52 protein-coding genes, 1 pseudogene and 1 riboswitch (1 of these 54 running past the window's edge) are annotated in these 57,671 nt (G+C 48.4%); of the genes and pseudogenes, 24 read left to right on the top strand and 29 right to left on the bottom strand.

All coding sequences use genetic code 11. The features are described from left to right. The 4 genes and pseudogenes from H6F88_RS10010 to H6F88_RS34370 all read right to left on the bottom strand — a co-directional run. Nucleotides 1-323, bottom strand: the beginning of a protein-coding gene (locus tag H6F88_RS10010) for a V4R domain-containing protein (RefSeq protein WP_190642613.1). Its footprint begins 364 nt before the window's first position; the window shows 323 of its 687 coding nt (coding positions 1-323); it begins with the start codon at nucleotides 321-323; the stop codon falls past the left edge of the window. A gap of 223 nt (nucleotides 324-546) precedes the next feature. Further along, on the bottom strand, nucleotides 547-2,169 hold the full coding sequence (locus tag H6F88_RS10005; RefSeq protein WP_190642612.1) for a GDSL-type esterase/lipase family protein: 1,623 nt from the start codon (nucleotides 2,167-2,169) through the stop codon (nucleotides 547-549). 247 nt (nucleotides 2,170-2,416) lie between these two features. Continuing rightward, complete coding sequence (hisH, locus tag H6F88_RS10000) at nucleotides 2,417-3,064, bottom strand: imidazole glycerol phosphate synthase subunit HisH (RefSeq protein ID WP_190642611.1); 648 nt, start codon at nucleotides 3,062-3,064, stop codon at nucleotides 2,417-2,419. Nucleotides 3,065-3,139: 75 nt separating this feature from the next. After that, nucleotides 3,140-3,231: pseudogene (locus tag H6F88_RS34370) on the bottom strand (DUF4058 family protein); the annotation flags it as partial. A gap of 95 nt (nucleotides 3,232-3,326) precedes the next feature. Between H6F88_RS34370 and H6F88_RS09995 the strand changes: the two are divergent. Continuing rightward, a complete protein-coding gene (locus H6F88_RS09995; protein ID WP_347277686.1) occupies nucleotides 3,327-3,878 on the top strand; it encodes a peptidase C15 in 552 nt (183 codons plus the stop codon). On the opposite strand, the gene H6F88_RS09990 is transcribed toward H6F88_RS09995, so the two are convergent. Then, nucleotides 3,790-4,293 (bottom strand): class III extradiol ring-cleavage dioxygenase, encoded by a 504-nt coding sequence (locus H6F88_RS09990; protein ID WP_206756435.1) that lies wholly within the window; start codon nucleotides 4,291-4,293, stop codon nucleotides 3,790-3,792. The genes H6F88_RS09995 and H6F88_RS09990 overlap by 89 nt on opposite strands. Nucleotides 4,294-4,430: 137 nt before the next feature. Here H6F88_RS09990 and H6F88_RS09985 point away from each other — a divergent pair, with 137 nt between their 5' ends. From H6F88_RS09985 to H6F88_RS09965, 5 genes are all read left to right on the top strand, one after another. Then, nucleotides 4,431-5,258 (top strand): aldo/keto reductase, encoded by an 828-nt coding sequence (locus H6F88_RS09985; RefSeq protein ID WP_190642609.1) that lies wholly within the window; start codon nucleotides 4,431-4,433, stop codon nucleotides 5,256-5,258. Between the two features lie 75 nt (nucleotides 5,259-5,333). Continuing rightward, nucleotides 5,334-5,831, top strand: a complete 498-nt coding sequence (locus H6F88_RS09980) for a hypothetical protein (RefSeq protein ID WP_190642608.1) — start codon at nucleotides 5,334-5,336, stop codon at nucleotides 5,829-5,831. 87 nt (nucleotides 5,832-5,918) lie between these two features. Beyond that, nucleotides 5,919-6,794, top strand: a complete 876-nt coding sequence (locus H6F88_RS09975) for an MBL fold metallo-hydrolase (protein ID WP_190642607.1) — start codon at nucleotides 5,919-5,921, stop codon at nucleotides 6,792-6,794. 129 nt (nucleotides 6,795-6,923) lie between these two features. Next, nucleotides 6,924-7,277, top strand: a complete 354-nt coding sequence (locus tag H6F88_RS09970) for a DUF4870 domain-containing protein (RefSeq protein ID WP_190642606.1) — start codon at nucleotides 6,924-6,926, stop codon at nucleotides 7,275-7,277. A 208-nt stretch (nucleotides 7,278-7,485) separates the two neighbouring features. Continuing rightward, nucleotides 7,486-7,752 carry a hypothetical protein gene (locus tag H6F88_RS09965; protein ID WP_190642605.1) on the top strand — a complete coding sequence of 89 codons (267 nt, stop codon included), beginning with the start codon at nucleotides 7,486-7,488 and terminating at the stop codon, nucleotides 7,750-7,752. On the opposite strand, the gene H6F88_RS09960 is transcribed toward H6F88_RS09965, so the two are convergent. The 6 genes from H6F88_RS09960 to H6F88_RS09935 form a co-directional block, all read right to left on the bottom strand. Continuing rightward, nucleotides 7,744-9,126, bottom strand: coding sequence for a DUF3370 domain-containing protein (locus H6F88_RS09960; protein WP_190642604.1), 1,383 nt, complete (start codon nucleotides 9,124-9,126; stop codon nucleotides 7,744-7,746). The genes H6F88_RS09965 and H6F88_RS09960 overlap by 9 nt on opposite strands. Nucleotides 9,127-9,251: 125 nt before the next feature. Next, nucleotides 9,252-11,795 carry a glycogen/starch/alpha-glucan phosphorylase gene (locus H6F88_RS09955; RefSeq protein ID WP_190642603.1) on the bottom strand — a complete coding sequence of 848 codons (2,544 nt, stop codon included), beginning with the start codon at nucleotides 11,793-11,795 and terminating at the stop codon, nucleotides 9,252-9,254. 281 nt (nucleotides 11,796-12,076) lie between these two features. Continuing rightward, nucleotides 12,077-13,624, bottom strand: a complete 1,548-nt coding sequence (locus H6F88_RS33235; protein ID WP_190642602.1) for an FAD-dependent oxidoreductase — start codon at nucleotides 13,622-13,624, stop codon at nucleotides 12,077-12,079. Nucleotides 13,625-13,806: 182 nt separating this feature from the next. Beyond that, nucleotides 13,807-15,198 (bottom strand): peptidylprolyl isomerase, encoded by a 1,392-nt coding sequence (locus H6F88_RS09945; RefSeq protein ID WP_190642601.1) that lies wholly within the window; start codon nucleotides 15,196-15,198, stop codon nucleotides 13,807-13,809. Between the two features lie 233 nt (nucleotides 15,199-15,431). Further along, nucleotides 15,432-15,818 carry a type II toxin-antitoxin system VapC family toxin gene (locus H6F88_RS09940; RefSeq protein WP_190642600.1) on the bottom strand — a complete coding sequence of 129 codons (387 nt, stop codon included), beginning with the start codon at nucleotides 15,816-15,818 and terminating at the stop codon, nucleotides 15,432-15,434. Continuing rightward, nucleotides 15,815-16,045: a DUF2281 domain-containing protein gene (locus H6F88_RS09935; RefSeq protein ID WP_190642599.1), complete on the bottom strand. Its 231-nt coding sequence runs from the start codon at nucleotides 16,043-16,045 to the stop codon at nucleotides 15,815-15,817. Before H6F88_RS09935 ends, H6F88_RS09940 begins: the two co-directional genes overlap by 4 nt. A gap of 269 nt (nucleotides 16,046-16,314) precedes the next feature. Between H6F88_RS09935 and H6F88_RS09930 the strand changes: the two genes are divergently transcribed. The 4 genes from H6F88_RS09930 (at nucleotide 16,315) to H6F88_RS09915 (ending at nucleotide 17,531) form a co-directional block, all read left to right on the top strand. After that, a complete protein-coding gene (locus H6F88_RS09930) occupies nucleotides 16,315-16,509 on the top strand; it encodes a hypothetical protein (RefSeq protein ID WP_190642598.1) in 195 nt (64 codons plus the stop codon). 122 nt (nucleotides 16,510-16,631) lie between these two features. Continuing rightward, nucleotides 16,632-16,982, top strand: a complete 351-nt coding sequence (locus H6F88_RS09925) for a hypothetical protein (RefSeq protein ID WP_190642597.1) — start codon at nucleotides 16,632-16,634, stop codon at nucleotides 16,980-16,982. Nucleotides 16,983-17,042: 60 nt separating this feature from the next. Continuing rightward, entirely contained in the window at nucleotides 17,043-17,225 is a 183-nt protein-coding gene (locus tag H6F88_RS09920; protein ID WP_190642596.1) for a hypothetical protein, read from the top strand. Nucleotides 17,226-17,285: 60 nt separating this feature from the next. Then, complete coding sequence (locus tag H6F88_RS09915; protein ID WP_190642595.1) at nucleotides 17,286-17,531, top strand: hypothetical protein; 246 nt, start codon at nucleotides 17,286-17,288, stop codon at nucleotides 17,529-17,531. A 178-nt stretch (nucleotides 17,532-17,709) separates the two neighbouring features. Here H6F88_RS09915 and H6F88_RS09910 read toward each other — a convergent pair whose 3' ends face one another. The 8 genes from H6F88_RS09910 to H6F88_RS09875 all read right to left on the bottom strand — a co-directional run bounded on the left by H6F88_RS09910 (nucleotide 17,710) and on the right by H6F88_RS09875 (nucleotide 25,861). Beyond that, a complete protein-coding gene (locus tag H6F88_RS09910) occupies nucleotides 17,710-18,315 on the bottom strand; it encodes an AAA family ATPase (RefSeq protein ID WP_190642594.1) in 606 nt (201 codons plus the stop codon). Between the two features lie 292 nt (nucleotides 18,316-18,607). Further along, nucleotides 18,608-18,748, bottom strand: coding sequence for a hypothetical protein (locus H6F88_RS09905; RefSeq protein WP_190642593.1), 141 nt, complete (start codon nucleotides 18,746-18,748; stop codon nucleotides 18,608-18,610). A gap of 124 nt (nucleotides 18,749-18,872) precedes the next feature. Continuing rightward, nucleotides 18,873-21,359, bottom strand: a complete 2,487-nt coding sequence (locus tag H6F88_RS09900; protein WP_190642592.1) for a phosphoketolase family protein — start codon at nucleotides 21,357-21,359, stop codon at nucleotides 18,873-18,875. 217 nt (nucleotides 21,360-21,576) lie between these two features. Beyond that, nucleotides 21,577-21,726: a hypothetical protein gene (locus H6F88_RS09895; RefSeq protein WP_190642591.1), complete on the bottom strand. Its 150-nt coding sequence runs from the start codon at nucleotides 21,724-21,726 to the stop codon at nucleotides 21,577-21,579. Between the two features lie 201 nt (nucleotides 21,727-21,927). Then, nucleotides 21,928-22,428, bottom strand: a complete 501-nt coding sequence (gene uraD, locus H6F88_RS09890; protein WP_190642590.1) for a 2-oxo-4-hydroxy-4-carboxy-5-ureidoimidazoline decarboxylase — start codon at nucleotides 22,426-22,428, stop codon at nucleotides 21,928-21,930. A 9-nt stretch (nucleotides 22,429-22,437) separates the two neighbouring features. Further along, nucleotides 22,438-22,794: a hydroxyisourate hydrolase gene (uraH, locus tag H6F88_RS09885; protein ID WP_190642589.1), complete on the bottom strand. Its 357-nt coding sequence runs from the start codon at nucleotides 22,792-22,794 to the stop codon at nucleotides 22,438-22,440. Nucleotides 22,795-22,806: 12 nt separating this feature from the next. Further along, nucleotides 22,807-23,970, bottom strand: coding sequence for an FAD-dependent urate hydroxylase HpxO (gene hpxO / locus H6F88_RS09880; RefSeq protein WP_190642588.1), 1,164 nt, complete (start codon nucleotides 23,968-23,970; stop codon nucleotides 22,807-22,809). Nucleotides 23,971-24,214: 244 nt separating this feature from the next. Beyond that, the gene (locus H6F88_RS09875) at nucleotides 24,215-25,861 is read right to left on the bottom strand and encodes an alkaline phosphatase family protein (protein ID WP_190642587.1); all 1,647 of its coding nucleotides are present in this window, start codon (nucleotides 25,859-25,861) and stop codon (nucleotides 24,215-24,217) included. Nucleotides 25,862-26,144: 283 nt separating this feature from the next. Here H6F88_RS09875 and H6F88_RS33940 point away from each other — a divergent pair, with 283 nt between their 5' ends. After that, entirely contained in the window at nucleotides 26,145-26,870 is a 726-nt protein-coding gene (locus H6F88_RS33940) for an acyltransferase (RefSeq protein WP_190642586.1), read from the top strand. 85 nt (nucleotides 26,871-26,955) lie between these two features. After that, nucleotides 26,956-27,957, top strand: a complete 1,002-nt coding sequence (locus H6F88_RS09865; RefSeq protein ID WP_190642585.1) for a glycosyltransferase family 2 protein — start codon at nucleotides 26,956-26,958, stop codon at nucleotides 27,955-27,957. A gap of 82 nt (nucleotides 27,958-28,039) precedes the next feature. On the opposite strand, the gene H6F88_RS09860 is transcribed toward H6F88_RS09865, so the two are convergent. From H6F88_RS09860 to H6F88_RS09850, 3 genes are all read right to left on the bottom strand, one after another. Then, nucleotides 28,040-29,710, bottom strand: coding sequence for a GMC family oxidoreductase (locus tag H6F88_RS09860; RefSeq protein ID WP_190642584.1), 1,671 nt, complete (start codon nucleotides 29,708-29,710; stop codon nucleotides 28,040-28,042). Nucleotides 29,711-29,868: 158 nt separating this feature from the next. Further along, entirely contained in the window at nucleotides 29,869-31,566 is a 1,698-nt protein-coding gene (locus tag H6F88_RS09855; RefSeq protein WP_190642583.1) for a GMC family oxidoreductase, read from the bottom strand. Between the two features lie 253 nt (nucleotides 31,567-31,819). Beyond that, nucleotides 31,820-33,901, bottom strand: coding sequence for a GDSL-type esterase/lipase family protein (locus H6F88_RS09850; RefSeq protein ID WP_190642582.1), 2,082 nt, complete (start codon nucleotides 33,899-33,901; stop codon nucleotides 31,820-31,822). A gap of 991 nt (nucleotides 33,902-34,892) precedes the next feature. On the opposite strand from H6F88_RS09850, the gene rfbF reads away from it, so the two are divergent. From rfbF to H6F88_RS09825, 5 genes are read left to right on the top strand one after another with little or no spacing between them, the layout of a single operon-like run. After that, nucleotides 34,893-35,666, top strand: a complete 774-nt coding sequence (gene rfbF / locus H6F88_RS09845) for a glucose-1-phosphate cytidylyltransferase (protein ID WP_190642581.1) — start codon at nucleotides 34,893-34,895, stop codon at nucleotides 35,664-35,666. Between the two features lie 32 nt (nucleotides 35,667-35,698). Then, a complete protein-coding gene (gene lhgO / locus H6F88_RS09840; protein WP_190642580.1) occupies nucleotides 35,699-36,913 on the top strand; it encodes an L-2-hydroxyglutarate oxidase in 1,215 nt (404 codons plus the stop codon). 8 nt (nucleotides 36,914-36,921) lie between these two features. Next, nucleotides 36,922-37,947 carry an SDR family oxidoreductase gene (locus tag H6F88_RS09835; RefSeq protein ID WP_190642579.1) on the top strand — a complete coding sequence of 342 codons (1,026 nt, stop codon included), beginning with the start codon at nucleotides 36,922-36,924 and terminating at the stop codon, nucleotides 37,945-37,947. Continuing rightward, nucleotides 37,947-38,495, top strand: a complete 549-nt coding sequence (rfbC, locus tag H6F88_RS09830; protein ID WP_190642578.1) for a dTDP-4-dehydrorhamnose 3,5-epimerase — start codon at nucleotides 37,947-37,949, stop codon at nucleotides 38,493-38,495. The genes H6F88_RS09835 and rfbC overlap by 1 nt, the downstream gene beginning before the upstream one ends. A gap of 2 nt (nucleotides 38,496-38,497) precedes the next feature. Continuing rightward, nucleotides 38,498-39,811 (top strand): Gfo/Idh/MocA family oxidoreductase, encoded by a 1,314-nt coding sequence (locus H6F88_RS09825; RefSeq protein WP_190642577.1) that lies wholly within the window; start codon nucleotides 38,498-38,500, stop codon nucleotides 39,809-39,811. A gap of 958 nt (nucleotides 39,812-40,769) precedes the next feature. Here H6F88_RS09825 and H6F88_RS09820 read toward each other — a convergent pair. Beyond that, the gene (locus tag H6F88_RS09820) at nucleotides 40,770-41,186 is read right to left on the bottom strand and encodes a hypothetical protein (protein WP_190642576.1); all 417 of its coding nucleotides are present in this window, start codon (nucleotides 41,184-41,186) and stop codon (nucleotides 40,770-40,772) included. 8 nt (nucleotides 41,187-41,194) lie between these two features. On the opposite strand from H6F88_RS09820, the gene H6F88_RS09815 reads away from it, so the two are divergent. Continuing rightward, the gene (locus tag H6F88_RS09815; RefSeq protein ID WP_190642575.1) at nucleotides 41,195-42,070 is read left to right on the top strand and encodes an urease accessory protein UreD; all 876 of its coding nucleotides are present in this window, start codon (nucleotides 41,195-41,197) and stop codon (nucleotides 42,068-42,070) included. Here the strand turns inward: H6F88_RS09815 and H6F88_RS09810 are convergent. Further along, nucleotides 42,065-42,991, bottom strand: a complete 927-nt coding sequence (locus H6F88_RS09810; protein WP_190642574.1) for a glycine betaine ABC transporter substrate-binding protein — start codon at nucleotides 42,989-42,991, stop codon at nucleotides 42,065-42,067. The genes H6F88_RS09815 and H6F88_RS09810 overlap by 6 nt on opposite strands. Nucleotides 42,992-43,159: 168 nt before the next feature. Between H6F88_RS09810 and H6F88_RS09805 the strand changes: the two genes are divergently transcribed. Further along, nucleotides 43,160-43,675 (top strand): DUF411 domain-containing protein, encoded by a 516-nt coding sequence (locus tag H6F88_RS09805; protein WP_190642573.1) that lies wholly within the window; start codon nucleotides 43,160-43,162, stop codon nucleotides 43,673-43,675. A 95-nt stretch (nucleotides 43,676-43,770) separates the two neighbouring features. Here the strand turns inward: H6F88_RS09805 and H6F88_RS09800 are convergent, their stop codons facing one another. The 3 genes from H6F88_RS09800 to H6F88_RS09790 all read right to left on the bottom strand — a co-directional run bounded on the left by H6F88_RS09800 (nucleotide 43,771) and on the right by H6F88_RS09790 (nucleotide 49,315). After that, nucleotides 43,771-46,410, bottom strand: coding sequence for a DUF4114 domain-containing protein (locus tag H6F88_RS09800; protein ID WP_190642572.1), 2,640 nt, complete (start codon nucleotides 46,408-46,410; stop codon nucleotides 43,771-43,773). Between the two features lie 542 nt (nucleotides 46,411-46,952). After that, a complete protein-coding gene (locus H6F88_RS09795) occupies nucleotides 46,953-48,740 on the bottom strand; it encodes a peptidoglycan-binding domain-containing protein (RefSeq protein WP_190642571.1) in 1,788 nt (595 codons plus the stop codon). A 218-nt stretch (nucleotides 48,741-48,958) separates the two neighbouring features. Then, on the bottom strand, nucleotides 48,959-49,315 hold the full coding sequence (locus H6F88_RS09790) for an MGMT family protein (RefSeq protein WP_190642570.1): 357 nt from the start codon (nucleotides 49,313-49,315) through the stop codon (nucleotides 48,959-48,961). Between the two features lie 571 nt (nucleotides 49,316-49,886). Between H6F88_RS09790 and H6F88_RS09785 the strand changes: the two genes are divergently transcribed. From H6F88_RS09785 to H6F88_RS09775, 4 genes are all read left to right on the top strand, one after another. Next, nucleotides 49,887-50,612, top strand: coding sequence for a hypothetical protein (locus H6F88_RS09785; protein WP_190642569.1), 726 nt, complete (start codon nucleotides 49,887-49,889; stop codon nucleotides 50,610-50,612). Nucleotides 50,613-51,004: 392 nt separating this feature from the next. After that, on the top strand, nucleotides 51,005-51,664 hold the full coding sequence (msrA, locus tag H6F88_RS09780) for a peptide-methionine (S)-S-oxide reductase MsrA (RefSeq protein ID WP_190642568.1): 660 nt from the start codon (nucleotides 51,005-51,007) through the stop codon (nucleotides 51,662-51,664). Between the two features lie 32 nt (nucleotides 51,665-51,696). Then, on the top strand, nucleotides 51,697-51,822 hold the full coding sequence (locus H6F88_RS33935; protein WP_277882156.1) for a hypothetical protein: 126 nt from the start codon (nucleotides 51,697-51,699) through the stop codon (nucleotides 51,820-51,822). A 223-nt stretch (nucleotides 51,823-52,045) separates the two neighbouring features. Then, nucleotides 52,046-54,346 (top strand): FdhF/YdeP family oxidoreductase, encoded by a 2,301-nt coding sequence (locus H6F88_RS09775; RefSeq protein WP_190642567.1) that lies wholly within the window; start codon nucleotides 52,046-52,048, stop codon nucleotides 54,344-54,346. Here the strand turns inward: H6F88_RS09775 and H6F88_RS09770 are convergent. Further along, nucleotides 54,321-55,943, bottom strand: coding sequence for a cation:proton antiporter (locus tag H6F88_RS09770; protein ID WP_190642566.1), 1,623 nt, complete (start codon nucleotides 55,941-55,943; stop codon nucleotides 54,321-54,323). The two genes, H6F88_RS09775 and H6F88_RS09770, sit on opposite strands and share 26 nt — an antisense overlap. Nucleotides 55,944-56,041: 98 nt before the next feature. Further along, a riboswitch (Fluoride riboswitch) is annotated at nucleotides 56,042-56,109 on the bottom strand. Nucleotides 56,110-56,378: 269 nt separating this feature from the next. On the opposite strand from H6F88_RS09770, the gene H6F88_RS09765 reads away from it, so the two are divergent. Next, a complete protein-coding gene (locus H6F88_RS09765; RefSeq protein WP_190642565.1) occupies nucleotides 56,379-56,762 on the top strand; it encodes a hypothetical protein in 384 nt (127 codons plus the stop codon). 267 nt (nucleotides 56,763-57,029) lie between these two features. On the opposite strand, the gene H6F88_RS09760 is transcribed toward H6F88_RS09765, so the two are convergent. After that, nucleotides 57,030-57,419, bottom strand: coding sequence for a VOC family protein (locus tag H6F88_RS09760; RefSeq protein ID WP_190642564.1), 390 nt, complete (start codon nucleotides 57,417-57,419; stop codon nucleotides 57,030-57,032). Nucleotides 57,420-57,671 lie beyond the last annotated feature (252 nt).

Below are 57,671 nucleotides of genomic sequence, written 5' to 3'. Positions count from 1 at the left end.
AGAAAGAGCAAATTGGTTTGACGAACAGTGCGGTCATATTCTTTCTCAAACCACTTCTCGAAGAAGAAAGCATCTTTTTGACCCCATTCACAGCCAATCGTGTACATCGTAGCTGCGGAGGCATCACCCACTTCTTCTTCCAGTCCTTCAACCAGCCCGATGATGAAATCCTCGGTGGTGAAAATGTTTTGACTGCCGTTCCAGTCTGTGATCGTGCCCTTGTCAGGGTCGAATTGGAAGAAATCACGGAACCCATAGTGGTTGTGTTTTCTAGAGTTTTTTGATTTGGGCAGGTTTTGAGGAGGTTGGGTCACCGTCACCATAGGAGTTCTCTTGACTGGGTTGAGTATCGATGAGAGCTTGAGTAACTCAGGTAAATAGATGCTACTTCCTATAGGAAAATTGACTGAAACGGCCAAGCGCAAATCTACTGGTTTGCTCCCCTTGGGTTACTCTTGTCTTCAATATTCCCCCGATTTGGTGAATCTAACGGACAAGTATCCGTAGATTTTTGTGAACCTGAATCCGCAGCGTCAATGGATGGCGCTAGGCAACAATCCTAAACTGGCTGCGGCTGAGGGAGGGAGTGCCGGAGAGGGTGGCGATCGCGACCGCTGACCCACTGCCTACGCCATCGCGATCAAAACTAAGCAAACCACTGCTGGTGTTATATAGGAAGTTGGCACTCGTCCCGACAGATGTGGGATTACTGCCGCTGATGAAGGCTCCGGTTGCAGATGCGGTGCCACGCAAGCTAACTCCCCGTCGCAAACCGCCGCCAAATCCTGAAGCCGAAATTTGCAGCAGGTCATCTCTACCAAAGTCGGTGATGGTATCTCTACCCTGACTGGCGAACTTGTAAGCAAAGGTATCTGCTCCTCCTGCTCCTCTTAGCAGGTCACTTCCAGCACCTCCCGTGAGAACATTTGCGCCACTGTTTCCAGTTAATTCGTCGTCAAAGGATGAGCCAGTCAGGTTCTCTAGGTTGGTTAAGCGATCGCGACTGTTAAAAGAAGAAAGAACGCCTTGGCTAGATAGTCGGGCATACCAGGTATCTCCCAATTTGTCGTAACCTGCTTTAGTGGGGTGAATGCCGTCACTGCCAATGTCACCTAGGTTTAAGGAACCTCCTGCGTTCACAAACGTAACTCGCTTACCTTGAGCAGCTTTAGCACTGACCAAATCTGGAATGGCTTCGTTGAAGTCCTGCAAGCGAGCATTTCGAGATGAGTTTGTAACGGGTGTGACGGTGGATATGACCAGTCTGGCGTTGGGCGATCGGCTGGTAATCTGATCAATCAGCTCACCCAAGTCTGCCTTCATTTGGTCAAGTGTTCGGTTGTTGCTAGCGCTGGTGTCGTTTGTGCCAATTTGCAGAAGAATGACGTCAGGACTGTAAGTTTCAAAATACTCAGAATCATCCACGATATTGGTAATCTGGCTAATTCTTAGTCCAGGGTTACCCTCGTGGTCTTTGTCCCTCAAGTCACTGGGACCGTCAGATCTTGAACCGATTAGATCAACGGCAAAGCGATCGCCAATAAATCGATCTTCAAGCTGAGTGCGATAGGCTCCTGCGACCCGATTTGTATGTTCACCGGAAGTAATTGAGTCTCCCAGCGGCAAAACTGAGATGATGCGGCTGCCACTTCCAGTGCTCAGGTTGGCAGAAATGCGATAAGTTGACCCGGCATAACTAGCAGTGTCTATTCCCGTACTGCCATTCAGGGTATTTCTACCAGTGCCTCCAGTCAGCGTGTCATTGCCGTCTCTACCATCCAGAGAATCATTGCCAGCGCCGCCATTCAGTGAGTTGTGCCCTGCATTACCCAGGATTCTATTGTTTAAGCTGTTACCAACACCGTTTAACGAACTTCTTCCTTGTAGAGCAAGGGTTTCAACATGATCAGGAAGTTGCAAGCTGACCGTAGATCTGATTAAATCTATCCCCTCATTTGCTTCTTCAACGACGCGATCGCTTTGGCTGTCTACTACGTAAGCATCATTACCCAAGCCACCAATCAGAGCATCTCTACCGATGCCACCATCAAGCGAATCGTTCCCGAGTAATCCTAATAATCTGTCGTTGCCACCTAGCCCGAAAAGTTGATCGTTTCCGTTGGTGCCTCTAATCCCGTTATTCCTGGAGTTACCCGTTATCCTTGCCATTTTGCTGCCTTGTAATAGTCATGGATTGTCATGCTGAAGCTGACGGAACAGATATCACTGCACCGCTTCCCCGTAGGCAGAAGATAGTTTCTAAAGCGCTACTTTGATGGGTTTGTCGGGTTCTACGTTAACGGCTATATCTAGGTAGCACTACTGAACAAAGGAGATCTTTACTGAGCTTTCAAGCTATTTGGGCTTTGGTGAGAAAAGGATGAAGGGTAGGGAATGAGGGATGAGGAAAGAATCTTTAACTATGGGCTGTTGCGAATTGCAGGCTGTTCACATGGGTAACGAAGTTAGACAGGATTTGCAATCCGCTAGTTGAAGATTTTTCGGGGTGAAATTGGGTCGCCATCAAGTTATTGTGGGCGATCGCCGCAGTCACGGTTTGACTACCATGCGTGATCGTTGCTGCGGTGACTGTAGAGTCAGTCGGGTCAGCGTAATAAGAGTGGACGAAATATGCCCAGGGGTCAGCGGGAAGCTGCTGCCAGAGTGGAAGATTAGGCTGGGTGAACTGGAGTTGATTCCAACCCATGTGAGGAATGGTAATACCTGATTCTGGGCGAAAGCGACGCACGGTTCCAGCAATTACTCCTAGACCTGGTTCGTGACCTTCTTCACTGTTTTCTAGAAGAATTTGTAAGCCTAAACAAATTCCCAGGAAGGGTTTGCCGCTAGCGATGATGTCTTTGATCGGTTGAATTAAATCGCGCGATCGCAAATGTTGAATTGCCGGATCAAATGCGCCTACTCCCGGTAAAACGACTGCATCAGCTCGTTCTAACTCTTGAGCGGAATCGGTAATTTGGGGGGTTGCACCTGCTTTCTCTAAGCCTTTGCAGGCAGAGTGCAAGTTTCCCATGTCGTAATCGACAACGGCAATAACAGTCATTTCCTGCTCCTGGAAGTGATGGCTTCTTTCATCCTACTCGTTTGACGGTCACCGGGAAAGAAGCGAGGCAGCGGTGTCAGCGATCGCCACGATTAATTGATTATGAACCTCAGACCATAGGTCAGGGTTTCTAGACAAGGGTTCATTCCTGGAAATAGAGACGGCATAACGACACCTCAAATGAAGCAGTGGCAGAAGTAAGACTCAGATAGATATATTCTTATGGTCAGGCTTACGCTTTTAGTCTTTCTCAGAAATCTCTGTGACTCAAATTCTACTCACTTCTTTTACGACCTGGATGGCGCATCAGCAATCGAATGCATCAGATGATTTGCTGGTAGAAATTCAGCAAAATTATCCTTCAACTGGTTTGCATTTTTTGAGGCAGCTTCCAGTTGATTTTCGATTGGCACCGGAGCAGGCGATCGCTCACTTTAACCAGCTTCAACCTGATGCTGTAATCTTGTGTGGAATGGCAGAGTCTCGGCAGAAATTGACTGTAGAGTCGAGGGCGATCACAGATGACATACTTCTCCATACAAGAGTCAATCTAGAGAAACTAATCACAGAACTAGAGTTTACTGAAATCAGTCATGATGCAGGACAGTTTGTTTGCGAAGCACTCTATCATGCGATGCTGAAACATCTACAGGAAGCTGGTTTAGACTGCCCCTGCATCTTTGTTCATATCCCTGTTTTGACTTCAATGAATTCTCAACAAATTGTCAAAGACTTCCAAGCGATCGTCGAGTATGTTCGCAGCGAAACCCATTATGTAAATGCAAAAGCTGACATGCTAAAACCCCATAGGTAAAGCTGGAATGCAATTGAGTTGCTTTGGCTTCTGCACCGCCTGCTCCCATTGCAACAAATAGCGGCAAGAAGTGTTCTTCGCTGGGGTGATTTTGAGCTGCATGAGGAGCAGTACGTTGACCGCCTAGCAGGTCATCAACGCGCTGGTGTGTGACGGTTTCTGTTAGCCATTCGTCAAACTGAGCAACCCATTCGGGCGGAGATGCCTCAAATGGATAAGCGCCAAACATACGTAGATTGTGCATTGCGGCACCACTTGCCACGATCAACACATCGGACTGACGCAACGGTGCCAGAGCTTGCCCTAGATAGAGATGATGTGCTGCCCCTAAATGCGGCTGAAGTGAGAGTTGCGTAACTGGAATATCAGCGTCTGGATTTATCAGCATCAGTGGTGTCCAGGCACCATGATCCAAGCCTCGCTACAGATTGTTTGATTTCTTATTGTACTAATTCTTACAACTTATTTCTGCCACTAGTAGGGTGTAAAGTGTTCTGTCTCTCTGGCAAGGTGATTACGGTTAGAGAGCGGCACAAAGCACAAAGATTAATCATGCAAACTGTGAAGCTAGTTTCGGGCGCAACGATGCCTGTTCTTGGGCAGGGCACTTGGCGAATGGGGGAAAATGGCAGGCAACGCAAGGAAGAGGTGGATGCTCTACGGTTTGGCATTGACCTGGGCATGACGCTAATCGATACCGCTGAGATGTATGGGGAAGGCGGTACCGAGGAAATTGTGGGAGAAGCGATCGCCCCCAACCGCGACCAAATCTTCCTGGTCAGCAAGGTTTATCCCCACAACGCTACTCGCCGAGGCACTATCGCTGCCTGTGAACGTAGCCTGAAGCGGTTGAAGACCGATCGCCTTGACCTTTACCTGCTCCATTGGCGTGGTTCAACGCCTTTGGCTGAAACCATTGAAGCGTTTCAGGAATTGCGGCAGGCTGGAAAGATCCGCGACTTTGGCGTGAGCAATTTCGATCGCGATGACATGGAAGAAGCTCATAGCCTGGATCAGGGGTTAACTACGACCAATCAGGTGCTTTATAACTTGAGTCGGCGTGGCATCGAGTGGGATTTGTTGCCCTGGTGCCGGGAGCAAAATGTGGCAGTGATGGCTTATTCACCGTTAGAACAGGGACGAATGTTGAATAACTCGTCGCTGAAAACTATTGCGGAACGGCATCATGCTTCTGCGGCTCAGGTGGCGATCGCCTGGTTACTGCAACAAGGAGTCATCGTTATTCCAAAATCGAGCAATCGCGATCGCATTCGGGAGAATTACGCAGCGCTTGACCTGAAATTAACCGATGCTGACTTAACTGAGTTGAATCAAGCTTTCCCACCACCCCAGAAAGCCAGACCGCTTGAAGTTCTCTAAAACTCCTCTTGCAGATCTGGCAACTTAGTACAAAATTACTATATTGAGACTTGCCCAGTTGAGCAGAGATACCTTATGAGTACCATTGCCAGACGACCCTCGGTGGTTGAGCTAAGCCAGCGCATTCTGGATATGGCAAAAACTGGGGTTTATCGGGAGTCCGTGTTTGAGGCGCTGAAACCCGTCGCGACTAAGAAACAAATTCGAGAGGCGATCGCCCATGCTAAAAAGTTTGGGCTGCATTCGGTTGCGAGTTTGCGGGACGAGGAATTGGGCACCTATTACGAAGTTGATCTGGTCAAGCTGCGATCAATAGAACATACGATTTCCACTCCTGTTCCATCCAGTCAGTCAACGGATTTAACGAAACAAACAACGGATGCGATTGTCACGATTCGGTTAATGTTAACGGCAGCGAAAGGAGCGGCGATCGCCCTTACCATTATTGGATTTGCCTATTTGCTCACAGGAAAGCAGCAGGCTAGCTTTGGCTTGTTTAGCAGTGCTGCTAGTGCAGCGGGGCTGTGGATATTGCAGAAAGCTTTTGCCAAGAAGGTAGACAGTCAGAGTTAGGTTGCAGTTTGTTGAACAGTTCCTCTAAAACGCCACAAAAGCGATCGCAGTGTGTAGCGTGGAATTATTCCACCACGAGGTGCAGCTATGGCGCAACTGAGTCAACGTCGTCCTCAAAACGTGAGTGGCGATTTTTATGTCGATCGCTCCTGCATCGACTGCGATACTTGCCGCTGGATGGCTCCAGAGGTATTTCATGAAGCTGGAGATCAGTCTGCTGTTCATCATCAGCCTGTGAATGACGATGAACGATTACGGGCAATGCAGGCATTGCTGGCTTGCCCAACTGCCTCGATTGGCACGGTTGAAAAACCGACTGACATCAAGCAAGCACAAGCAAGTTTCCCGATTTTGGTTGAAGGTCCGGTTTATCACTGCGGCTATCATGCCGAAAGTTCCTTTGGTGCTGCCAGTTACCTGATTCAAAGACCAGAAGGAAATGTGCTGGTCGATTCGCCCCGCTTTGCCCCTCCTCTGGTGAAACGACTGGAGCAACTGGGTGGAGTTCGTTACCTTTACCTGACGCACCGGGATGATGTAGCGGATCACCAGAAGTTTCACGATCATTTTGGCTGCGATCGCATTCTCCACAAAGACGAGATTAGCCGAGGTACGCAGTCAGTAGAGATTCAGCTATCGGGCACAGAACCCACGCCACTTACCGATGATTTGCTGATTATTCCAGTTCCTGGTCACACCAAAGGGCACACGGTTTTGCTGTATGACAACAAATTTTTGTTTACGGGCGATCATCTTGCTTGGTCAAATGAGCTAAACCACCTTTACGCCTTTCGCCGTGCCTGCTGGTATTCCTGGACAGAGTTAGTTCAATCGATGGAAAAACTGGCGAATTACTCCTTTGAATGGGTATTACCTGGTCATGGTCGTCGCTATCATAGCGATCGCAAAACCATGCACCAAAAAATGCAGCAGTGCCTTCAATGGATGAAAAATGAGAGATAAAGTTGTCTTGCAACCCTCGTTTTTCATCCCTTTAAAAGTACGGTAACTTCGACTCTTCAGCCTGAAGAATGGATATTAATATTGAGGTGTAGCGATCGCCAGATAACCACCACCTTTAGGAAAACTCGAATGCAAGATTCACCAAACACTTTTGGCATAGATAAACAAAAGCTGCTGTCAGCGCTCAGTCATGGCTCAATTTTCCTGAGTTCTTTGATTGCTTCTGTGGGCATCCCGATCGCGATTCTGTTTATCTCGGAAGATCCGGTTGTCAAAGAGAATGCGAAGGAAGCAATCAACTTTCACCTCAACGTGTGGCTGTATGGCGCAATCTTTGGTTTTCTTTGCCTGTTGCTGATTGGCTATCCGCTGCTGCTGGTTTTGTTCATCGTTCACTGGACAATGCCTGTTTTGGCAATTATGCACACTTTCCGCGAACCTTCACAGCCTTATCGCTATCCGTTTATTTTCCGCGTAGTGTAAGGAACTGGGAATTAGGAACCTAAGTAATGTGATCCTATTCGAGCTGTAACCTTGGCTCTTCAGATCTCCAACTTCTCAGAAAAGTTGGAGATTTTGTCTTTGTAGTGCAATCCTCAAACTCTGCCTTTTTGCTGAGCGCATCTGGTAAACCATCAAGCTAGCATCGTTACAGAAGTTAACAAACGAGTGTCGCGCTTTAAGGTTTCAGATGTTTAATCTACTAGATGCAACAAAAGATTATTGGCGCAAGCTAGACGAGCTAGAGGCGGCTTACCAGCGAGGTGAGGTTTCTCTGGCTGAAGTTAATACAAAAGTGCCTGAACTGATAGCAGAGCTAAGCCGCGAACGTCGTGCTGCGATCGCCCTGATGCAGTCTAGTTGGAGCCGCGTTTGGCGCGAACATCAGCAAGCGATCATTGGCACTGTGGCAATTGGTGTTTTGACCTATGCCTGGATGGTTGCTGAATTAGTTTGAGTCAGTTCGCTCCAAAGTTTGAACAGTTAACACTTGGGGTGGCGTAGAGTCAGGCGGGTAGAGGAAATCAACCTGAACAAGACGGCGATCGCCCTCTGGCATTTCCAACGTCACTAACGGCTCGCCTTGCTGTCCTCGGCGCTGTACGACATGAATGTATCGTGTTCGAGGTAAGCCCCGGTCGTCGGTGTAGCGCACTCTCACCGTTCCTCGAAAGAAGGTTTGGGTGGGCAGTGGCTTAAAAAAGCGCAGTCCATTTTGACTCAGTAGGTCTTCTTTGATCGGAGTTTGTAGAGCGATCGCTACCTGTTGAGTTTGATCTGTTGGATTGTGTAAAGGCAGCGAGAGGCTGTACTGAATAGCATAGTTGCCGTGCGCCTGATAAGCCGTGTCCGGGTAACGTACCAGCATAGGGGCGGTCTGCACTTGATTTGTGCCTAACCTGCCAGCTACCAAAGTACTGAGTCCATAGGAAAAAGCTTCACCCGGTGCTGGAATACTTAGCGTAAGGGCATTGGGGCTGTCTGCTACCTGAGCTTCCCAAACAGAACCTTGAGCCACTCCAGCCACTCGTCCATAAACCACCTGTCCTCCCGTTTGGTCTGGGGGTGTGGGGGTGCGATCGCGGGCTCCAGCAAGACTTCCGGTTTGCAGGAGGGATCGCCACTCATCCAAGGTAGGAGCCTGCTCATTCCCTGTTTCATCCTCACGGGCAAATAGGGCTAAACTCGCTACATATACCCGGCCGTCACTTCGCAAGCGCATCAGGGTAGAACGTCCGTTGATTGGCGGGTCCAGCGTTTCAACAGGTATTGGCACGTTCAGCAACATTTCATAGCCTCCAGGTGGAACGATCACTTGAGGCGAAAAGCCTTCCTGACGCTGCCCCCGCAAAATATCATTCATGACGCGGCCACCTGGTCCGGCATACACTTCCCCTAAAGGATTTTCTACCAGGGCAGGCAGGTCAATGAAGGGGGCATCCGGTTGGCTGAGATAGGTTGCAGCCTGCAATACATCTACTGCAACCGGTTGACTACCAGGATTGTGAACAATGATGCCCAGATAAAGACTCGTCAATTCTTCTGGAGATGGCGCCCGATAAACGTGGTGAGCAAATAAATCAAACCGTCCTTCAAATGGGAAATTTAAGTGTGCGGCAGGCTGCTCCATTCCTTCTGCGGGAAACGTTGAGAGCAGAATTCCTTGTGTCTGCACCAGTTCTGGGCTGTTGCTGTTAAACATCGGAATTTGGTCAAGCCCACCCGGAAGCGATCGCACTTCCTGAGGACGGACAAATTCTTGAGGTTCTGGTGGCGGTGGCGGAGTAGGGGTAGGGGTAGCCTGAGCAAGGGTGAGTAGAAAAGCGAACATGCAGGAAGTAGTCGTAGATAGACGGTAATGCTAGTTATTGATCATTGGTAGCTGTTTATAGCCAATTTGTAGTCAACGACCAATAACTAGTGCCTAAAAATGTATCACCAACTGGTCACGAATCCTCAACCCCCGTTGCTTCCCAATCCTGCGGTTGCCTGAGCATATTCCCGCAGTTCGACTGGGACGGGTTGGGCGTGCCAAATGTCCTCACAGTATTCGCGAATGGCGCGATCGGAGGAAAATTTGCCTGTCCGCACTGCATTGAGAATCGACATGCGAGTCCAGTTATCCTGATCTCGGTAAGCTTTACTCACTTTGTCTTGACAGTCAACATAAGACTGATAATCGGCAAACAGCATGTAAGGGTCGTGATGTAGCAGTGAGTCTAACAGCGGTTTGAACAGGCTAACGTCACCGTGAGAGAAATGCCCTGTGGCAATCAGGTCAATCACTTCACGTAGTTGAGGATTGCTGTGGTAATAGTCCCAGGGATTATATCCTTTGGATTTCAGATCATTCACTTCATCGGTGGTTAAGCCGAATAAAAAGAAGTTTTCTGCACCCACTTCTTCTCGGATTTCAATGTTGGCACCGTCAAGTGTGCCGATGGTGAGTGCGCCATTCATGGAGAACTTCATGTTGCCTGTACCAGAGGCTTCTTTTCCGGCTGTGGAAACTTGCTCAGAAAGTTCGGCTGCTGGATAGACTCGCTGACTAAAGGTGACGTTGTAGTCAGGCAAGAAGACCACTTTGAGGCGATCGCGCACATCTGGATCATGATTCACCACATCTGCAACCGAGTTGATCAGCTTAATGATCAGCTTTGCCATGAAATAACCGGGCGCTGCTTTACCGCCAAATAGGAAGGTACGCGGCGTAATGTCAACATCTGGGTTGTGTTTAATCCGATTGTAAAGCGTGATGATGTGCAGCACATTTAGGTGTTGGCGCTTGTACTCATGGATTCGCTTTACCTGGATATCAAACAATGAGTCAGGATATACAGTTACTCCAGTTCGCTGGTGAATGTAAGTTGCTAAATCCTGTTTGATGTCCTGCTTGATCTGTCGCCACTCCTGACGGAAACCAACATCGTCAGCAAAGGGTTCTAATTCTCTCAGGTCTTCTAGATGCTTAATCCAGTTATCGCCAATTTTGCTGGAAATGAGTTTAGTCAGTCTGGGATTGCTCAACACCATCCAGCGGCGTGGGGTAACTCCATTCGTTTTGTTGCTAAACTTCTCTGGCGAAAACTCATAGAAGTCGCGCAAAACAGTTTCTTTGAGTAGCTCAGAGTGGAGAGCAGCAACTCCGTTTATGGCGTGGCTGCCTACAGAGGCAAGATTAGCCATGCGAACATATTTTTCTCCTGTTTCGTCAATCAACGACATGCGGGCAACTCGCCCGACATCGCCAGGATATTTCATTCGCACTTCATCCAGGAAGCGAGTGTTGATTTCGTAGATGATTTGCAGATGCCGGGGCAAAAGGCTACCAAACAAGCTCAAAGACCAGCGCTCCAGAGCTTCTGGCAAGAGGGTGTGATTGGTGTAGCTGAGTGTGTTTCGAGTGATGTTCCAGGCTTTGTTCCACTCCACTAAGTGTTCGTCTACGAGCAAGCGCATCAGTTCTGCAACGGCGATCGCAGGGTGAGTGTCATTCAACTGGAGCGCAAACTTTTCGTGTAGAGTGTCTAACGTTTTACCAGTTTGCAAGTGAATTCGGATGATGTCTTGCAGAGAACACGAGACAAAGAAAAACTGTTGAATTAGCCGCAGTTGCTTACCCTGAATCTGCTCATCGTTAGGATAAAGCACTTTGGTGATGTTTTCGGAACTCATTTTTTCATCGACCGCACCGTAGTAGTCTCCTTTGTTGAATGCCTGAAAGTCAAAGGATTCTGGTGCTTCTGCTTTCCAGAGTCTTAAGGTGTTGACGGTGTTGTTTCTGTATCCAGTAATTGGTGTGTCATAGGGAATTCCATTCACAGTCTGATTGGGCACCCAACGCACACGAAGTCTACCGATGTCATCGTGGTAGGTTTCGATGTGTCCACCAAATTTAACTTCGACGGTTTCTTCCGGGCGAGCAATCTCCCAGGGGTTGCCATAGTGCAGCCATTTGTCAGTGATTTCAACCTGCCAGCCATCCCGGATTTGCTGATCAAAGATGCCAAATTCGTAGCGAATGCCGTAGCCGATTGCAGGCACTTCCAAAGAGGCAAGAGAATCTAAGTAGCAGGCTGCTAATCGCCCTAATCCACCATTTCCTAAACCTGGCTCTTCTTCCTGGTTGAGCAAATCTTGCAGATCTAAGCCTGATTCTTCAACGGCTTGACGCACCTGATCGTAAATATCCAGGTTGATCAGGTTATTCCCCAGGTGTGGACCCATCAAGAACTCGGCAGATAGGTAGCCTACAACTTTAACACCCGGTTTGCGGCAAGTGGTGGTGGTGTTGAGCCAGCGCAGAAGGAGGCGATCGCGCACAGTGTAGGCTAGCGCCATGTACAAATCATTCTTGGTGGCATTGCTAGGAAATTTGCCCTGAATGTAGACCAAATTATCCGCCAAGGCACGTCTGAGGGTTTCTACCTCTAGACCTGTGCGATCGTCGTCCACCTGAACTGGAATATTTTGAGTTTGTGTAGGGTTTTGGGTCTGCATGTAGATTAACAGGAGTCCTGTCTATAGCTCGATTAAAGCGCTAGGTTCAAATGCGGTTTACAACCGTCCCTACTAATATCTGTGCTGATGGTTAAGACGGGTTGATTCTCCCTAAAGAATTAAGGTACGTAAAATTCGTAAGTTGTGTGAAGCACAGCGGAACCTAACACTTGCAGGACTCCTCGTTGGGTTTCGCAATGCTCCACCTAACCTACATCGCTGTAGGGACATGGCAATGCCATGTCCCTACAAAATTCATACATCGGATCGGCATACGCCACTTATTTTGTGGTTTTGGTCTTTGCAGGACTTAATCCTTTAATTGCGGGTGCGTTTACGACTTCACCTGTGGCACTAAAGCGGGAGCCGTGGCAGGGGCAATCCCAGGATTTTTCAGCGGAATTCCAGGCAACAATGCAACCTAAATGAGGACAAACGGCTGAACATTCGTGTAATTCGCCAGATTCATCCCGGTAAACGGCTATTTTGGTGAGTCCGTGTCGAATGACTGCCCCTGTTCCTGGAGCCAACTGCTCAGCGTCATCGATCTCACCGCCTGTCACCCAGTCCGCGTACTGTGCAGCGACATTGATTCCTTCTGTAATTAGGTCAGAGGCAGCACCCACTGGTACTCGTCCTGGATTGTACAGCTCTTCCCAGGGGTTCTTATGTCCAGCAATCAGGTCGGCTAGGAGCATTCCAGCGATCGTGCCGTGAGTCATACCCATTCCTGAATCGCCTGTCGCGATGTAAACGTTCTCTGCTTGGTCAGGACTTTGCCCAATGTATGCCAGTCCATCTGCCGATTCCATGACTTCACCTGACCAACGAAACTCAATGCTTTCCACCATTGGAAACCTTTCTTTTGTCCAGGTTTCCAGGGCCGCATACCGGGCATCAGCATCGTTTGCCTGTCCGGTTTTGTGGTCCTCACCCCCAATAATCAGCAAATCATAGGTTTCTCCATCGGTTTGCATTGTCTGTAAACGGACGTAGTGATAGGGGTCAAGCGTATCCCAATACAAACCTTTGGCGATCGCCCCCTCTTGCACTTTTGCAGCAATCACATAAGTTTGGTAGGGTGCCTGCTTTAAGTGAGTAAAGACGCGATCGTTAATCGGAGAATTAGTTGCAATCACAAGTGCGTTAGCGGTGACGGTGAACCCTTCCCGCGTCTTTACCTGGGTTGGAGAACCGCCCTTTACCTCGCTGACGTGAGTGTGGGTGTAAATGCGTCCACCGTGACGGGTAATCGCATCTGCAAGTCCTGCTAAATACTTTTGAGGATCAAACTGGGCCTGTTGGGGAAAGCGCAAACATGGGCCGGTGTCGAAGCTGCTGATAGGCGATCGCGCCAACTTTTCAACCCCAGTTAAACCGGAGCGATGAGCAGCTTCTAGCTCTTGATCTAAATCCTTAACATCATCTAGTGTGGCAGCAAACAAGTAGCCATCCAACCGCTCAAAATCGCAGTCAATGTTCTCAGCGGTAACAATGGATTCGACACAGGCGATCGCCGCTGTAAAGCTGTCAGCGACTAATTTTGCCGCTTCTTTATCATGAGTATTCTCAATTTCGTAGTAGCGATCGTCGAGTGCTGTAGCAATGTGAGCGGTTGTCCGAACTGTTTGACCACCCCCAATCGTTCTACCCTCCAATACCACGACAGATTTCTTTTGCTTGGCTAATAAGTAAGCCGTTGTGAGTCCCGCAATTCCTGCTCCGACTACGCACACGTCTGCATGAAGAGATTCCTTTAGAGCTGATTGCTCAGGAACCTTTGCGGTTCTCATCCAAACCGAAGTACTTTCTCCAGAATTCTGGTGCATTACTCTTATTCCTCGTTTCTCATTACAAGGAATCTTTACATAGCTTTACAAAAGCCGGGTTCTTTCGAAAGAGGGAGAGGATGGCAAAAGTAACCCTTAGGATAGGCGATCGCAGCAAAGGCTAGAAGCTGAGCCGCACTATCCAAGGGTAAACTTCTGTTTTTTGTTCTACAAAAAATCCATCACGCTACAAAATCTGCCTGGGTTACCAGGTTCGCATTTACATTTTCTAGTGTCAAAAGATTAGTACGACCCACCTGAATGAGTGTGTCACTTTGCTGTTGACGAATGGTTAGCTGCCCAAACGACACCCCCCCACTCAGTTGAATTTTGTCGAGTCTGTTAGCAAAATCTGTGATTACATCTAAGCCTTCTCCACGACCGATGATAAGGGTATCTCGACCGCCTCCTGTGGTGATCCGATCTCTGCCAGCGTTCCCTGCAATCCGATCGTTACCTGCGCCACCGTTAATCGCATCGTTGCCAACTCCACCCTGGAGAAAATCGTTGCCTGCACCCCCAACTAGTCTGTCTGCACCAGCTTGACCCAACAGGCGATCGTTTCCGTTTAATCCTGAAATTTGGTCGTTGCCTGCCAATCCACGAATCGCATCATTTCTGTTTGTGCCCACCAGGTAGTCAGCCCTAGCAGTAGCCCTTCTGCTTGCAACCGTCACAGAAAATGTGTCTTGAATCGTGTCTCCCAACAGATTAGTTGCACGAATTGTGATTGCAGCTATTCCCGTTCGAGTGGGACGGTAGTTGAGTTGAAGCTGGTTATTGCGAACTGTCGCATTCACCAGGTTAGGGTTGGAATTGTTGACAACTCTAAACTGCAACTCATTGACGCGGGAAACTGTGATGCTGCGATAGCGAACTAGATTCTCATCACCACTCAATACGGGATTTCTGGGATCTGCAACGCTCAATGGCAAGTCGGTAAAGGCAGACTGACCAAAGAAATTAGCAGCCCCAAAGATGGGCAATCTGGCGATCGCATCAATGACATTCAAATCACCCCTTCCACGCACCTGACCAAAGACAGTAAATCCACCATTTTGGTTATCCAAGTTGCGAGAGTTGTTAGCAAGGTTGAAGAACCATTGGTTCGTCGCACTATTGGGATTGTTGCCCACTTTAGCCATCGCGATCGTGCCACGTAGGTTAGAGCGACCCGCACTAAACTCATTGCGTACAGGAGCATCCGCTGGAATCACCTCTACCGCATCCGCACCGCTTCTAGGGGTTTGCTCTAATACCTTATCCAATCCATCAACGGTAAACCCCCCACCTTGAACAATAAAACCAGGAACAGAGCGATGGATAATTGAATTTCTATAGGCCCCACGACTGACATAGTTTTGAAAGTTTCGCACAGTCAATGGAGCGCCTGCCCCAGGCTGATCGAAAAGTACAACATTGGTGACTCCACCGCCCAAGGAGGTGTTGAATAGCTCAAAGCGAGCAACCAGTCCCGTTGTAAATGGATCGTCAAAATTGTTTAGTAGGTTAACAGCAGTATTTTGAGCATTTCTAACCACTAAATCAGAAATGGGGTTCACCACAATTGACATAAACGATCTCACCAAGACGACATCTGATTCAAATCCAGAGTGATCTTAAAGTTGATGAGTCAAGATAGCAACCTACAGTTGAGGCAAAGCCGAGAACATCACTAAAAATTTAACTAATCCCCATTTAGTGTTTGTCCAATGATTTCCATTGGACAAACACTAACGGTGCGGAATTGATTGAGGGAACTTCTCACCCGTGCATTCAAGTTCATTTAAAGGACTTTTGTTTATATTCATACCCACAGCCGTTTTACCGGATACGCATCAAACTTTTTATCAGTACTAATAATGGTGAGAGAGTGGTTGATTGCTTGTGAAATTAACATTCGGTCAAACGGGTCGCCGTGATGCAGCAGGAGGTTCCGCACTTGCACCGTATCGGCAAAAGAGATTGGCAGGATGAGGATATCTGAACTATCGATCGCGATTCCAATCGTTTCATAGCTCTGTCGAAGCGATAACTTGCCAAGTTTCAACTTAATGGCAATTTCCCAAAGACTGGCAATGCTTAGATAGACTAAATCTGCAGTGTCGATCGTTGTTCTCAGATTGCCTGGAAGGCTTGAATCATTTTCAGTCAGCCAAATAAAGGCATGAGTATCTAAAAGAAAAGTACTCATTCCATATATTCCTTAAAATCTTCAAGAGGCTCATCGAAGTCGTCAGGTAAAGGCAACACAAAAGTACCCTTTAAGATGCCAGATCGACGTTTTTGGGATGGTAAGTTTTCCTCAGGGATATCTGTTGAATAGTTATTAATTAAATATTTGGCATAGTGCAGAAGCTCTTGCTTGAGTGGTTCTGGCATTTGAGTAATAGTTTGCAAAATCTCTGCATCAATTGTCATAAGTGCTCCTTTTTATCGCCATGATTTATATTCTTTGTTTACTTCTACCAAAAACATCACAGCAATTCCAGCTTGAATTGTAAAGGAAGAGTCTGCTTTAACGCTACGAAAAGCAGCACGGAACAGGTCAACCATTTCATGACTGTGAAATAGGTGCTGACGTTGATAGGTGACGAGAGTGAAAAAGTAGGTTCTGCTTCACCCAACCTACGTGGGACTGCATTGAGGTGACAAAACCTTATTTCGGCACAACAAAACCTCTTTCCGGCATGACAAAATCTTTTTCCAGCACGACAGAACTTTATTTCATCGCGACAGAACTTTGTTTCATCACGACAGAATCTCTTTCCGGCACGGCAAAACCCTGTTTCATCATGTTGGAATCTTTTTCCGTCGCGACGAAACAAGCTTTTGTCACGATCGCCAAGCTATTTGTAAAGTTTTTTAATAACGATCGCCGTTAAACTACGTTGTTTCTGATCAAACTTGGGTAAAACGGTTGGAATGCGATCGGTTATTGCTGAGGCTACAGTTGCTCTGGTGTAAGTACCTTGAATTTGTACTCTACCCACACAGGTAATCCATCATGGCGCGTCAAAAGCGTAGCTCTAAAGTTTTGGGAAAAGCAGAACGTCGCTTGGCGGCAATCAAGTCTATTAGCTCCTCCTTGGATTTGGGCAACGGGCGGACGGTTGAGACGTATGAGCAGGCGATCGAATTGGGTCGCAGAAGGCTAGAGTTTTATAACACCACACTCTCGGCGGCTGATGCAGCTGCGACTGCGGTTACAGAGTTTGAGAAATCTTTGAGTGAACTGTCTGAAGATATGTTGTTGGCGGTCGCCGCTAAGTTTGGCAAAGACAGCCCCGAATATGAGATGGCAGGAGGAGTGCGCCGCAGTGAGCGCAAGCGTCCGACCCGAAAAGCAAAGCAATAGACGACACAATAGCAAACATAATTCACCTAAACACCTTGACGAGAGTATCCATTCCCGGATATGCTCTCTCGTCAAGGTTGTTTTTATTACACATCACAACCGACACAAACCCAAAAATCTAGCGCTACTCAAGGCTGTTACAGCAACCTTGAGCAGCTAACCGACAAACTGAGTACAGCAGTCTGGCGGCTAACGGTGAATTTTACCACTCCCTTAGCCACCTCGACTCGTCGCGTCAAATAGTCTGAAGGTGGCTAGGTTTTTGGGGTTTCCTTGCAAACCCTAAACAGGAGTCAAACCCTAATGCCTGAGAACTTTTTAGAGTCTCTCTGCTCAGTTGTGGCAGAGAGCAATCTTTCCTCTGCTCATCCAGAACGCGAACGGCTGCAAATTTTAGTGATCGGTTCTCGTGATGGAGTGATGGAAACGATTCATACGCTTCACGCGCGTGGCTTTGCCCAAGTGGGCGCATGGAGTCCTTTGTTGCCCGCCCCTCACCTGAGTGAAGTGATGAGCATTCTCAGGCGCTATCGCAAGCGAGATAACTAAGCCCACTGTAGGGGCGAAGCGGTCGGTAAGAAACCTTAAAACAGTTCCAGATCTGCTTGATTGAGTCCCCGTAGGGGCGAAGCGATCGGCAGGGAAACCCTTAAATAGTTCCAGATCTGTGACCGACCGCTTCGCCCCTACCTCGTGATACCAGATTAATAAATAGCTTAAACAAATTCTATGGCTGTTCAAGTGGTAACTGCTTTAGCGCAGGTGAAACTGCTGGCTGTGTTGCCAATTCACTGAGATTTAATAACCAATCTTCTGTTGTTTTTGGGGATTGTAGATGTATCACAGATAAATGGGCATATTCTGGCTGCTGAAATAGTGCAGGGTACTTTTTACGATTGCGCTGATAGGTTTGCAATAGCCATAGCAGGATAGAGTTTTGACTAAAGAACGATAGCCAAACGTTCTCCCGATTGCCATTCCAAAGTTCTTCTTGTCTAAACGATCGCTGCACGGTTCGCCGCAGCAATCGGTTCATCACTAGCCAGAATGGGTAATCCAGAAATACAACGGTATCCGCTCGACTCCAAACTAGGTCACGAGCTTTACTGTAATTGCCGTCTACAACCCAGCGATCGCCTGCAAGCGCCTCTGTTATCCGGTCACGAAACACTTGATCTGAAGCCTCTGTCCAACCCGGCTCCCAATGAAGTGCGTCTAACTCAACATGAGGAACTTGAAGCTGTTGAGCAATTCTTCGTGCCAGAGTTGTTTTTCCTGATCCGGTAGTTCCCACAACCGAAATTCGCTGACCGCAATGAAAACTGTCTTGCATAAGCTCCTTGTTAGACCCACAAATCAGCACAAGCGGAAATAGGATACAACTATTTGTGGCTTGTCTCTTGAAGTTTGCACGTGATTCCCAATCCTGAAAGCAAAGCTTCTCGGAACTATGAGATGCCCGTCAAAGTAGAAGAATTAAAAGAAATATTGGACACGAGCAGAGCATTAAGTGTATTAGCACAAAGAACTAATGAGTGGTGGTGACCCTGTTGATTGTTGGTTGTATTTGCGCGAGTTTTAGGTAAAACGTTTGCTAGCAAAACAGGAAGCCGAAGCCCCCTGTTCTAGTTGTGTAGGTTGGGTGCAGCAGAGCGGAACCCAACGTTCAAAGTTTGCTGTCCAGGATGTTGAGTTTCATTCTTCAACCCAATATCCTGGAGCATTGGGTTTCGCTTTGCTCCACCCAACCTACGAGTTTTGTACATTGTTTGATTTTCGTTCCTGAGCAAAACAGGGAGCCGAAGCTCCCTGTTTTAGTAGAATTTGCGATCGCAGGAGTTAAGATCTGCGACTTCTCTCAGAAGTTGTAGATCTAAGTAACACAGGTGATTAAGCACGGGATTTAGAAGCGCCTTCTTCTCCGGCTTGAGAGGGAGAAGTACTATCGTGTAGTTTTGTTCCAGAGTCCTGTACCGCAGCAGAATCAGGGTTGCTGTAATACGCCCATTTCCAGTTACGAATCTCTGGCATATCATCACCGTGTTCAGCAATGTAATGCTTATGTTCGATTAGCTTGTCGTGCAGCATTTGCTTGACATGAGCAGCGGTGTACCGCAGTTTAGGAACGCGATCGATCACATCATCAACCAGGCTAAACCGATCCAAATCATTCAACACCACCATGTCAAACGGGGTAGTGGTAGTTCCTTCTTCTTTGTAGCCCCTCACATGCAGGTTGTGATGATTAGTCCGGCGATAGGCGAGACGGTGAATCAGCCAGGGATAGCCGTGATAGGCAAAAATGATGGGCTTGTCGGTGGTAAAGATAGAGTCAAAGTCTTTGTCACTCAAGCCGTGTGGGTGTTCAGATTCGGGCTGAAGTTTCATCAGATTCACCACATTCACCACCCGAACCTTTAGCTCAGGGAAGTATTTACGAAGGATATCCACCGCAGCCAGCGTTTCTAAAGTGGGTACATCTCCGGCACAAGCCATCACTACATCTGGCTCCACGCCCTGATCATTGCTGGCCCAACTCCAGATGCCAATGCCTTTAGTACAGTGTTTGACTGCTGCATCCATATCGAGATATTGCAAGGCGGGCTGTTTGCCTGCGACGATCACATTCACATATTGGCGGCTTCGCAAACAGTGATCCGTCACAGACAGCAGCGTATTGGCATCCGGGGGAAGATATACCCGAATCACTTCTGCTTTTTTGTTGAGTACGTGGTCAATAAAGCCAGGGTCTTGGTGAGAAAACCCGTTGTGGTCTTGCCGCCAAACGTGAGAAGTGAGCAGGTAATTGAGAGAGGCGATCGCCCTTCTCCAGGGGATGTGATTAGTTGTTTTTAGCCACTTCGAGTGTTGGTTAAACATCGAGTCAACGATGTGAATGAACGCCTCATAACACGAAAACAACCCGTGCCGACCTGTAAGCAGGTAGCCCTCTAGCCAACCCTGGCAGGTATGTTCACTCAAAATCTCCATCACCCGACCATCTGCCGAGAGATGGTCATCTTCCGGTAGGGTTTCAGCTACCCAGGTGCGATCGGTGGCTTCAAAGACAGCGCTGAGACGATTAGACGCGGTTTCGTCAGGACCAAATAGGCGAAAGTTACGCTGCTTTTGGTTGCGCTGCATGATGTCTCGCAGAAAAGTTCCCATGACGCGGGTTGCCTCAGCGACAACGGTACCCGGTTCTGGTACATCTACCGCATAGTCTCGAAAGTCGGGTAGAACCAAACCCCGCAGCAGAACACCCCCATTGGCGTGGGGGTTGTCGCCCATGCGATGTTGTCCCTGAGGAGCTAGCTCTGCCAATTCAGGAATCAAGGTGCCTTTCTCATCAAACAGTTCCTCTGGCTGGTAGCTTTTCATCCACTCTTCGAGCAGCCTGACGTGGTCGGGCTTGCTGGCCATTTCGGAGAAAGGAACCTGGTGCGATCGCCAATAATCTTCCGTTTTCTTGCCATCAACTTCTTTTGGTCCCGTCCAGCCCTTAGGAGATTTGAGGATGATCATCGGCCACTGGGGGCGCTTGCTAAAGCCGTTGGCGCGAGCATCAGATTGGATCTCTTTGATTTCGGCGATCGCCACATCCATCGTTGCTGCCATCAACTGATGCATTGTTTCTGGGTCTGATCCTTCCACAAAGTAGGGCTTGTAGCCATAGCCTATAAACAGATTGTCTAGTTCCTCATGGCTTAACCGCGCTAACACCGTTGGGTTTGCAATTTTGTAGCCATTCAAGTGCAAAATCGGCAGCACTGCCCCGTCGTGAACTGGGTTGAGAAACTTGTTAGAGTGCCAACTGGTGGCAAGTGGTCCAGTTTCCGCCTCACCATCTCCAACTACACAAGCGACAATCAGGTCAGGGTTATCAAACGCCGCACCATAAGCGTGAGAAACTGCATAGCCTAACTCTCCCCCTTCATGAATTGATCCAGGCGTCTCAGGTGCCACATGGCTCGGAATGCCACCAGGAAATGAGAACTGTTTAAACAGTTTTTTCATTCCCTCAGCATCTTGAGAAATGCTGGGATAGTAATCGGTGTAAGTACCTTCTAGGTAGGTATTAGCAACTAGCCCTGGACCACCGTGTCCAGGACCTGCAATGTAGATTACATTTAAGTCCTGAGCCTTGATGACTCGATTGAGATGAGCGTAGATGAAATTGAGTCCTGGAGTAGTTCCCCAGTGTCCCAGCAGTCGTGGCTTGACGTGTTCTAACTTCAGCGGCTCTCGCAACAGAGGGTTATCGAGAAGATAAATTTGCCCGACGGAGAGGTAATTGGCTGCCCGCCAGTAGGCATTTATCTTTCGCAGTTCTTCCGTTGCCAGAGGCTTTGTCTGTAGAGGAGTTGCTACTACCATGACTATTAAGAAATAGGGGTAAATTGTTCCGACAAGCAAACGCTTCTTGAGGCATTCAAAGCTCTTGCTTGAAAATCTAAATCCTCCCTAAGTAAGGCATTCAGAGTTAACCCTATTTCTTTAGTTTTAGAAGAAGTTTTGTTGCCCTAGTGGTAGCTCTTACCTCTTATCCCTTGAATTACCTATTCAGGGAGATATGCTTGAGCCATGCTGTTGCTTAATTGGATAAACTCTTCACTTGTTCAGCCATCGTTGTCAACGGGGTTAGAGACAGCCATTCCAAGGCTGAAGGCGATCGCCAAATTTTGAGCAGGTAAACCATCTGTTCAGTTGTCCACGCTTGCCGATTGTCGATGTTGTTTTGCATTGAGCCCTCTGTAGTTTGGATATTCTTAACGTCTACATCATAGGTATAGATGACATAGGCTACAAAAATCGGCTTGCACCGTTTCTCATGAGTAGCTTCGATAGATGGGCACGACTCAGGAGTAAATTTCCAGCGTGAATCGTTGCGCGAGCCAGCTCGCGCAACGATTCACACCCTCGAAAACCGATCTAGGTAAAAAACCTAGTGAGAAACTAGATTGAATAGGCGAAATTCAGCGATTTGAGCTATTTCGGCAAGAGATTGAGCTATTTCTGTCTCAGTAGTGTGATTGAGACGGCGCTCAAAAGCTTCTAAGATGCTGTCCTTTGTATGGTTTTTGACCGCAATGATAAAAGGGAATCCAAACTTCTCCTTATAGGCAGCATTCAAAGTTTGAAATCGATCATATTCAGAAGCAGTGAGTTGATCTAACCCAATACCTGCTTGCTCTTGCACAGAAGCTTCTGCCATTTTCGCTTTGCTGCCCAGGTCAGGATGGGCACGAATTAGGGCTAATTGTTCTGTCAAACTCAGCGCATTGACAATGCCAACCATTTGCTGATGCAGTTCTGCCACGTTGGCAAAGGGGCGCTGATGCCAAGTGGCTTGAGCGATCGCCGGAGTGTCTTCAAACACGGCTCCCAATGCATCAACAAACTCCTCTTGACTCATTTGATTGAGCTGAGCAATCGAGTAAGACATAAATCTCGTTTAGCTTCCCCGGTAGGTACTGTATGACCAGGGCGACACCAGCAGCGGCACATGATAGTGTACCGTCGAGTCAGCAATGCCAAACTGGAGCGGAATGCGATCGAGAAAGGGTGGGTTGGGCAACGAATCTATCTTTTGCCCAAAATATGCGCCGACAGTAAACACGAGTTCGTATAGACCAGTGGTGAACTCCCGATCTGTCAACAGAGGTGAATCTGTCCGCCCATCGGCATTAGTCGTAACCGTTTTGAGCAAAATCTTTTGTCCTGTCGTTCCTACAAACCACAGTTCGATCGTCATCCCAGCCGCAGGACAACCATGAGCCGTATCCAAAACATGCGTCGTGAGTTTTCCCATAAATCAAGAGGATTAATGCAATGGGCCTGCCAGGATAGTTTTTGAGATGGCGTTTAGAATCTCAGTTCCATCTTCGTGCCTCAATTCTTCGTACCACTGTTGAGTTTTTTCGGGGTCTTTGCCGTGCGTCATGTTCGATCGCTTGCGGGCGCGAGTAATGATGTCGGCAACGCGATCGCACCGAGCCGTCTCATATCGCTTCAAAGCATCTGCCACGCTGATGTTAGTGGTCTGTAAGTAGGTTGCCAAAACCAGCGCATCTTCAATTGCCTGACAGCCGCCCTGTCCTAAATCAGGAGCCGTGCTGTGAGCAGCATCTCCGAGTAAGACAACGCGATCGCGCACCAACGTCTTCAACGGATCAACATCATGAATTTCAACCCGATTGGTCTTCAATGGATCAAGCCGCTGAATCAGGTTTTGTACTGGGTCTGCCCAACCTTTGAAGAAACTCGCTAATTCTTCTCGATAGGTTCCAGGGCTACTGACTGTGCCTGTGGGGAGCGGCACATCAAAGAAGAAATAGAAGCGATCGCCCCCTACTGGCATCATCGAAGCTCGCTTATGTTCACCCACATAAATCACCCAGCTATCTTTGGGAGCAAGATCATCGCTGGCAGGTACCAATCCATTCCAATTGACATAGCCAACATATCGCCGCTCAACCGCATGACCCAACACATAGCTGCGCGTGATCGAATGCGTTCCATCGGCTGCAACCAGCACATCTCCAGTGGCTTTACGTCCATCTTCAAAAATGGCAGTGACGCTATCAGCATCTTGTTCAATCGCGACACACTTTGAATTAAGCTGGACGTTTTCTGCACCAAAAGCATTCAGCAACATATTCTGTAAATCAGTACGGGCAACCGGATAAGGACGCTGCCCGACGCAATCGATCAAAGGTTGCAGGCTAAAATCAGTGAGTTTTTCGCCTGTCTGACTACAATAAGTCACGCGATTCATCTGTCCACCAATTGCCGCAATTTCCTGACTTAAACCCAGACGATTTAGTACTTTTACGCCGTTTGACCAGAGTGAAATTCCGGCTCCAGCGGGACGCAATTGGCTGACGCGATCGTAAATTTCGACCTCATAGCCTGCCTGACGCATAGCGATGCCTGTAGTTAGACCGCCCATGCCAGCACCAATAATTATGACCTTCAGGTTGTCCATGCTGCTTCCTCCTGTACTTATTTGCTGATGGTGCGATCGCTTCTAAAATTGTCAGGACAAACTACAGCGCAAAGCTTTAACTAACATCCCAGCCCAACCAATTGATGTAATTGCTGATACAGCTATAGCTATGCAAATTAGGTCTATAGGAGAAGATTAGGCTTGCACAGCAACAGAGGCGCACCCCAGAGAGATGCGCCTCTTAATAATCTGCTCAGCTAACTCGTTTCGCCGTAACCAATGCTTAGCTGCTTGAATTTGAGACGTTAGAAACTTCGCGATTAAACAACGGTTTGCCTTCGCAATAATCAGGAGTCGGCGCACCGAGCAAATTTAGTACAGTAGGAGCTAAGTCAACTACGCGACTGGTTGTTGGTAGGTCAGAGTTTGGCTCAATGCCTGGACCCTTTGCCATGAGAAAGCCAACAGGTTTGTGTCCGCCCGTGTTGCAGTAAGGAATTGGACCAATCCGCCCAAAGTCAGGGCTGTCTACGACATCGCTGGGATAGTCCTGCCACTCAACCAACAGGTCAGCATCGGGAATTCCTGGATCAGCATCTAGAGCATTCTGGCGCGTCCGAATCACACGGGTCACCATTGGCTGACCCGTCCGAGCATCCTTGAGACTGTAAAGATGCTGCATTAGTTGTTCACAAAGGCTGTCATATTCAGACACAGGCACAATCCCTTGTTTCTCACGACCTTGCAGATTGATCCGAATCTGACCATCTCCAAAGCTAGGTAAGGCAAAGGCTTTCATCTGGGGCCAAAGTGCTTTGTACCACAGCGTAGGCTGCCAAAAGAGGGAAGGATACTGTTTTAACAACTGGTAGGGGGACGTGAGCGCAGGTCTTTGAGGTGAACCCAGATATTGATCTAGCTTGTCCTGATACTTACCGGGCAGCAAACGTCGAATTGCTCCTCGAATCGGGTTGGGGTCGTGTCTCAGTTGCCAAACTTCACCAGCCCAACTCTGCCGCTTGGGGTTGGCAATCGGAGCGGGGGCAGGAGTTCCCACCTTGCCTTTCGCTAGTCCATACTGTCCAGGGAAGTTGAATCGATACAGCAATTCAGGCAGGAAGACCATGCTAGGAAGGTCGGTCGTATTCCAGCCCATACCGTCGATCGAGAAGACAAGAACGTGAGCATTTTCAGGAACTTCAGCCAGGATTTCACCGAGGGAGCGATCGGCAGCTTCATAGACATCCATCAGCGGATCGCTAGAGAAAATGTCTTTTGACCGATAGGGATGGAGCGGATGGTCGGGCTGACTGAGATACCAGAAATCGTGACTAGCGTAATGCGGTTCATCAATCACCGTCACAAATAAATCCCAAGGCTCCCGATGCAGCAAATCCTTACACATAGCGGTGTGGCGGGCGATGCCTTCTTGGGTTGCTTTGTGTAGAAAAGTTAGATTGCCACGATCCCACCAGCAGCCATATTCCTTGTATTCGCGAATCTTGCCATGTTTCTCGGTTAGCTCACCGACCAGGTCAGTAGGTAGAGAGCGCCGTCTGGAAACCTGTACGCCGCTGACTCCTTCTGCAATGGGTGCTTGGGGTGTTTTCAGGATGGCAACGCGATAGTCATCGCCTAACGCATAAAAAGGCTGATGTTTAGAGAAGCCATAAACGCTGGATTCTCCTACGGCGTAGCTATCTGGACTAAACGTTAGTCGGCTCCAATGTCCGGTTTGCTCTGGTGTGCAGCCTGTGACAAAGGTTGTCCACTGCATTTCTTCAGAAGAGTTTGCGTAGGTCAGATGCCCGTAAGCTCCCTGCTCCCGCAACGCTTTCAGGTTTTTAAGATATCCCTTGGACATCAAGTCTTCCAATAACTGGGGGTTGGCGGTGTCCAAGCCAATGGCAACAATAGGATTCTTTGTCATTTCTGCGATTGGGGTTAAGTTAGCCTTTGGAATTAAGTGCCTACGGTTAGAGACAAACAAATATGCGGGACTTTTGCTGATCCTAGTGAAACTGTCCGTATTAATGCTATTGGTTAAACGGCATCTTTATCTCTTCTTAGTAGTACTGCGTTGGCGATCGGGAAGTCGATAAAGTTTTGGTGAAATCTATGTACATCCCGAAAGAACGACGGTTTTAGGCTTTGCTTCTCGGTTCTGGGTTTGGTATATCAGTAGGGATGAGTTCTCCTATTGGTTGTTAGCCATGTCTACTGAAAAGTCTCAGCCTCGCTCAACATGGCTAAGCCGCAAGGGGGCAACAATTACAGCCCTAGTTGGGTGGATTCCGCTATCGCAGGGGTTGGCAATCCGGCGATTTCTCTACAGCAAAATCTTAGGGAAGCTGGGTAAGTCGGTCTACATTGAGCCAGGTGCAGAATTTTTGAATACGCCTGCGATCGCCATCGGTAACGGCGTTAAAATCCTCCGGGGCGTTCGACTGGATAGTCAAGGACAAAATAGCCAAATCTGCATTGGCAATAATGTACAGTTTGCCTATGGCATCGGCGTAAAGGTCAGCCGCGATAATTGCCGAATTGAAATTGGCGATCGCACCTCCATCGGACCTTACACCGTCATCCACGGTCCGGGCAACATCTCCATTGGCAAGGATTGTCTGATTGCGGCTCACTGCGGCATCTATGCCAGCAATCATCAGTTTGCAGATGGCGATCGCAAAATCCGCGACCAGGGACTTAGCCGGAAGGGAATTGTAATTGAAGACGATTGCTGGATCGGGCACAGTGTTTCCATCTTGGATGGAGTAACGGTCGGACAGGGCAGCGTGATCGGCGCAGGCGCAGTCGTGACCAAAGATATTCCACCTTACTCAATTGCGGTCGGTGTTCCTGCCAGGGTGATTTCTCAGCGGCGCAGCAACGATCCGGTTGAGGAGTTAAAAGAAGCGTTAGCCCAAGCCCCGCAATCTTAAATGACTTTCCATCTACTTAGTTGCGATTAGTCCTGTGCCAAGATTTAGGGGCAATTGTAGTTTTGTCTTCAGTGAAGAGGTTTAGATGTCTTACGAGCTAGAAACGCCAGTAGCCATGCTGATCTATCGGCGACCTCACACCACCGAGAAGGTGTTTGAAGCGGTTCGTCAGGCAAAACCCCCTAAGCTGCTGGTGGTTGCCAATGCACCCAGACCCGAAAAGGAAGGCGAAGCCGAAAAGTGTGCCCAGACTCGCGCCATTATCGAACGGGTCGATTGGGATTGTGAGGTATTAACTAATTATGCCGATAGCTATTTAAGCTGCTTGGGGCGGATTTATAGCGGACTGGACTGGGTATTTAACACGGTTGAGCAGGCAATCATTCTAGAAGATGACTGTGTTCCTCATCCCAGCTTTTTCCGCTATTGCCAGGAATTGCTGGAGCGCTACCGGGACGATGAGCGAATTGTTGCCATCTGTGGTGATAACTTTCAGATGGGGCGGAGGCGTACTGAGGACAGCTACTACTTTTCCCGCTATACCCACTTCTGGGGCTGGGCCAGTTGGCGGCGGTCCTGGCAAAATTATGATCCAGAGATGAAGCTCTGGCCCGAGCTTCGCGATAACGGTTGGCTAACCGATGTTCTAGGCGATCCAAAAGCGGTTCGGTGGTGGCGCAACACGTTCCAAACAACTTATGACAAAGGGATTGATACCTGGGATTGGCAGTGGATTTTTGCTTCCTGGGTACAGAATGGACTGGCAATCGCCCCCAACATCAACCTGGTGTCTAACATCGGCTTCAATGCAGCAGCGGCTCACACGGGTGATGTGTATGATTGGCGGGCAAATATGCCAACCCAGGAGATGACCTTTCCGCTCAAGCATCCTCAGGTTGTGATTCAAAATGCCAAAGCAGATGCCTTTGAGCAGCAGGAATACTACGACTTTCTAACCAACCAACGCGCCCTAAAGCATCGGCTCAGACGCAAAATCAGACGAGCCAAAAAGATTCTCCAGGAGTCCCGGAATGGACAGAACTATGGCGGTGTCTTTGGGCTAATCGAGCAAATGGTTAAGGGATAAGCTCGACTGTGTAGTCTATCTGCATAATCTATCCGTAGGGGCGAACAGCCGTTCGCCCCGTAGGGTTTTCCAAAGAAACTACCTATTCCGCCATCGCGACGTTAGAGGCCATGACTTGCTTAACCTGATCGGCTAGGCGCACAGACAAAGCAACAATAGTGAGCGTAGGATTAACCTGTCCCCCCGTTGGGAAGACGGAACTGCTGGCGATGAACAGGTTTGAAACGCCGTGAACCTTGCAGTTTTCGTCTACTACGCCTTGTTGGGGGTCGTTGTGCATTCGGGTTGCGCCCATCAAATGGTGAGCGCTGCTGGCGGTCATTTCTGGCTCTGCGTTTGGGTCGCCAATTTCTAGACGACCTAAACCAGCTTTCTCAAATTCTTCCTTGAAAATCTGCTGTGCTCGCCTGATGGTGCGGAGGTCAAGGTCGTTTTTCCAGGTCCAATGAAGCTGTACGCGGGGGCGGCCGAAGCGATCGCACTCTTCCATCAGCGTGATTCGATTATTGGGGTCAGGAATTTGCTCCGCAGAGAGCAGCAGTTCAAATGAGTTAAACAGTTTGTCTTTATCCGGTAAATATGACCAGCCGCCCTTATCCGCAGCAGCTAAATCAGCGGTAGGTTTAGATAACCGTTTGCGCGCAACCGCGACGAGATCACCAAATCCACCCAAAACATCTCCCAGATGCTTGAACAAATTTTTCGGCAGTTTGCCGCGACGCAGAGAATTTGCCAAGGTTCGGGCTGACTGGATTGCCGGAGAGCGATAACCTGCCTGCCGAGGATGCAGGAAGCCAAACACATTAAGAATTCCTTCCTGACGCACGACCTCAGAGGTAAGGGCGAGTCTACCCATGACCGGGGTACCGTTTACCTGGCGCAGATCGTATAAATCACTGGTGTTTAGCATCTGCTTACGCGATGGGTACCACACCCCACCGAAGTAGCAGGGATGATCCATAAAAAATCTGCCAACCAAGTCGTGCTGATTACCCAATCCAGTTTTTTGGACTTTGTTAGACAACAGCAATAGTCGCGGAATTTCAAAGCCACCTGCCGCCAAAATTACGACTTTGGCTTTCACAAAAAACTCTTGTCCGGGTGCTGATGCAACTCGCACACCCGTTGCAATGCTGGCGGTTTCATCCGTTTCAACCTCCAGTACGTTAGCGTAATAGTAGGTTGTAATGTTTTTCGCTTGCTGGATGACCTCGCGATTCTTCTGAATAAAGGTCTTGATGCGAACAAACTGACACATCACCGTTTTAAGGCGATCGTCCTTCAGCGGCAGTTTCGGCGTTTTCGCGTCAGACCAATAATCTGGGTCGTAGTTGTAAGGTCCAAGTCCACAAATGCTCTGGGCACGCTGATAAAACGGGTCTAGGTCAGCCCGACTGAAGGGCCAACCGCTGTAGGGAATTTCCTCGCGATATTCAAAATCTGTTTCGTTGTAGGGAACAAACCGCGCCCCCATTTCATTCTTGCCAACCTGGATATGCCAGATGTTGGCTGTGCCACCAATTTGACGATTGTAGGTGACTTCTAGATCGGGGTAGCGGTGAGCCGTTTTACCCCGGCTCAAATCTTGAATTTCTTCGTCCCGCTCAATGCCACCGCTTTCTAACATGCAGACGCGGAAATCCTTGTTTGCAAACTCTAGCGCGAGTGCCATGCCCGCAGGCCCAGTGCCAACAATGCAAACATCGGTTTCGATGGTTTCGTTGAGGGGTAGTGTGCGTGCGTCAATCATCATAAAATCAATGCCTTGTTGACTAGCGGCTTGGGACAGTTCAAATCAAAATGTTAGGAATGAAAGCTTTTACTTCTCTCATTTCTAACTCACGGGGAAGTGCAGTATCGTAATGTTTTGAAGAATGGTGGGTGGGGCACAGAGTGCCCCACCCACCATTCCTATACAGGACTACCATTCACGGTACTCACATTTGCTGCCATCGTTGTTTTTACATGGTCTGCTAACCGCACGGCAAGCGCAACAATGGTGAGCGTGGGGTTAGCATAACCGCCCCCCGTAGGAAAGACAGAACTGCCTGCAATAAATAAGTTAGAAACGCCGTGAACCTGACAGTTTTCATCGACCACGCCCTGCTTGGGGTCCGGGTGCATTCGAGTGGTGCCAATGTGGTGATGGGTGCTGCCAAAGCGAGGAAGTCCACCTTCGATTTCATCACGGGGCTGAAATTCGCCCAGCTCAGATTGAGCAAATTCCTGGGCCAAAATTTGCTGGACTCGTCTGATCGTTTCTAAGTCAATGTCGCTCCAGCGCCAAGTGAGGCAAACTTTGCGGCGACCGAGGCGATCGCACTCATCCGTTAGCGTTACCCGATTCTCAGGGTTAGGAGTTTGCTCTGCCTGAGCGATTACCTCAAACGCTTTGAGGTTGCGAATGTCTGCCGGACGACGCGACCAGCCACCCATACGGGGGCTGTAGATAAACTCCAGCTTTTTGGCACGACGGTAGGCATAGTTGACGATGTCATCTAGATCAGACACCACGTTCTTTACATGCTTCCAAATCTCTTTGGGCAATTGTTTGCGCTTGACGGCAGACAGCAGGTTTCTCCAAGAGTTCACGGCTTTAGATTCGTAGCCGCTGGGTCTGGGCACCAGCATGACGCAAATGTTGAGCAGCTTTTCTTGACGTAAGACTTCTTCGCTCAGAGTCAGCTTGCCCATGATTGGCGTGCCCTTAACCCGATGCAGGTCATACAGGGCAGTTGTGTTGAACAATTTGCGATCGGCAGGGATGAATACGCCAAATCGAAAGCCAGGATGATCCATAAAGAATCTACCAACCAGGTCATTCTGGTTGCCTAGCCCATTCTTCTGAACTTTGTCTGAAAGCAACAACAGTCGAGCATTTTCAAAACCGCCAGTTGCCAACACCACGATTCTGGCTTTGACGCGAAACTCTTTGCCGTCCAAGGTAGCAACGCGCAAGCCCGTTGCCGCAGTGGCAGTTTCATTGGTCTCAACTTCCAAGACATTGGCGTTGAGGTAGGTGGTGACGTTGCTTGCGTGATTCAGCTCTTCTCGATACTCGTGGGTGAAAACGGCGCGAGGGCCAAACTGAAAGACGCTGGATTGAATACGATCGCCCTGAAACGAAAGCCGTTTTGCCTGCTCAGTTTCCCAGGCAGCGGCTTCGTAGGTATCTGGGCCGATTTTGCAGATCGCGTTAGCTTTTTGGTAGTAGGGGGCAAGGTCAGCTTTGCGAAATGGCCAGCCGCTATAAGGAATCCAGTCTCGCTGCTCAAAATCAATGTCGTCTGGCGTGACGTGCCGAACGTGAGCCTGATTTTCGTCACGATCGATCTGAATGCACCAGTAGTTGGCAGAGCCGCCAAACTGCCGACAGCGCCCTACATGCAGTTCGTCAGCGGGATAGCGCTGCGGAGAAACTGTCTTGCCTTCGCAGAGTGCTTGAGTATCAGGATCGAAGTCCAGCCCACCGCTTTCTAGCAAACAAACTTGAAAATCTTGCCCAGCCAGTTCTCGTGCTAGCGTGACTCCCGCAGGACCAGCTCCGACGATGCAAACGTCTGTTTCAACAACTTGATCAGCAGGTAAAGTGCGTGAATCAATTAGCATAATGAGTTGATTAACTGGCTATTTCAGACAACAGATTCCACAGAATTTTCTGTAATTCCCTGCAAATATACGTCGCTTTACTTTAACCTGGGGAGCGAAGCTGCGACCTTTTACTGAATCTTCAAGTTGTCGTGCTTTATTTGAGGAGAAACTCTTACGCAAAAACACGTTTGGTAGTTTTCAACAGGCAGCGATTGTGAGTGGTGTAGACGTTAACCATACGACTCACAATCGCTGCCTCAATTCCTACGTCCTAAGCGACAATCGAAATTTGGTTGACATTCAGTGATGGATTACCGGCGAAGGTGGCGATCGCCACTGCTGCCCCGCTACCTGTACCATCCTGGTCAAACCTCAGCACACCATTGTTATAGAGGAAGTTGGCGCTGCTGCCAACAGGTGTATTTCCCTGAACTAGAACCCCTCTAGCGGCAGCAGTGCCGTCGCTCAATGCAACACCTGCTGCCAGTCCACCGCCAAAGCCAGAAGCCGAAATCTGCAGGATATCGCCCGTGCCAAAGTCGGTAATGGTGTCACCTCCCTCGTTTGCGCTTCGGTAGACAAAAGTGTCACCGCCGCCGCCTCCAGTCAGGCGATCGCGTCCCCTTCCGCCTTCAATCACATTTACGCCAGAGTTACCCGTCAAGCTATCTGCAAAGGCTGTACCGACAAGATTTTCGACGCTATTGAGGGTGTCTTGACCGTTGAATAGTACGCCCTGTTTGGCGATCGCGTCATACCACTTACCGCCCATCTTGTCGTAGCCAGCCGCACTAGGATGCAGTCCATCTGGGATGAGGTCTTCCAACGTGAGACTACCCCCCACGTTTACATAGGAGACCCGCTTTCCTTCAGCAGCCTTATCGCTAACCAGACCAGGCAAAAGTCGGTTAAAATCGCTGGCTCTTTGGACACGGTTTTCCCCGTGCACCTCTCCATTAATTGGAGCAATAGAGCTAACTAATAAATGAGCATTGGGTAAGCGCTCAGCAAACTCATCGATCAAAGCTTTAATATCGGCGGACATTTGCGCCACCGTATCGTTAGTGGCATCATTGGTTCCCATCATGATCATCACAATGTTAGGGTTGTAACCCTCTAGGAATCCAGGATCATTCACCAAGTCAATCATCTGGTTGATTGTCCAACCACCATGTCCCTCATGATCCTGATCGAATGAGCCACTGGGACCATTGCTTTGAGAACCTACGAAGTTAATACCAATGCCATCGGCCGCCAGCTGATTAAACAGCTCAATGCGGTACGTTCCAGGTCTTGGCTGTTGCCTATGTTGACCTGCGGTGATGGAGTCTCCTACAGGCATAACTTTGGGCAAGGCTAACCCACCATAGGCAAGCTTTGACACTTTGCCTGTGCTGAGATTGGCAACAATTCCTTTAGAAAATTGAGCGTAGTCAGCAGTGTCGTTACCTTCTCCACCGTTCAACGTGTCGCTGCCTGAACTGCCAAACAAAACGTCATTCTCCGCAGTGCCATTGGAGGTGGTGCTGCCCGGAGGAGTTGAGGCAGAAAGGTTAACTTGAAAAGTTCCGGCGGTTCTGGCGACGACTGCATTACTGCGATTGTCTTTTACCTGGTTAGCCTGAACGGTGATCGTATAGCTGCCGTTGTCAGTTGGGTTCCAGGTGCCACCGGGCGCATCAATGCGATAGGTTACGGTACGCGGAGTGCCATTGGTGCCAGGTTCCACTCGAATGAAGGTAGCAAGCTGGTCAAATCCATCGGGCCCAGTCACGCGAACATCATTGGAATCAAGACTAGACAAGTCAATTGCAGCATTGTCTGCATACGTGACTTGAATGTAGGCTGAGCCGCTATCCAGAACAATTGATGGCGCTTCAAACGATTGAACGGTAGGGGCCGGATCGGCTGGAGTCGGAGGATTTGCAACCCTGGCTCGAAAGTAGCCTAGGTTGCCTCTTTTCACCAGGTTGCCGCTGGTGTCCTTGACCCTGCTTCTGTACATGGACAGTCGGTAAATGCCGTTGTCTGTTGGGTTCCAGGTGCCACCCGCAGCTCTGAGGCGATAGGTGACGACCGCAGCTCTATCATTACTGCCAAACCTTGTGCTAACCAGCGTAGCAAGCTGCCTATAACCGTTTGGACCAGTCACTAAAATATCTCTTCCCACCACGCTAGAGCGGTTAATTCGTATGTTGTCGCGGTAAGTAACGGTAAAGGTATGCGTTCGACTACCAAACTGACTCACGTTGGCAGTCCGAAGCGTCGCTGTGGGAGACAGCAAATCTCTTGTAGCTCTCCTGATCAAACGAGGTTGGTCAGAACCCGATCGAGCTTGATTGTGGAATGCCATAATCTTTCAGATCTATTTGTAGTGTTTAGCTTTAGCAGTTTGCACAACTTGATTTACAACCACCGTCTAGAGCCAAAAATGGCTTTGCTGGCGCTCAAGCGTAAATTATTGGACTACCCCCTTGTAAGCCGGACTGATTGAGATGCTTAAGTCCAATGCCTTTTAACAAAGCAATTTCAGGGTTCGTACAGGCAAAACAAATCACGGCTCAAATTCTTTTCACTCAGCCAAATGCCAAAAAATTTAGGGGTTGGAAAGGCTGATAAGTAGAGTCTCTTAATTGAACCAAGTACAGAAAAACTGGGGAGTGATCTAGGGGTTACTCCCCGGTTTTCTATCTAGTTTCTAATTATGTCCATCTGCTTACGTATCGGCTAACGAAGACAGTGGAGTATACAAGAGTTAGAAGTGTGCATGAATGCACTTAATCCTCATGTTCTATCTGTCACACCCTAGCTAATTCTGCAACGTGGCGCTATGGGTAAAGCATGACTTTACTTAGTCTTTAAGTAGATTTTGGGTTAAGCCTCAAAGTTATGAAACTTCAGTGAAGCAGTAGAATTGCTGATTTTACTTGATTAGAGTGAAATCAACGCAAAAAGCTTGAGAGTTTCCATTCATCCACCCAAATTTGCTACGGTTTCTACTAACAACTCCCCCCATGCAAATCCGAAAAGTACGTATACCTTTCATGTAGTTTTCACACAAGAAATTGGTTTGTTCACCACGACTTTACAGCTTGGACCTAAACTTCCTGCTAACCTCACTTTAGATTCTTGTTGCATCAGTCGTCGCCATAGCAAATGCTTTAGATAGTTCAACTGCTTAGCGATCGCACCATGTTTAGTGTTTCCCCTGTCTCTGCTGTTCACTGTCCGCTTCTGATTTTCTGGGTTTTCCCGATTCCAGTTTTGCTGTTTCAAAATTTCCCTGACTCGGCTGAGTTTATTCATCTAAGAAATTGACCCCTATCAAGCTGCGAGGTAATCGTATGAAAGCAGTGATATTGGCCGGAGGACTTGGCACTCGTTTGAGCGAAGAAACCTCAATTAAACCGAAGCCGATGGTTGAAATTGGTGGTCAGCCAGTTCTTTGGCACATCATGAAAAGCTATTCTGCTTATGGCATTAACGATTTTATTATTTGCTGTGGCTACAAAGGTTATGTAATTAAGGAGTATTTTGCTAATTACTTCTTACGTATGTCAGATGTAACGTTTGATATGCGGTTTAACCAGATGAACGTTCACAACGGCAACGCTGAACCCTGGAGAGTCACGCTTGTAGATACGGGCGAATCCACCATGACGGGTGGACGGTTGAGGCGCGTTCGTGAACACATCGGGAATGAGGCATTTTGCTTTACCTATGGCGACGGTGTCAGCAATATCAACATTGGAGAACTGATTGAGTTCCACAAATCTGAAAAGACCCTGGCAACGTTGACCGCAACTCAGCCACCTGGACGATTTGGAGCAATTTCTCTAGGACAAGAGCAAACCAAAATCACTAGTTTTCATGAAAAGCCCGGTGGTGATGGAGCCTGGATTAACGGAGGCTACTTCGTTTTAGAACCCGACGTAATTGACTACATTGCCGATGATTCAACCGTCTGGGAACAAGAACCGCTGCAAAAACTAGCTCATGATGAGCAGCTATCTGCCTTCAAACACAGTGGTTTTTGGCAACCGATGGACACGCTCAAAGACAAAAATTACCTGGAAGGGCTGTGGAAGAGCGGCAGTGCGCCCTGGAAAGTTTGGTAATGCAATCAATAAGGTGATAGGGGCACATACCCATGTATGATTTTGCGATTGTCGGTGGTGGAATTGTTGGACTATCTACAGGAATGGAACTGGGTCAGCGTTATCCTGATGCCCGCATTCTTGTTTTGGAGAAGGAAAACCGTTGGGCGTTTCACCAAACGGGCAACAATAGCGGTGTGATTCACTCTGGCATTTATTACAAACCGGGAAGCTTTAAGGCGAAGTTTTGCCGGGATGGTTGCCAGTCAATGGTGGCATTCTGTCAGGAACACGGCATCGATTACGAAGTTTGCGGCAAGGTGATCGTGGCAACGGAAGAGCGAGAGCTACCGATGCTGGAAACTCTCTATAACCGGGGTTTGGAGAACGGCATTCAGGTCGCCAAAATCACCGCTGAAGAGGTGAAAGAAATTGAACCTCATGTGAGTTGTCTGGCTGGAGTTCGAGTGTTTTCCACTGGGATCGCCAACTACAAACAGGTGTGCCAAAAGTATGCTGATTTAATTCAGCAACAAGGTGGCGATCTGCGTCTCAACACAAAAGTGTTGAAGATTGTAGATACACCAAAAGGTCAGGTAATTGAGACAAATCAAGGCCCTTTTGAGGCACGGTTTGTGATTAACTGTGCGGGATTGCATAGCGATCGCATTGCCAGACTCAACCAGGTCGATCCGCAAGCCAAAATCGTTCCCTTTCGAGGCGAATACTACGAACTCACTCCTGAGAAGCGGTATCTCGTCAAAACACTGATTTACCCTGTTCCGAATCCTGCATTTCCCTTCCTAGGCGTTCATTTCACCAAGATGATTGACGGTAGTGTCCATGCTGGACCTAACGCCGTGCTGAGCCTCAAACGTGAAGGCTACAAAAAGACTGATTTTGACCTGCGTGACTTTACCGAAGTCATGACTTATCCTGGCTTCTGGAAGCTAGCTGCAAAGCACGCTGATGAAGGCATTCAGGAAATCATTCGTTCCTTTAGCAAAGCTGCTTTCGTTCGCAGCTTACAACGACTAATTCCAGAGGTGCAATCTGAAGACTTGGTTCCCACCCATGCCGGAGTTCGGGCCCAAGCGTTGATGAATGATGGCAAGCTGGTTGATGACTTTCTCATTGTCAAAGGCGAGCATTCCATTCATGTTTGCAATGCCCCGTCTCCTGCTGCAACATCATCCCTTGAGATTGGCAAAGCAGTTGCCGCACAAATCCCCACTCCCCAACATTTACAACCTACCCTGAGTGTCTAGGAAAAATTATGCAAGTACTGGTTACTGGAACAGAAGGCTATCTCGGTTCACTCCTTGCTCCCTTGTTAATGGAGCGAGGACATGATGTGACGGGGGTAGATACTGGCTATTACAAAGTTGGCTGGCTCTACAACGGCACTGATTTAACTGCCAAAACTCTCAACAAGGACATCCGTCATATTGAGCTAGAAGACTTAGCAGAAATTGATGCGATCGTTCACATGGCAGAACTGTCGAACGACCCCACCGGGCAGCTTTCCCCCACCATCACCTACGACATCAACCATAAAGGCTCAGTTCGTCTAGCAGAACTGGCAAAGCAAGCGGGAGTGCGGCGATTTGTCTATATGTCCTCATGCAGCGTTTATGGCGTTGCGACTGAGGGCGATGTGACGGAAGAAACTCCAGTTAATCCCCAAACTGCTTACGCTGAGTGCAAAACCTTTGTTGAGCGCGATGTTACCAAGATGGCGGATGACAACTTCTCCCCTACCTTCATGCGAAATGCGACCGCCTTTGGTGCGTCGCCTCGGATGCGGTTTGACATTGTGTTGAACAACCTGGCAGGGTTGGCGTGGACGACTAAAGAGATCAGAATGATCAGTGATGGAACGCCCTGGCGTCCTCTGGTTCATGCTTTGGATATTGCAAAGTCAATTATTTGCGCCCTAGAAGCACCCCGCGATATTGTCCACAATCAAATCTTTAACGTGGGCGATACCGCAAATAACTATCAGGTAAAAGAGATTGCGGAAATTATTGCTGATATTTTCACGGGTTGTCAACTCAGCTTTGGCGACAATGGAGCAGATAACCGCAGCTACCGGGTTTCCTTTGAGAAGATCAACACTCAACTACCTGGCTTTAAGTGTGAATGGGATGCTCGACGCGGTGCCCAGCAGTTGTTTGACCTGTTTAGTCAGATTGACATGGACAAAGACGTGTTTCAATCGAGAGGGTTTACTCGTCTGAAGCAACTGGAATACCTAATTCGCACTCAGCAAATTGACAAAGATTTCTTCTGGAGCAAGTAATGTTATTTACCGAAACGAAGCTCAAAGGCGCTTTTATTCTAGATTTGGAGCTGCGCGAAGACCCTCGCGGTTTCTTTGCTCGGACCTTCTGCATGAAAGAGTTTGAAGCGCATGGCTTAAAGCCGACAGTGGCGCAGTGCAATCTGTCTTACAACCATAAGGCAGGCACGTTGCGAGGAATGCACTATCAAGTTGCTCCTGCGACTGAAACCAAGCTGATCCGCTGTACTCGTGGCGCAATTTACGATGTGATCATTGATATGCGTCCTGAGTCACCCACATACAAACAGCATATTGGTGTGGAGCTAAGTGAAGATAACCGACGGGCGCTCTATGTCCCCGATATGTTCGCTCACGGCTATCAAGCACTCACGGATAGTGCAGAAGTCGTATATCAAGTTGGTGAGTTTTACACGCCAGGCTATGAGCGTGGTTTGCGCTACAATGACCCTGCTTTTGGGATTGAGTGGCCGATGCCCGTGAGCGTTATTTCAGACAAAGATGCTGCTTGGGCACTATTTGATGAAGCTGTTTCCGTAGGAGTTTAGCCATGATTATTGTTGATAATGCTCTGAAAGCTCGTGCAGAAGCAGGGAATCCAATCAGAGTCGGGATGATCGGGGCAGGCTTTATGGGTCGCGGTATCGCTAACCAGATTGCTAACTCGGTCCCCGGAATGGAACTGGTTGCCATCTTTAACCGCAGTATTGATGGCGCAAAGCGGGCTTACACCGAGGCAGGTATTGAGGATGTTCGAGTCATCAAGACGGTCGCCGAGCTAGAGGAAGCGATCGCCCAAAACAAGTACTCCATCACTGACGATGCTAAACTGCTGTGTCAGGCTGAAGGCATTGACGCGATTGTTGAAGTAACTGGCACGATTGAGTTTGGCGCGGAAGTGGTGCTGGAGGCGATCGCCCACCACAAGCACGTCATCCTGATGAACGCCGAACTCGACGGCACCATTGGCGCTATTCTCAAAGTCTACGCCGATCGCGCTGGTGTAATTTTGTCTGCCTGTGATGGTGATCAGCCCGGTGTGCAGATGAACCTGTACCGCTTTGTTAAGAGCATTGGCGTAACCCCGCTGCTCTGCGGCAACATCAAAGGCTTGCAAGATCCTTACCGTAACCCTACTACTCAAGAGGGGTTCGCCAAGAAGTGGGGACAGAAAGCGCACATGGTGACTAGCTTTGCCGATGGCTCTAAGATCTCCTTTGAACAGGCGATCGTTGCTAACGCCACGGGTATGAAGGTTGCTAAGCGCGGCATGTTGGGCTACGACTTCCAAGGTCATGTCGATGAAATGACTGGCATGTATGATGTAGACCAGCTCAAAGAGCTAGGCGGCATTGTGGATTACGTTGTTGGTGCCAAGCCTGGTCCGGGTGTCTTCGTCTTCGGCACTCACGATGACCCCAAACAACAACACTACCTCAACCTCTACAAACTGGGCGAAGGTCCGCTCTACAGCTTCTATACTCCCTATCACCTCTGTCACTTTGAGGTACCCCTGTCGGTCGCTCGTGTGGTTCTCTTTGGGGATGCAGTGATGGCTCCGTTGGGTGCGCCCCAAGTTGAAGTAGTCACCACTGCCAAGATTGACTTAAAAGCAGAGGAAACCCTGGACGGCATTGGTTTTTACATGACTTACGGGCAGTGTGAAAATGCTGATGTGACTCAGGCACAAAACCTGTTGCCGATGGGCTTAGCTGAGGGCTGCCGCCTCAAGCGAGATGTGCCTAAAGACCGGGTACTCACTTACGATGATGTGGAGTTACCGGAAGGTCGGCTCTGTGACAAACTGCGGGCTGAGCAAAACGCCTACTTTGGCGTAGCAAAACCAATGGCAGCAGTCGGTTAAGGGCGATCGCCCATTCTTCCAACCTGATTCGACTCAGAGGGTGCAGGAAACTGCACCCTCTATCTTTGTTGACTAGATGAATCGCTCATTTTTGCGGCGGTTTTTAGTTTTTTAAAGTGGTGCAATAAAGTGACCTTTACAGAAGTGATTGCTCCCTACCGCTGCTGTAACCGCTGCAACCCGAAAATCTCTGACGGATACTTTTTTACTCTCCAAAATCCTCTCCGTGGGGGTTTCCCTGCCTAGACTGCTGTTCCTGATAAAAACGAGCATAATCTTTAGGTCTTGATTTTTGCTTGCGTAATCCAACCGGGCTGAATAGTCTAAGTAAACATTTGATGAAGGTTTGCATATGCTTTTGAACCTCAATTGAAGATGTAGCAAATGTAAAGACATGTAACAAAGTAAACCTGCTTGTTGCCTCAGCGGTTGAGTTTAGTATCTTTTAATACAATTTCCTCTGAAGCACTCTTACTCCATTCAACAGACTTACGGAGATGCCCTTAACCCTCAAAATGACGGCGACCCTAGACTAGCGGATAGTTTCAACGGTCAAATCAAGCCGCACCCAGTTTTCTATTTGGCTTGCTCCTGCGTCAGTCCTGAGAAACCTGCCAATTGTTCAAGATCTCAATTGAACTGATGTGTTGGGAACAAATTAAGCTGTCGAGCTATCTATCAGTAATTATGGTAGTTCGTATCGTTTCTATCTTGGTCGCTTACGTATATTGTCGTAAGCTTTAAAGAAGACGCATATTTGTATACTGAGGATAAAGCCAGTAGACTTCTCGGGAAACGGCGAAACGAAATAGGGTTAAATTCACACTGACAGAAGTTTTCAGTTCTTGAAGTTAGAGCAATATCTTAAGCTTGCCGCGTTACTACTACAAAGAGCCTTTAGCTCACTAGCGTGAGGAGCGAGTTCAGAGCCTGAATTAGACTGAACTACTAAACAGAACTAATTAGGCAAATCGCTGATTTTTGTTGCAGTTTTCAGTTTCTCTAAAGTAGTTGGAATAAAGCTAATTCTGTGGCGGAGATCGCTCACCACCGCCCTATTCAACCGCTGCAAAGCCAAAATTTTTAGTTGGTAATATTGCCTCTGAGATTTCTCATTCAGCGCTTCATCGGGAAACAATTCACAGCGGTAGACTTTACAAATGTTTTGGACACGGGCATAGTAATTCACAGCGTAGCCTTCATTTCCAAAGACTTTGGTTTGATAAAACGCTAACCACTCCGGTGCCCAGTGTTGCTTCAAAAACTTCTCGACGCTCTCGACAAGAATGCGATACCAGTGCTGTTCACAGGCGATCTTCATATCCTGCACGTTATTGAGGATTGCAACCAGCACCTCACCCCGTCGTGTTGTCATGTTTTGCTGTGAATCAAATTCTTGAATCAACGTCTGACTTATGGGCAGGTTGGCAGGGCAACCTACAGCTAGAGTTTGCCCTGCGTGAGGGTACTACTCAACTCAGTCGTGCCTTTGCTCAAGCCCCGCTCAAAGTGCAGCGACCGTTCTACCCAGAAGGTTCTGAGGTTTGCCATAGCGTAATTTTGCATACGGCTGGCGGCATTGTGGGGAGCGATCGCCTCTCTCTCAATGTTTCCCTGCATCCCCAAGCCCATGCACTAATCACAACTGCATCCGCTGCCAAGGTGTATCGGAGTAAGGGTGTGGAAGCAAAACAATCGACTCACCTCAAAGTTTCTGCTGGAGCCTGTCTGGAATGGTTGCCACAGGAGACGATTGTGTTTGATGGCGCAAACTATCGTCAGAATTTGCGAGTTGACTTAGCCGAAGATTCGCTATGGCTGGGTTGGGAAATTACTCGACTGGGACGCAGTGCCAGAGGTGAAAAGTTTGCTAGTGGCGAATGGCGAGCGCACACCGAAGTTTGGCAAAATGACCAACTCCTGTGGGTAGACCCTCAATGGCTACAGGGAGGCTCCGAAATGCTGACTAGCCTGCACGGATTAAACAATTATCCGGTGGTTGCTAGCTTTGCTTTGGTAGGGCGATCGCTCCCCAATGAAGTGATAGAAAAAGCTCGACAGCTTTGGGCGGAACGGAAAGTAGGGAAGGGCGATCGCCCAGGTGAGGCTGGCGTGACTCGTTTGATGTCAGGGATGCTCTGCCGTTATCGCGGTTGCTCAAGCCTGGAAGCTCGACGCTGGTTTACGGAAGTGTGGCATCTGATGCGGCTCGCTTGCTTGAATCGCCCCAGTTGCAACTCAAGGGTTTGGCCATCATGAACTTTGGTCATTGAGGAAACCTTCTTGAACTAAAAACTCTTGGGCAACCTCAGCAGGTTCACGCCCATTTCCATCTACCTCATTGTTTAACCGACGCATGGTTTCATCCGTAAGTTTGGGAGCCAGAGCATTGAGGGCATCCTGAATTTCTGGATTTGCGTCTAGCGCTGCCTGCCGCACCACAGGAGCAACCTGATAGGGCGGGAATAAGCCTTTATCATCTTCCAGGACAACCAGATTGTAAGCGCTGATTTGTCCATCGGTTCCAAATGCCTCGACTACATCGGCCTCGCCTCTGACGAGTGCTTCATATCTCAGCCCTGCGTCCACTGGAATCAATTGCTTAAAGTCAAATTCTCCATACACCCGTTTCAGCCCAGGTAGACCGTCTTCCCGCTCTTGAAACTCAGGCGTTGTCACAATCGTAAGCTGCTCAGCTTGACCTACCAGATCAGAAATCGTGCGGATGCCATACTGCTCGGCTTTCTCCTGAGTCATGGCAAGAGCCTGAGTGTTGTTCATGGGAGCTGGGTCTAGCCAGACTAAATCAAACTGTTCCTTGTATTCCGATGAAACGGTGTCAAAGACCTGCTGGCGATCGCTAATCACAGGCAACTTCAAAACAGTCAGCAGCGCAGTACCCGTATATTCAGGGTAAAGGTCAATCTCGTCGTTAATGATCGCGGACTGGGCTACGGGCGTACCACCCAAATTGAATTTTCGTTCTACTTGAAGACCGCTGTCTTCTAGCACCAACGCATACATTTCACCCAGAATGAATTCCTCTGTAAAATCTTTAGACCCCACTCGCACAGGAGCAGCGCTATTGTCCCCAGTTCCACCAGAATTACAAGCTACTGCGATCGCCGTCGTCAGGACAACGATGAGGAGAAATGTCAACAAACGACGGACTATTTTCATAGAATGGCCCTCATGCACCAATTACTCATAAATTACTACAAGACTAAAGCATGTTTTAGAGCAGGTTGAAAGGGTTGGGCTGTTACATATACTTCGCGAACTGAAAATCAACTTCTAAAATAGACCGTAGAGCAATCTCAGGAATGGGTGATCAATTAGGAACGAGTCATGATAAAAGTAATAGGTTCTCAGATTTATCAATATGTCAAGTTGGTTGTAGTGTGTTGGATGGCGATCGCTACCGTCATTGTGCTAACAACTGCAAGTGCAGAGGCCGCTTCAACGCCTGAAGTGATGTCTGAAGCTATGCCCGAAATTGTGGTCTATCGCGATCCATCCTGTAGCTGCTGTGGAGGATGGATGGAACATTTGGAGGCTCAAGGTTTTCAGGCTACCAATATGCCTACGCCCGAAGTTGATGCTCTCAAACAGCAATACGGAATTCCAGATGACTTAACCTCTTGCCACACTGCAATCATTGGTGGATATGTGGTCGAAGGACACGTCCCGGCTGAAGACATTAAACGACTGCTAGCGGAACGTCCTAATGTTGTAGGGATTGCTGTTCCAGGAATGCCAGTCGGAACACCAGGTATGGAATCTGGAGATGAGCGAGAATCTTTCAGCGTGTTTTCGTTTGACGAGCAAGGAAACACAGAAGTTTTTAATCATTACTCATTTTAAGCATCGGACTTTTTGACAAAAAAGGTGAGGGTAAAACCCTCACCTTTTTTGTCTCAATTTAAATCGCTGACTTCATACGTTGCTTAGAAACTGTCTTACACAGCACTCTGCACGTTTACCTTAAAGGCAAAGTCATTGAAGTCCTGATCGCCTCCGCCCAACTTATCCTCAAAGACAAGGGTATTGTCGTTGAGCAGTTTGACGTGATCCTTCTTGTCAGGGTTAGCTACTCCAAAGGCAAAGAAAGCATTGAGCGGTCCACTGTTTTCTAAGTTGCTGGGGTTCTGGCTGAGGAACTCATCTGCCGTGCCGTTGGAGATAATGTATGGTGCCAAGAGCGCACCTGTCTCCAAGGAAGTTGCAAGTTCTCCTGTAGCTCGGTCGAGTTCTACATCCGTTAACCGTTGTTTGAGTGCTGCCTCTGCGTAACCTGATTCTCCTGGGCGGATCAACTGGTCAGTGTCTGAATCAAGCACTGCCCCTGATTCATCTGCCACAACGTATAGCCCAACTGAGTTGCTGTAGGCTGCGTTGCTAGTAACCTCATCAAATGTTGCTGCAACTTCAGAGTTCAATTCACCGTCGCCATTGAAATCAATGTTACGCAAATCAATTAGTTTGGTTTGCGTAAATAGACTGGGCTCAGGCTCAACAGGGGATGGAGTTTCAGGCGATGGGGTTTCAGGCAATGGCTGGCTGGGCGACGGAGTCGTCGGCGGAGTCGTCGGCGACGGAGTCGTCGGCAGCGGAGTTTCTGGCAATGGGTCTTCGGTGACTGTAATTTTGACCGTTCCAGAAACACTTTCGCCATTCCGACTTAACCGATAGGTAAAACTATCTTCGCCTATGGCATCGGCTTCAGGGGTGTACCGGATGAAGTCATCTGTTAGGTTGTTGAGCGTACCGTTGTTGTCAAGTGTGACATTCCCCTTAGTGGGGCGATCGCCAATGGAAAGGGTAAAGTCACCTGCTACCTGGTCGTTGGCAAGCACATCAATTTTGACTTCGGTGTTCGCCTTCGTTGTAATGGTATCTGCTTCAGCAACAAGAGGGTCAGGCGTGCTCGTATCGGGAGGGGTAGGAGAACCACTGTCCGGTGGTGTAGTGTCTGGTGGTGTAGGAGAACCACTGTCTGGTGGTGTAGGAGTTTCACCGCCATTATTAGGAGGCGTAGGAGTGCCACTGTCTGGTGGTGTGGGAGGCTCACTAGGAAGGGAAGGCTCCTCTCTGGGCGGAATTGTCGTTTGAGTTTTTACCTCATAGGCTCCAACGTCTGGTCTGCTGTCCCGTGTAACTCCTCTCTGATCAGTTGTAGTTGCACCGTTGGTCGTGCCTGAATTGATAGCTGGGCTATCCTGCAAAAGCTGACGCACATAGTCATTGCCGACCTTTAACAAGTCACCCAGATTCACATCATCTACATAACGACTGTTTTGCGTGACTTTGGGTCCTCTGCCATCCACAATGGTTTCAACAATGTTGCCACCGCCATCGCGCAGGGTGAAATTGGAGTGCCCTTGTTTAGTCGATTGTGCAACGTTCCCTGCCAAGAGGGTGTTAGTCAAGGTGACATCATCACTGTTGCTACCGCCCGTCCAGATTGCGCCTGCATCCCTTCCAGCAAAGTTGTCAGCAATCGTAGAGTTAACGATTTTGATAGGTTTACCGTCCCTGGTATTCAGGAACATGGCACCGCCCGCATCTTCCAGGGCTTTGTTACCAGAAATGGTGGAGTTGGTAATGGTGACACCAGAGGTATTGTTGTTCACCCACAATCCACCACCTTGGACTGGAGAGGTGTTATTTGCGATAGTCGTGTCGACGATCGTGAGTTTACTGCCAGCGAACTCAATGCCACCGCCGCGTCCGAGGTTATTTGAACCACCTCTAGTGACGGAGTTGCCCAAAATGCTGCTGTCTTTGACAATTACTTCGTCTCCGGTGTAAGTCCACAGGTACAGCGCTCCTCCCCCTGCTGTGGCTTTGTTGCCCTCAAATTGGCTGGACTCAATCAGGATCTTGCCACCCACAGTATCTCGTTCGTCGCCATTGGCACCATCGGTGAAGAGGGCTCCTCCTTCGCGAGTACTGGTGTTGTTCTTGAAAACTGAGTTCTTGATGGTAACAGGTCCGAGCAGATTGTAAACAGCTCCACCGTTCACCCCTCTGTTGTTGGTGAAGGTGCTGTTTTCAATCACGAGTTTGCCTGTGCCTGCCGCTCCGCCTGCACCGTAGGTGGCGATCGCCCCAGCACTAAAGCCATCGTTTGAGAGGGTGCCGTCGTTACTATCAAAAGTGCTGCCTCGCACTGTCAATCCGCCGCCGTAACCGACGCGAATTGCACCACCACGACTCGCCTTGTTGTTGGTAAATTTACTGTTTTCTACAGTCAATGTGCTGTAGTCACGCACCTGAATTGCGCCACCTTCACCCGCACTTCCTACACCTATGGTTTTTCCACTGGTGAAATTCAAATTCTTGATATTGACATTTAGAAATTTCTCGACAACGAGGATACGGGTGGAGTTATTACCACTAACGGTTAAGTTAGGCGCTTCTGAACCATCAATGGAGATTCCCTTGTTAACTGTAAGCTGTCCGCCGGTTAGCGTAATTTTTTGGTTAGCAAGGTTGGATGAAAACTTGACAGTGTCTCCCGACTGGGCATTGGCAATTGCTTCTCTCAGTGAACCAGTTCCGCTGTCTGCGGTGGTTGTAACCGTGATAATAGCCATGAATTATCCTTTGAGTGAACGTCAGTCGGCAGAGCACCCAAGCTATCTTCTTAGACATTTCGCACAACAATAAAGTTCCCTTAAAGGCAGCAATTCTCACACTTCAGGTAGAAGAAAATTAGATAAAGGCGAACTAAACGCCTTTCCGTTGTTCAAGCCTCGGATTCATTGATCTCCGGATTTCATTAATTTGAGCGATGCGAGCTACTTTACAATCATCACTTACAAAAACGCAATTTCCTGTATCTTTACCAGAAATTCTAATCAGTCGTTAAAGAAAAACCGTTGTCCTTTGAGTGACTTTTGAAAAGTACAGAACTCATGCAGACATAATGCAAAACTGATATCGATTTAACCAGGTTTCGCGACACATCAACTTCTGTAAGGGCTCATTGCGATGAGTCCTTACCCGCATCTGCAACCTCTAAGAATCAAGTTGGTATGACACAAACTCCACGTTATCTCAGGCATAAGCCGTGGATGACGTGAACGAATGCGTAAGTCCTTCAAGGGTGAATATTTATCGTTTTGCAGTCGTTTCTTTAGGCTGAGCGGGCTACTTCCGCTGCGTCATCATCGTCGGTTTTTGTGAAGTTCACTACGAATGACTTATCAACCTGCGTCCCTTTAGCGTCGGTGCGGCGCAAGGTAATTGCATGATCAACATCGGATTCAATTTGAACTAGGGCAGAGTCGTAAATTCTCAACTCATTTCCTTTCAATAGAAAATATCCTTCAGCGTTATCAAGCAGCGCGTAAGTGTAGGAATTGTTAGTTTCAGGGTCTTTATCAGGCAAAGTGGCAATTAGAGTGCTGGGGGCTTCGGCTTGATTTGAACTTTGCTTTTGGGATTGAATAAACCCGGGCGGTGGGGGAGGGGGGGCGATCGCCTTATTTCGTCTACGCTCTGACGGCTGACCGCCTAGTGGATGCGGCAAGTCACTAAATAGCCCTCTAACTGGCTCAACGACCCCTCCATCTGCCCAAACCGGGGTTAGTTCCTGGTTGGATAGCCTGGGACTCTCATAAGCCAGCTTTTCCAACAAGGAAAAAATGGGAGGGTTGCTCATCCTGCTAGGAGGGTTTGAGTCTGTTTGAAGGTTTTCAGTCTCTTGTGAAGGGCTGTCTCCCTCCCTTGAAAAGTAAAGAGGGGAGTCATGCTGGCTCACCAAATTCTGCTTTTCTTGCTTAGAAGAATTAGAAATCGCGGCACCAAATCCATCGGAATCATCTGAACTCTGCCCATAGTCTAAAGCAGAGGCAAACTCACCCATTGTGGTTTGTGGTCCAAACGTGGGAAGCTGAATGTCTTGCGGTTCAGTATCGTCAGTGCCCCATGTAAGACCCAATTTACTGATGATGTTGTCTTTGAAGATAAATACCATTCCTCCAATGTAAAAAATTGCCCAAGCACCTATCCAGAAGTAGAAGGGGATACCGCTGGGTGAGGTATCAAAGACAAATTCGGTAGATTGTTGGGATTCGCGATCGGCAGATGACTGCTCTAAGTCAGCGTCTTCTACTTGATCCGTATCTTCTGTGGGTGGAATCTGACCTTCTCCGGCGGTAGAGGCATTGGCTGCCGTTTCTCCTGCTGTGCTTGCAGTCTCCATACGCTCTGATTCTGCCGTTTGAGCTGCTCGATCGGGTGATGGAGATTCTGTTGTTGCAGGGGCTGAGCCTGATGCGTCGCCTGAACCCAGTCTCGCCGTTAGTCGGTTAGGCTGCGTTGAAGGAGTGGTAGAGGCTGCTGAAACCTGCAACCTACCCCAAGTGATCGGGCCGGCTATGCCATCGACCGTTAACCCTTCTGCTTGTTGAAATTCGGTGACAGCAGCCAAGGTTAGTTGACCGTAGATGCCATCTATGGCACCCGTGTAGTGTCCGAGCTGCTGCAATCTTTCCTGGAGCCGACTTACGGCTTCACCCCGACTACTCAACCTCAATGAACCAGGCAACTCAACGGAAGTCGAGTTAGCTGAAGAGGACTGGTTAGACTGAGGAGAATTCGTTGCGGTCGATGGTTTTGTAAAGGTCTCAGGCAGGATGAAGGGTTCAGGAGGCGCGATCGCTCCCTCAGTCAGAACAGTTTGAGCGGTAGTTTGAACTGCGGCTACAGGCTGAGAAGCAGTAGTTATAAAAGCCGGAATCACCTCTGGGGCACTAACAGAATGAGTGCAATCGATCGCACTCTCTAACCGCCCGGATCGCTGCGGCTGGACAGAAGCCTCAACCGTAGAGCAGTCCAACATAGCCGGATGGGCAAAACTGTCAGGGCTGTCAGCGCAAGTAACACAAGTCAGCAGCAGCAAAATTGATGGGTCAGACATAGGAGGGGGTGCCGTTCGGCTATTGCACGGTTGGCTGAAACGATGTGGCTTCAACAGCGTTAAGTGAACGGTAGTCCCCTGAAGCGAGTTAGCAGTTTGCTAGCTCTGTCCTGTCAACTATAGCAAGTTAGTGGCGATCGCATTTCTTTTTAGGATACCTTGCCCAACAGCAGTCAGTATAGCCCAACACATCCCTTTTGTCGTATAACAGAATTTCCTTACTCCTCATCCCTCGTCTCCCAAATCGGCAATTTTGGTCGCCAACGGTACTCGTTCAGGTTAACTTTACCTTCAGAGCTAAACAGGATACCTTCTTGCTCCAAGAGCGATCGCTGCAAATAGTCTGTTCCGTAGCGTAGAGGTGACTCTGACACCTCACCTTTTGCATTAATCACTCGATGCCAGGGAACATCTGATAGCTGCATATCTACTCGATAGAGTGCATAGCCAACTAACCGTGCCTGTCCAGGTAGATCTGCCAAATTTGCTATTTGCCCATACGTAGCTACCCGCCCTTTGGGAATGAGACGGACTACTTGATAAATCACGTCATAGCTCGTTTTTGTCTTAGCCATTCAAACACTGGTTCCCAAACAAGGGTAGAAATGCTCTGCATTCAAGAATATGTCTGAAAAGGAGCAAATGCCTCTGTCAGGGTATAACGTCCAGCAAATATCCTCTGGAACCCAATCAGAATTATTGCTCGAATGCCGCACCTTTAACTATTTCTGGATTACAGATTGGACTCTTCAAAGCTCCTCCAAATCTAGGCAGATATTAACCAATATCAAACGATCAGTAGCCCAAATATATTGAGCTCGACTTTAACGGCTAGCTATAAGATTAACAACCGCTGCATTTAGCAGCATTACAAGCTTTCAGAATGTTTGGAGTGATCTCGTTTGGGGTGAGATTTAGTGCTGCTTTTGACGAAAAGTGTATGTTCTTGGGAAAAAACTCAAAAATACCGATATAAAAGACTAAAAAGCGATCGCTTTAAGAGTACTTGTGCCATACAATTGCAAATAAGAGGATTTCAACCTTCACACATGCGCTTCTGTAGAAAACAGGTGTCGAATGGGTTGAGACCATCCATTCTTTACCTAGCGTTGATGTTCAACATTTGAATAAAAGGAATTCCCTACTGTGCAAGACTCTCAACCTTCCAGCAAAGCATCTGACCCGATTCTTTCCAAATTGATTGAGGCCGATTCTGAACTCACGCAGCAAGAAGCTGAACTACTCGCCCGGCTAGAAACAATTCAGGAAAAAAGGAAGGGACTGAAAACAGTCATCGGCATGTTTTCGCTGGGGGGGGCATCGACTTCTGATTTGTTGCAACAGCTAGGTGAGACTCTGCCTAACAGCAAAACTAATGGTACTGCTTCCAAAATCTCAGGTGAAGCGCCAACCAATGGAACAGCGGCGATCGCAGAAAGCAAAACAGAGATTCCACCTGCTGAAAACACCTCTCAAACACCTAAAAAATTTAGGGGTAAAACACCTCGAAAAACTACCTCTGCTGCCAAAGAGTCTGCTCCCAAAAGAAAGGGTGAAAGAGCTAGCAAGGTGACGAAACCAGCCCGTAGGTCATTAGGCTGGCAGCAGTATATTCGAGATGAGTTTGGGAAGAGTTCCCTCGCCGAAGCAATTCCTCAAGTGCTAGGACGTAAGCCGGGCGGGGTACTTGAAACTGGTGAAATCATTGATGCTATCTTTGTCGTTGATATTCCTAAGGAAGCCCGGAGTACAGTTCGTGAGCGGGTTTCAAACATCCTTTCTGCTGGCTTAAAGGTCAACAAATGGTATCGCGGCAAGACAGGTTGCTATAGCCTCTCAAAATCAGCTGCCGAAGCTAGTCTTACCTCATAGTTGAGAGTATTCAGATTTTTGTGTAAGTGCGGGCAGAATGCCCGCACTTACACAAAAATCAAATCAGTCCCCATAGTTCAGCTAAGCGGATGGACAAAATAAAAATTGGGGTAGCGCTCTGAAGGGCGCTACCCCAATTTTTATCAGAGATATTCAATGAATGTTGAATACCCAACCTGCTAGGCTGTCTAGTGACAACTTAAACTTGCAAGGGGTTTGGTGATGTTAGTCGCACAAGAAATTTGCTGGATCTAGAACTCAAGCCACTTCCAAAGCATCCATTTCTGGAGTTTGAGGTGAAGCAGTAGTATTACCGATGACAAACAACGGCTCTAACTGAGAAACGCTATAGTTAAGTAAGGTAAAAAGATACTTCAGTTGAGCCTAAACAAATGGTGTTATTTGGATTTGGTAAAAAGCTAACTTTGCCAACGCCCGATGAGGCGTTGCCCGGAAGAGCAGAAGCTATTTCCGTACCCTCACAGCACTATGTTAACGGCAATCCTTTAAAGCCTCCCTTTCCACCCGGAATGGAAATGGCGATATTTGGTATGGGATGTTTTTGGGGAGCAGAGCGCAAGTTTTGGCAGCAAAAAGGGGTGTTTACCACTGCCGTGGGTTACGCCGCTGGCATTACACGCAACCCCACTTATCACGAAGTTTGCACCGGCAAAACAGGGCATAACGAGGTCGTATTTGTCGTGTTTGACCCCAATGTAGTCAGCTTTGAAACCCTGTTAAAGATCTTTTGGGAGAGCCACAACCCCACCCAGGGAATGCGTCAGGGCAACGACACTGGAACTCAATATCGCTCTGGCATCTATGTCTATTCAGAGGCGCAAAAGCAGCTCGCGGAAGCCTCTCGTGATACCTACCAGCAAGCATTGAACGCAGCAAATTATGGCGAGATTACGACTGAGATTCTAGATGCACCTGAGTTTTATTATGCGGAAGACTACCATCAGCAGTATCTTGCTAAGAATCCTAATGGGTATTGTGGGTTAGGTGGAACTTCGGTTGCCTGCCCGATTGGGGTAGTCAGTGCTGGCTAAGCTTTAAACTCTAGTATTTCAGAAGAGTTGTAATGATTCTGGAGCATAAAACTGCTCCAGATTTTTTTATGACTTTGTGGAAGAAACCTGCCACACGATGGGGAATTGATGCGCTATCAGCAGTGGTGGAAGGCGATCGCAGCAACCGTTCAATCTGATAGTGGCCGTTCAGATCATTTGCCGATTGTCGCCAGATTCCAGTTGCGTTAAATCAATTTGTACTGACTTAGGGATTTAAGATCTGCGGCTTCTGAAGAAGCCGCAGATCTGAGCGTTCATCTCGTTAAGTCTCCCCACTGATCCCTGTCGCAAACCTCAAATTTACGCTAGCTTCGGTTACAGGGATGTCATTGTATCGAAGTCACCTGAGAGGTAAGCCGCATGGACACCAACCCACAGCAAACGGTTCAACCCATTCCCCCAGATCACGAGACGAACAGCGAAACGCCAGAAATTGGGGGCGGCTTATCGGTAATTCAATATTGGGCGGAACATACGCTTTCACCAGAAGGGGCAAAACTATGGCAAACCCTGTTGCACAAAAGCGCCTGTCTGTCGTGTTCTTGGGGCACGGGCGGGCAGAAAGGTGGTTTCACCAATGAGACGGGCGAAAAGCTCCAGCGCTGCATGAAAAGTGTAGAAGCCATTTCGGCTGAAATTCAGCCTGGAATTTCCAGTCACTTTTTTGATCAGTACTCAATTGAGCAGCTTCAGCAGTTGACTTCTCTGGAAGCAGATCGATTGGGGCGGCTCAGCTTTCCGGTGATTTTAAGGGCGGGCAAATCGCACTATGAGCGGATCACCTGGGAGGGGGTTTATCAGATTGCAGAGGCAGGGTTTCGCCAACCGCCAGAACGAGTCGCTTCCTATAGTTCTGGGCGGTCTTCTAATGAGGCGGCTTATCTACTGCAATTGTTGATGCGATCGCTCGGCTCCAACAATTTGGCGGACTGTTCTGACCTGTGCCACGCGCCTTCCACCTTTGGGTTAAAGCAGATGTTTGGCACCAGCACTTCAATGGTCAGCCTGGAGAATTTGAAGCAGGCAGATTGTGTGATGCTAGTGGGTTCCAACTGCTCATACAATCACCCCCGGTTGATGAACGAGTTGATTAAACTGCGCGATCGCGGTGGCAAAATAATCGTGATCAATCCCGTCATGGAGATTGGTTTAGTTAAATTTGGCTCTCCTGCTTTTCCGCTGAAATCATTAATTACAGGTTCCGAGATCTCTTCTCTGTATCTACAACCGATTCCCGGTAGTGATGTAGCGCTATTTGTCGGCATTCAGAAAGCGTTGATTGAAAAAGGGTTGATTCATCAGGACTTCCTTCAAGCGCACACCGAAGGCTGGCAAGCAGTTGTTGAACAGGCACAAACCACGTCCTGGGAAGCTATCACTCAAACCTGTGGGGTATCTCAAGCTGAAATTGAAGCCACTGCTACCCTGATTGGTACCTCCAAGCAAGTCGTGTTTGCCTGGGCAATGGGTATCACTCAACACCAAAATGGCGTAGACAACGTTTACAGCGTTTCTAATACTGCTTTGCTGACGGGCAATGTGGGCAAAGTTGGAGCAGGTTTAATGCCTGTTAGAGGGCACTCCAACGTTCAAGGCTTTGGCTCAATGGGAGTGACGATAAGGCTCAAGAAGGAAATTCAGCAGGCGTTAGAGAAGTTGTTGGGGCGATCGCTTAGCCGGGTTCAAGGATATGACACTCGCGCCTTAATTGAAGCAGCAGATGCAGGGAATGTAGACACACTGATTTGTCTGGGCGGCAACCTCTACGCTGCAAACCCTGATTTGACCCAAGCGAAACGGGCGCTGAGTCAGGTTGACACGATCATTTATCTTGCCACAAAGCCAAACCTAGGACATTTTCACGGATTGGCAAAGCAAAACACGATCATTCTGCCGGTGCTAAACCGCTTTGAGAATCCTCACAAAACAACAGTTGAGTCAGGCAACAACTTTGTACGGCTCAACGATGAAGGTAAAACTCACCTCAAAGATGCCGACCTGATTGCCGAAGTAGAATTTTTGACGGAACTGGCACATCGACTTCAGGGTGACTTTCCGGTAGATTGGCGCAAACTCCAGGACACAAAATATGTGCGGCAACTGATTGCCCAAACCATTCCAGGGTTTGAAAAGATGGCAACTATTGATGAGACACAGGAGGAATTTACCATTAGCGGACGGATTTTCACAGAACCGAAGTTCTCCACGCCATCTGGAAAAGCTTCGATGTTTGTGACTCCTTTGCCTGAGTTGGCTCTGCCAAAGTCTACAGATTTTGGAGTGTCAGAGTCTACTCCTGCGATCGTTGTGGCGTTGATGACAGGACGCAGCTACTCTCAACACAACACGGTGGTTTACAAGATTGCCGACAAATATCGAGGAATGCCTCACCGTAACTGCATTCTAATGAATCGGCATGATGCAGAAAGTATCGATTTAGAGGAACATCAGCATGTCACCGTGCAAGCAGATGCCGGAAAACTAACCGATGTGGAAGTAATCTACGGCGCAGTGCGACAGGGTGCAGCGCTGATGTTTTACCCAGAAGTGAACGTGATTTTCAAGGCACAAATTGAAGAGCGATCGGGCACTCCAGCCTTTAAACGAGTGCCCGCTGTCGTCTATGCACAGGCTACTACGGGCGACTCTCAACCAGCATGACGGGAATTGAACTGGTTTCTACAACAGCTTGGGAAACGGAGCCTACGAGGACTTTTTCCCAGGGTTGATGTCCTCGTTTGCCCATGATGATTTCTGTCGCCTTGTAGTCCTGAGCAACTTGAATGATCTGCTCTGGAACAGAACCCGTTGTCGTCACAAACCGATAGCGAATATCTGCAAGCAACTGCTGGGTTTGTGCCTGCAATTGCTTTACATTTTGCGGTTGTGAAACGTTAATGACGTGCAAAACAAGCACCTCTGCATCACTGTGCCGAGCCAATTCTGCGGCTTTGGATAGAACTTTGCTTGTCAGGGAAGAGGTATCGATCGCCACTAACAGTCGAGGGCGCTGAACAAGGCTCACCTTAGCCGGATCAACTTCTCCCCGCTCCAACAGCTTTGGCGCAAAGGTAGGAATTGCCCAGGCTCCGAGTGGGGCGGTTATCAGGATGGAGAGAGCAGCGATCGCCAAAATCACTTCTCCCCCATCAATTCCCTGTGCCAGCGGAATTGCACCAATCGCCGCTTGCACAGTTGCCTTGGCGGAGTTTCCAGGAAGTAGAAACAGACGTTCCTGCCAGTTCCAGTTGCTTCCCAGCGTTGAAAGATACCAGCCAATGCTACGCCCAATGAGAGTACCGATCGCCAAAATCATCAAACTGGGCAGCAAAACATTTCCTAAAACCTGTAGCTGAATGCTGGCTCCCATGAGGACAAATAAGAAGATCTCGGCGATCGTCCACAATCCATCAAATCCACCTCGGAGCCGTCTAGCTAATGGGGCATCCAGTTCAATCAAAAAGAACCCCAGTGACATCGTCGCGAGATAGCCCGAAAAATAAGGAAATGCCGTAGCTATGATCACTAAGAATAGGGCAAGCCCAGCCGCAAGCAAAACGTCTTGAACTGCCGTCTGAGTCCAGTTTTGCTGAGTTAGCAGGGAAACTAACAGTCGTGCCGCAAGGGATCCCGCCAGGACTCCTAAAGCGATTTGCAGAATGACTTGAAAGGGTAACAGTTGCAGTGCAGTCAGGGTAAATCCGCCTGGTAGCGTGATGGTTTCAGTTGCTCCCTGTCCCAAAAAATTGAGCAGCAGGCTAAAAATCAGCAGCAGCAGCACATCAGATAGAGCGCTTCCGGTCAAAATTGCATCAGGAATGCCTTTAGTGACACCCCAGCCTGCGCTCTTGAGTCGCAACATTCCTGGCACAATTACAGCGGGAGATTCTGCCCCAATTACGCAGCCCAACAGTAAACCGGTAGGAAAGTCAAAGTTAAATAAGAAGATAGCCGTGAAGGCGATCGCCACTGCCTCAAATGTTGCCGGTAGAAAACCCAACCGCAGGGCAACGGTGCTTTGTTGCACCAGTTTTTCTCGATCTAAGCCCAATCCTGCTTTCATTAAAATCACCATGACGGCGATCGTTCTCAGGCTGTCCGCTGATGCCAAAACATCTAGGCTGAGCACATCGCCAACTTGAGGTCCTAGCACAACACCCACCAAAATCATGCCAACCAGGGGCGGGCCGCCTAACCGTCGGACGATTTGGCCCACAAAAAACCCCATCAACAAAATCCAAAGAATGCTGCTTAACATCTCGCTCCTTTCAGCTGCTGGGTGAAGAGTAAGCCGCTAACGGAGGAGAAATTTCGAGTCAAGCTTTTTGACACTTTCCTACCCTTCCGTCGCAACCCGGAAAAGTAGGAGTCATCAGCCCCCTGTGAAAGAGGCGGTTAAGGCGAACTCCATCGCCTAAGGTTAAAAACCTGGCTATAACAATACCATCATGAGGCAATTCTTGCTTCGTTTCCAAGTTCTACTTAAGGATGCTTGTAGTGAGGCTCGGACTTGGAGTTGCAGGAGGCAGATCTCTGGATTAGCACAACCAGGTAGAGCCTAGTAATGAGAAGATTAGTAACCCCGTGGAATTTGTTATGGACTCAGGACTTTCTGTAGCAAAAGCTACAGAAAAGATTTAAAGTTATAGGAGTGGAGGTTGCGTTTATTTATTCAGACACGCATTGAACGGAAATGGCTAATGTATTTCGGGTTGAGGATTCGGAGATATTAGCTAGGCATCGAGCAAACATTAATGCTTCCCTAGCTCACCGTTTGGCAGTAGCCAGAGCTACTCAAAATCAGCAATTAGTGGCTTCGCTGGAGCGAGAGCAGCGACAGTTTGGAATGGAGCGAGGTCGTGTAAACGGAGCTCCGTCTCTAGTTCAGTGGTTGAGCCAGAAGTGGAATGAGTTAATGGAGGCGATCGCCAAAAGCTCCCAGCTTTCAGTCGAGCGAATTAGTGCAGACGGAGCCATCTTTTGGTATGCCTACGATCCAGAGACGGGCAAAGCGCTCTATGCCGAGTCGGAGTCAGAAGTGCTGGACTGGATTGAGCAGAACAATTTGGGACGCTAAAGAATAACGCTCTCAACAAAGCATGTAGCGCCACAAGGGAATGGGCGATCGCGTCTCAGATCGCCCATCTTATATTTCTAGTCTGGAGTTTTACTGGTTTAAACAAACTCCGCGACACATCAATTTCTGTAAGGGCGCACTGCGGTGTGCCCTTACCCACATCTGCAATGTCTTCAAATCAAATTGATATCAGGTATGCCAGCAGTTCCGATAAGCTGATACACTTGCTCAACCACCTGCTGCTAGGGCAATCGCTAGAGTCCTATCTTAAGCTTCTTCGGTCATCCACTGAACTAGCTGAAGTACAACTCCGTTTGGATCTGTAACCTGAAAGAACCGTTCGCCCCAAGGTTCAGTTTCGATTGGCGTTGTAATCGTTACACCTTCAGCTTTTAGCCGAGCATATTCACGATCAATATCGTTCACTACAAAAGCAACGAGCAACCCATCTGCATGATGTCCACGCATATGAGTTGGCTTAAAACTCTCTAATCCAGTTCGGAGGAAGATCAGGTTAAACCCAACGTCTGGACGGGAAAGCGACACAAACCCGTCAGCAGACATATCTTCGTTAAAACCGAAGTGCTGTTTAACAAAGGCAGCAGACGCTTTAACATCATCAACATTGAGTGAAATCGCTGAAGCCGTAATCTGCATACATTCTCCTCAAAGCGCTAGTCTGATGAATCAGGACTATCATTGTGGCGCATCAGCGATGGAAAAGGATTGTAAAAAACTGACCTCAAGTCGGCAACAGGATGTGGCAAGGATGAAAGCTTCGCTGCGTTAAATACTCATACGGAATCCGGTTATGGAGTAGCACTATAAGATAGGAGGATGGGACGCACAATTACACTGGCAAAACACCTCAGTCGTGAGGAATTAAAAACTCGCTATCAAAACAGCAGT

This window comes from Oculatella sp. FACHB-28 (assembly GCF_014696015.1).
Taxonomy (GTDB): domain Bacteria; phylum Cyanobacteriota; class Cyanobacteriia; order Elainellales; family Elainellaceae; genus JAAUTN01.
This window is presented reverse-complemented; position numbering and strand designations above follow the sequence as displayed.

Coding starts and splice junctions, on each gene's coding strand:
- H6F88_RS09825 (WP_190642577.1), top strand. CDS start 38,498: ATGATTATTGTTGATAATGCTCTGAAAGCTCGTGCAGAAGCAGGGAAT.
- H6F88_RS09855 (WP_190642583.1), bottom strand. CDS start 31,566: ATGCTAATTGATTCACGCACTTTACCTGCTGATCAAGTTGTTGAAACA.
- H6F88_RS09795 (WP_190642571.1), bottom strand. CDS start 48,740: ATGTCTGACCCATCAATTTTGCTGCTGCTGACTTGTGTTACTTGCGCT.
- H6F88_RS09805 (WP_190642573.1), top strand. CDS start 43,160: ATGATAAAAGTAATAGGTTCTCAGATTTATCAATATGTCAAGTTGGTT.
- H6F88_RS09980 (WP_190642608.1), top strand. CDS start 5,334: ATGAGTACCATTGCCAGACGACCCTCGGTGGTTGAGCTAAGCCAGCGC.
- H6F88_RS33235 (WP_190642602.1), bottom strand. CDS start 13,624: ATGCACCAGAATTCTGGAGAAAGTACTTCGGTTTGGATGAGAACCGCA.
- H6F88_RS09925 (WP_190642597.1), top strand. CDS start 16,632: ATGGCGCGTCAAAAGCGTAGCTCTAAAGTTTTGGGAAAAGCAGAACGT.
- H6F88_RS09920 (WP_190642596.1), top strand. CDS start 17,043: ATGCTCTCTCGTCAAGGTTGTTTTTATTACACATCACAACCGACACAA.
- H6F88_RS09775 (WP_190642567.1), top strand. CDS start 52,046: ATGGACACCAACCCACAGCAAACGGTTCAACCCATTCCCCCAGATCAC.
- H6F88_RS09835 (WP_190642579.1), top strand. CDS start 36,922: ATGCAAGTACTGGTTACTGGAACAGAAGGCTATCTCGGTTCACTCCTT.
- H6F88_RS09770 (WP_190642566.1), bottom strand. CDS start 55,943: ATGTTAAGCAGCATTCTTTGGATTTTGTTGATGGGGTTTTTTGTGGGC.
- H6F88_RS09790 (WP_190642570.1), bottom strand. CDS start 49,315: ATGGCTAAGACAAAAACGAGCTATGACGTGATTTATCAAGTAGTCCGT.
- H6F88_RS09985 (WP_190642609.1), top strand. CDS start 4,431: ATGCAAACTGTGAAGCTAGTTTCGGGCGCAACGATGCCTGTTCTTGGG.
- H6F88_RS09895 (WP_190642591.1), bottom strand. CDS start 21,726: ATGCAAAACAACATCGACAATCGGCAAGCGTGGACAACTGAACAGATG.
- rfbC (WP_190642578.1), top strand. CDS start 37,947: ATGTTATTTACCGAAACGAAGCTCAAAGGCGCTTTTATTCTAGATTTG.
- H6F88_RS09960 (WP_190642604.1), bottom strand. CDS start 9,126: ATGTTCGCTTTTCTACTCACCCTTGCTCAGGCTACCCCTACCCCTACT.
- H6F88_RS09935 (WP_190642599.1), bottom strand. CDS start 16,045: ATGACAATTGATGCAGAGATTTTGCAAACTATTACTCAAATGCCAGAA.
- H6F88_RS09945 (WP_190642601.1), bottom strand. CDS start 15,198: ATGTCAATTGTGGTGAACCCCATTTCTGATTTAGTGGTTAGAAATGCT.
- rfbF (WP_190642581.1), top strand. CDS start 34,893: ATGAAAGCAGTGATATTGGCCGGAGGACTTGGCACTCGTTTGAGCGAA.
- lhgO (WP_190642580.1), top strand. CDS start 35,699: ATGTATGATTTTGCGATTGTCGGTGGTGGAATTGTTGGACTATCTACA.
- H6F88_RS33935 (WP_277882156.1), top strand. CDS start 51,697: ATGATTCTGGAGCATAAAACTGCTCCAGATTTTTTTATGACTTTGTGG.
- H6F88_RS09930 (WP_190642598.1), top strand. CDS start 16,315: ATGACAAAATCTTTTTCCAGCACGACAGAACTTTATTTCATCGCGACA.
- msrA (WP_190642568.1), top strand. CDS start 51,005: ATGGTGTTATTTGGATTTGGTAAAAAGCTAACTTTGCCAACGCCCGAT.
- H6F88_RS09970 (WP_190642606.1), top strand. CDS start 6,924: ATGCAAGATTCACCAAACACTTTTGGCATAGATAAACAAAAGCTGCTG.
- H6F88_RS09875 (WP_190642587.1), bottom strand. CDS start 25,861: ATGACAAAGAATCCTATTGTTGCCATTGGCTTGGACACCGCCAACCCC.
- H6F88_RS09915 (WP_190642595.1), top strand. CDS start 17,286: ATGCCTGAGAACTTTTTAGAGTCTCTCTGCTCAGTTGTGGCAGAGAGC.
- hpxO (WP_190642588.1), bottom strand. CDS start 23,970: ATGGACAACCTGAAGGTCATAATTATTGGTGCTGGCATGGGCGGTCTA.
- H6F88_RS09910 (WP_190642594.1), bottom strand. CDS start 18,315: ATGCAAGACAGTTTTCATTGCGGTCAGCGAATTTCGGTTGTGGGAACT.
- H6F88_RS09900 (WP_190642592.1), bottom strand. CDS start 21,359: ATGGTAGTAGCAACTCCTCTACAGACAAAGCCTCTGGCAACGGAAGAA.
- H6F88_RS09820 (WP_190642576.1), bottom strand. CDS start 41,186: ATGACAACACGACGGGGTGAGGTGCTGGTTGCAATCCTCAATAACGTG.
- H6F88_RS09765 (WP_190642565.1), top strand. CDS start 56,379: ATGGCTAATGTATTTCGGGTTGAGGATTCGGAGATATTAGCTAGGCAT.
- H6F88_RS09955 (WP_190642603.1), bottom strand. CDS start 11,795: ATGCAGACCCAAAACCCTACACAAACTCAAAATATTCCAGTTCAGGTG.
- hisH (WP_190642611.1), bottom strand. CDS start 3,064: ATGACTGTTATTGCCGTTGTCGATTACGACATGGGAAACTTGCACTCT.
- H6F88_RS09975 (WP_190642607.1), top strand. CDS start 5,919: ATGGCGCAACTGAGTCAACGTCGTCCTCAAAACGTGAGTGGCGATTTT.
- H6F88_RS09800 (WP_190642572.1), bottom strand. CDS start 46,410: ATGGCTATTATCACGGTTACAACCACCGCAGACAGCGGAACTGGTTCA.
- H6F88_RS09940 (WP_190642600.1), bottom strand. CDS start 15,818: ATGAGTACTTTTCTTTTAGATACTCATGCCTTTATTTGGCTGACTGAA.
- H6F88_RS09850 (WP_190642582.1), bottom strand. CDS start 33,901: ATGGCATTCCACAATCAAGCTCGATCGGGTTCTGACCAACCTCGTTTG.
- H6F88_RS09965 (WP_190642605.1), top strand. CDS start 7,486: ATGTTTAATCTACTAGATGCAACAAAAGATTATTGGCGCAAGCTAGAC.
- H6F88_RS09865 (WP_190642585.1), top strand. CDS start 26,956: ATGTCTTACGAGCTAGAAACGCCAGTAGCCATGCTGATCTATCGGCGA.
- H6F88_RS09905 (WP_190642593.1), bottom strand. CDS start 18,748: ATGTACAAAACTCGTAGGTTGGGTGGAGCAAAGCGAAACCCAATGCTC.
- uraD (WP_190642590.1), bottom strand. CDS start 22,428: ATGTCTTACTCGATTGCTCAGCTCAATCAAATGAGTCAAGAGGAGTTT.
- H6F88_RS09860 (WP_190642584.1), bottom strand. CDS start 29,710: ATGATGATTGACGCACGCACACTACCCCTCAACGAAACCATCGAAACC.
- H6F88_RS09760 (WP_190642564.1), bottom strand. CDS start 57,419: ATGCAGATTACGGCTTCAGCGATTTCACTCAATGTTGATGATGTTAAA.
- H6F88_RS33940 (WP_190642586.1), top strand. CDS start 26,145: ATGTCTACTGAAAAGTCTCAGCCTCGCTCAACATGGCTAAGCCGCAAG.
- H6F88_RS10005 (WP_190642612.1), bottom strand. CDS start 2,169: ATGGCAAGGATAACGGGTAACTCCAGGAATAACGGGATTAGAGGCACC.
- uraH (WP_190642589.1), bottom strand. CDS start 22,794: ATGGGAAAACTCACGACGCATGTTTTGGATACGGCTCATGGTTGTCCT.
- H6F88_RS09810 (WP_190642574.1), bottom strand. CDS start 42,991: ATGAAAATAGTCCGTCGTTTGTTGACATTTCTCCTCATCGTTGTCCTG.